The sequence below is a fragment of the uncultured Clostridium sp. genome, from assembly GCF_947039605.1.
In the GTDB taxonomy this organism is placed as follows: Bacteria; Bacillota; Clostridia; order Clostridiales; family Clostridiaceae; genus Sarcina.
The window spans coordinates 1-57,671 of sequence record NZ_CAMQZG010000011.1 but is presented as its reverse complement, the minus strand read 5'-3'; the positions used below and the strand labels follow the sequence as shown (position 1 = coordinate 57,671).

The 57,671-nt window shown below is 30.2% G+C and carries 60 protein-coding genes (1 of these 60 running past the window's edge); 57 read left to right on the top strand and 3 right to left on the bottom strand.

The window, feature by feature from the left end; genetic code table 11:
* From sigK to Q0V24_RS05690, 33 genes are all read left to right on the top strand, one after another.
* Positions 1 to 347, top strand: the end of a protein-coding gene (sigK, locus tag Q0V24_RS05850) for an RNA polymerase sporulation sigma factor SigK (RefSeq protein WP_297519528.1). The gene continues 352 nt to the left of window position 1, outside the view; 347 of the gene's 699 nt are visible here — the last part of the coding sequence; the start codon falls outside the window, past its left edge; it ends in the stop codon at positions 345 to 347.
* 181 nt (positions 348 to 528) lie between these two features.
* On the top strand, positions 529 to 1,581 hold the full coding sequence (locus tag Q0V24_RS05845; protein ID WP_297519526.1) for a type IV pilus twitching motility protein PilT: 1,053 nt from the start codon (positions 529 to 531) through the stop codon (positions 1,579 to 1,581).
* Between the two features lie 57 nt (positions 1,582 to 1,638).
* A complete protein-coding gene (locus tag Q0V24_RS05840) occupies positions 1,639 to 2,892 on the top strand; it encodes a cell division FtsA domain-containing protein (RefSeq protein ID WP_297519524.1) in 1,254 nt (417 codons plus the stop codon).
* A 13-nt stretch (positions 2,893 to 2,905) separates the two neighbouring features.
* Complete coding sequence (ftsZ, locus tag Q0V24_RS05835; protein WP_297519522.1) at positions 2,906 to 4,027, top strand: cell division protein FtsZ; 1,122 nt, start codon at positions 2,906 to 2,908, stop codon at positions 4,025 to 4,027.
* 199 nt (positions 4,028 to 4,226) lie between these two features.
* The gene (spoIIGA, locus tag Q0V24_RS05830) at positions 4,227 to 5,033 is read left to right on the top strand and encodes a sigma-E processing peptidase SpoIIGA (RefSeq protein WP_297519520.1); all 807 of its coding nucleotides are present in this window, start codon (positions 4,227 to 4,229) and stop codon (positions 5,031 to 5,033) included.
* Positions 5,034 to 5,042: 9 nt separating this feature from the next.
* Entirely contained in the window at positions 5,043 to 5,750 is a 708-nt protein-coding gene (gene sigE, locus Q0V24_RS05825) for an RNA polymerase sporulation sigma factor SigE (protein ID WP_297519518.1), read from the top strand.
* Between the two features lie 78 nt (positions 5,751 to 5,828).
* Complete coding sequence (sigG, locus tag Q0V24_RS05820; RefSeq protein ID WP_297519516.1) at positions 5,829 to 6,602, top strand: RNA polymerase sporulation sigma factor SigG; 774 nt, start codon at positions 5,829 to 5,831, stop codon at positions 6,600 to 6,602.
* 32 nt (positions 6,603 to 6,634) lie between these two features.
* On the top strand, positions 6,635 to 6,910 hold the full coding sequence (locus Q0V24_RS05815; RefSeq protein ID WP_297519514.1) for a YlmC/YmxH family sporulation protein: 276 nt from the start codon (positions 6,635 to 6,637) through the stop codon (positions 6,908 to 6,910).
* Between the two features lie 65 nt (positions 6,911 to 6,975).
* Entirely contained in the window at positions 6,976 to 7,428 is a 453-nt protein-coding gene (gene nrdR / locus Q0V24_RS05810; protein ID WP_297519512.1) for a transcriptional regulator NrdR, read from the top strand.
* A 65-nt stretch (positions 7,429 to 7,493) separates the two neighbouring features.
* A complete protein-coding gene (pgeF, locus tag Q0V24_RS05805) occupies positions 7,494 to 8,201 on the top strand; it encodes a peptidoglycan editing factor PgeF (protein WP_297519510.1) in 708 nt (235 codons plus the stop codon).
* Between the two features lie 38 nt (positions 8,202 to 8,239).
* Positions 8,240 to 9,973, top strand: a complete 1,734-nt coding sequence (locus tag Q0V24_RS05800; protein WP_297519508.1) for an ATP-binding protein — start codon at positions 8,240 to 8,242, stop codon at positions 9,971 to 9,973.
* Positions 9,974 to 10,250: 277 nt separating this feature from the next.
* The gene (der, locus tag Q0V24_RS05795; RefSeq protein ID WP_297519506.1) at positions 10,251 to 11,567 is read left to right on the top strand and encodes a ribosome biogenesis GTPase Der; all 1,317 of its coding nucleotides are present in this window, start codon (positions 10,251 to 10,253) and stop codon (positions 11,565 to 11,567) included.
* A 34-nt stretch (positions 11,568 to 11,601) separates the two neighbouring features.
* Complete coding sequence (locus tag Q0V24_RS05790) at positions 11,602 to 12,591, top strand: NAD(P)H-dependent glycerol-3-phosphate dehydrogenase (RefSeq protein ID WP_297519504.1); 990 nt, start codon at positions 11,602 to 11,604, stop codon at positions 12,589 to 12,591.
* A 165-nt stretch (positions 12,592 to 12,756) separates the two neighbouring features.
* Positions 12,757 to 14,238: a stage IV sporulation protein A gene (gene spoIVA, locus Q0V24_RS05785; protein ID WP_297519502.1), complete on the top strand. Its 1,482-nt coding sequence runs from the start codon at positions 12,757 to 12,759 to the stop codon at positions 14,236 to 14,238.
* Positions 14,239 to 14,308: 70 nt separating this feature from the next.
* Positions 14,309 to 14,521 carry a hypothetical protein gene (locus Q0V24_RS05780; RefSeq protein WP_297519500.1) on the top strand — a complete coding sequence of 71 codons (213 nt, stop codon included), beginning with the start codon at positions 14,309 to 14,311 and terminating at the stop codon, positions 14,519 to 14,521.
* Between the two features lie 139 nt (positions 14,522 to 14,660).
* Positions 14,661 to 15,653: an asparaginase gene (locus tag Q0V24_RS05775; RefSeq protein ID WP_297519498.1), complete on the top strand. Its 993-nt coding sequence runs from the start codon at positions 14,661 to 14,663 to the stop codon at positions 15,651 to 15,653.
* Between the two features lie 145 nt (positions 15,654 to 15,798).
* Complete coding sequence (locus Q0V24_RS05770) at positions 15,799 to 17,163, top strand: NCS2 family permease (RefSeq protein WP_297519496.1); 1,365 nt, start codon at positions 15,799 to 15,801, stop codon at positions 17,161 to 17,163.
* A gap of 150 nt (positions 17,164 to 17,313) precedes the next feature.
* Positions 17,314 to 18,198: a YicC/YloC family endoribonuclease gene (locus tag Q0V24_RS05765; RefSeq protein ID WP_297519494.1), complete on the top strand. Its 885-nt coding sequence runs from the start codon at positions 17,314 to 17,316 to the stop codon at positions 18,196 to 18,198.
* A 20-nt stretch (positions 18,199 to 18,218) separates the two neighbouring features.
* Positions 18,219 to 18,488 carry an extracellular matrix/biofilm regulator RemA gene (gene remA, locus Q0V24_RS05760; protein WP_297519492.1) on the top strand — a complete coding sequence of 90 codons (270 nt, stop codon included), beginning with the start codon at positions 18,219 to 18,221 and terminating at the stop codon, positions 18,486 to 18,488.
* Entirely contained in the window at positions 18,488 to 19,123 is a 636-nt protein-coding gene (gene gmk, locus Q0V24_RS05755) for a guanylate kinase (RefSeq protein WP_297519490.1), read from the top strand. Before remA ends, gmk begins: the two co-directional genes overlap by 1 nt.
* Entirely contained in the window at positions 19,104 to 19,340 is a 237-nt protein-coding gene (gene rpoZ / locus Q0V24_RS05750; RefSeq protein ID WP_297519488.1) for a DNA-directed RNA polymerase subunit omega, read from the top strand. The genes gmk and rpoZ overlap by 20 nt, the downstream gene beginning before the upstream one ends.
* Position 19,341: 1 nt before the next feature.
* Positions 19,342 to 20,523, top strand: a complete 1,182-nt coding sequence (coaBC, locus tag Q0V24_RS05745) for a bifunctional phosphopantothenoylcysteine decarboxylase/phosphopantothenate--cysteine ligase CoaBC (RefSeq protein WP_297519485.1) — start codon at positions 19,342 to 19,344, stop codon at positions 20,521 to 20,523.
* A gap of 42 nt (positions 20,524 to 20,565) precedes the next feature.
* Positions 20,566 to 22,785 (top strand): primosomal protein N', encoded by a 2,220-nt coding sequence (gene priA, locus Q0V24_RS05740; RefSeq protein ID WP_297519483.1) that lies wholly within the window; start codon positions 20,566 to 20,568, stop codon positions 22,783 to 22,785.
* Positions 22,786 to 22,796: 11 nt separating this feature from the next.
* A complete protein-coding gene (gene def, locus Q0V24_RS05735; RefSeq protein ID WP_297519481.1) occupies positions 22,797 to 23,240 on the top strand; it encodes a peptide deformylase in 444 nt (147 codons plus the stop codon).
* 12 nt (positions 23,241 to 23,252) lie between these two features.
* Positions 23,253 to 24,182 carry a methionyl-tRNA formyltransferase gene (gene fmt / locus Q0V24_RS05730; RefSeq protein ID WP_297519479.1) on the top strand — a complete coding sequence of 310 codons (930 nt, stop codon included), beginning with the start codon at positions 23,253 to 23,255 and terminating at the stop codon, positions 24,180 to 24,182.
* Positions 24,183 to 24,205: 23 nt separating this feature from the next.
* Entirely contained in the window at positions 24,206 to 24,895 is a 690-nt protein-coding gene (locus tag Q0V24_RS05725) for a zinc metallopeptidase (RefSeq protein ID WP_297519477.1), read from the top strand.
* 35 nt (positions 24,896 to 24,930) lie between these two features.
* Positions 24,931 to 26,250: a 16S rRNA (cytosine(967)-C(5))-methyltransferase RsmB gene (rsmB, locus tag Q0V24_RS05720; protein WP_297519475.1), complete on the top strand. Its 1,320-nt coding sequence runs from the start codon at positions 24,931 to 24,933 to the stop codon at positions 26,248 to 26,250.
* 15 nt (positions 26,251 to 26,265) lie between these two features.
* Complete coding sequence (rlmN, locus tag Q0V24_RS05715) at positions 26,266 to 27,303, top strand: 23S rRNA (adenine(2503)-C(2))-methyltransferase RlmN (RefSeq protein WP_297519473.1); 1,038 nt, start codon at positions 26,266 to 26,268, stop codon at positions 27,301 to 27,303.
* A gap of 19 nt (positions 27,304 to 27,322) precedes the next feature.
* Positions 27,323 to 28,042 (top strand): Stp1/IreP family PP2C-type Ser/Thr phosphatase, encoded by a 720-nt coding sequence (locus Q0V24_RS05710; RefSeq protein ID WP_297519471.1) that lies wholly within the window; start codon positions 27,323 to 27,325, stop codon positions 28,040 to 28,042.
* A 1-nt stretch (position 28,043) separates the two neighbouring features.
* Positions 28,044 to 30,320, top strand: a complete 2,277-nt coding sequence (pknB, locus tag Q0V24_RS05705; RefSeq protein WP_297519469.1) for a Stk1 family PASTA domain-containing Ser/Thr kinase — start codon at positions 28,044 to 28,046, stop codon at positions 30,318 to 30,320.
* 130 nt (positions 30,321 to 30,450) lie between these two features.
* A complete protein-coding gene (gene rsgA / locus Q0V24_RS05700; protein WP_297519467.1) occupies positions 30,451 to 31,314 on the top strand; it encodes a ribosome small subunit-dependent GTPase A in 864 nt (287 codons plus the stop codon).
* Positions 31,315 to 31,968: a ribulose-phosphate 3-epimerase gene (rpe, locus tag Q0V24_RS05695; RefSeq protein WP_297519465.1), complete on the top strand. Its 654-nt coding sequence runs from the start codon at positions 31,315 to 31,317 to the stop codon at positions 31,966 to 31,968.
* A 2-nt stretch (positions 31,969 to 31,970) separates the two neighbouring features.
* Positions 31,971 to 32,600 carry a thiamine diphosphokinase gene (locus Q0V24_RS05690; RefSeq protein ID WP_297519463.1) on the top strand — a complete coding sequence of 210 codons (630 nt, stop codon included), beginning with the start codon at positions 31,971 to 31,973 and terminating at the stop codon, positions 32,598 to 32,600.
* A 246-nt stretch (positions 32,601 to 32,846) separates the two neighbouring features.
* Here the strand turns inward: Q0V24_RS05690 and rpmB are convergent, their stop codons facing one another.
* Positions 32,847 to 33,038, bottom strand: a complete 192-nt coding sequence (rpmB, locus tag Q0V24_RS05685; RefSeq protein ID WP_297519461.1) for a 50S ribosomal protein L28 — start codon at positions 33,036 to 33,038, stop codon at positions 32,847 to 32,849.
* Positions 33,039 to 33,258: 220 nt separating this feature from the next.
* Here rpmB and Q0V24_RS05680 point away from each other — a divergent pair, with 220 nt between their 5' ends.
* The 6 genes from Q0V24_RS05680 to Q0V24_RS05655 all read left to right on the top strand — a co-directional run bounded on the left by Q0V24_RS05680 (position 33,259) and on the right by Q0V24_RS05655 (position 39,038).
* Positions 33,259 to 33,606, top strand: a complete 348-nt coding sequence (locus tag Q0V24_RS05680) for an Asp23/Gls24 family envelope stress response protein (protein WP_297519459.1) — start codon at positions 33,259 to 33,261, stop codon at positions 33,604 to 33,606.
* Between the two features lie 13 nt (positions 33,607 to 33,619).
* Entirely contained in the window at positions 33,620 to 35,266 is a 1,647-nt protein-coding gene (locus Q0V24_RS05675) for a DAK2 domain-containing protein (RefSeq protein WP_297519457.1), read from the top strand.
* 50 nt (positions 35,267 to 35,316) lie between these two features.
* On the top strand, positions 35,317 to 37,350 hold the full coding sequence (gene recG, locus Q0V24_RS05670) for an ATP-dependent DNA helicase RecG (RefSeq protein WP_297519455.1): 2,034 nt from the start codon (positions 35,317 to 35,319) through the stop codon (positions 37,348 to 37,350).
* A 71-nt stretch (positions 37,351 to 37,421) separates the two neighbouring features.
* Positions 37,422 to 37,976, top strand: coding sequence for a 16S rRNA (guanine(966)-N(2))-methyltransferase RsmD (rsmD, locus tag Q0V24_RS05665; protein WP_297519453.1), 555 nt, complete (start codon positions 37,422 to 37,424; stop codon positions 37,974 to 37,976).
* Positions 37,977 to 37,991: 15 nt separating this feature from the next.
* Positions 37,992 to 38,474: a pantetheine-phosphate adenylyltransferase gene (gene coaD / locus Q0V24_RS05660; RefSeq protein WP_297519451.1), complete on the top strand. Its 483-nt coding sequence runs from the start codon at positions 37,992 to 37,994 to the stop codon at positions 38,472 to 38,474.
* Between the two features lie 12 nt (positions 38,475 to 38,486).
* The gene (locus Q0V24_RS05655) at positions 38,487 to 39,038 is read left to right on the top strand and encodes an ATPase (protein WP_297519449.1); all 552 of its coding nucleotides are present in this window, start codon (positions 38,487 to 38,489) and stop codon (positions 39,036 to 39,038) included.
* Here Q0V24_RS05655 and ylbJ read toward each other — a convergent pair.
* Both ylbJ and Q0V24_RS05645 read right to left on the bottom strand, forming a co-directional pair.
* Positions 39,035 to 40,195, bottom strand: coding sequence for a sporulation integral membrane protein YlbJ (ylbJ, locus tag Q0V24_RS05650; protein WP_297519447.1), 1,161 nt, complete (start codon positions 40,193 to 40,195; stop codon positions 39,035 to 39,037). The two genes, Q0V24_RS05655 and ylbJ, sit on opposite strands and share 4 nt — an antisense overlap.
* A 67-nt stretch (positions 40,196 to 40,262) precedes the next feature.
* Positions 40,263 to 41,483, bottom strand: coding sequence for a nucleotidyltransferase (locus Q0V24_RS05645; protein WP_297519445.1), 1,221 nt, complete (start codon positions 41,481 to 41,483; stop codon positions 40,263 to 40,265).
* Positions 41,484 to 41,712: 229 nt separating this feature from the next.
* On the opposite strand from Q0V24_RS05645, the gene pta reads away from it, so the two are divergent.
* The 18 genes from pta to ylqF form a co-directional block, all read left to right on the top strand.
* On the top strand, positions 41,713 to 42,717 hold the full coding sequence (gene pta, locus Q0V24_RS05640; RefSeq protein ID WP_297519443.1) for a phosphate acetyltransferase: 1,005 nt from the start codon (positions 41,713 to 41,715) through the stop codon (positions 42,715 to 42,717).
* Positions 42,718 to 42,767: 50 nt separating this feature from the next.
* Positions 42,768 to 43,961, top strand: coding sequence for an acetate kinase (locus Q0V24_RS05635; RefSeq protein WP_297519441.1), 1,194 nt, complete (start codon positions 42,768 to 42,770; stop codon positions 43,959 to 43,961).
* Between the two features lie 114 nt (positions 43,962 to 44,075).
* On the top strand, positions 44,076 to 44,570 hold the full coding sequence (locus tag Q0V24_RS05630; RefSeq protein ID WP_297519439.1) for a DUF177 domain-containing protein: 495 nt from the start codon (positions 44,076 to 44,078) through the stop codon (positions 44,568 to 44,570).
* A gap of 13 nt (positions 44,571 to 44,583) precedes the next feature.
* Positions 44,584 to 44,769 (top strand): 50S ribosomal protein L32, encoded by a 186-nt coding sequence (rpmF, locus tag Q0V24_RS05625; protein WP_297519437.1) that lies wholly within the window; start codon positions 44,584 to 44,586, stop codon positions 44,767 to 44,769.
* 59 nt (positions 44,770 to 44,828) lie between these two features.
* Positions 44,829 to 45,821, top strand: a complete 993-nt coding sequence (gene plsX / locus Q0V24_RS05620; protein ID WP_297519435.1) for a phosphate acyltransferase PlsX — start codon at positions 44,829 to 44,831, stop codon at positions 45,819 to 45,821.
* 94 nt (positions 45,822 to 45,915) lie between these two features.
* Entirely contained in the window at positions 45,916 to 46,146 is a 231-nt protein-coding gene (gene acpP, locus Q0V24_RS05615) for an acyl carrier protein (RefSeq protein ID WP_297519575.1), read from the top strand.
* 111 nt (positions 46,147 to 46,257) lie between these two features.
* Complete coding sequence (rnc, locus tag Q0V24_RS05610) at positions 46,258 to 46,971, top strand: ribonuclease III (RefSeq protein WP_297519433.1); 714 nt, start codon at positions 46,258 to 46,260, stop codon at positions 46,969 to 46,971.
* A complete protein-coding gene (locus Q0V24_RS05605) occupies positions 46,950 to 48,032 on the top strand; it encodes a radical SAM protein (RefSeq protein WP_297519431.1) in 1,083 nt (360 codons plus the stop codon). Before rnc ends, Q0V24_RS05605 begins: the two co-directional genes overlap by 22 nt.
* Before the next feature lie 253 nt (positions 48,033 to 48,285).
* A complete protein-coding gene (gene smc / locus Q0V24_RS05600) occupies positions 48,286 to 51,846 on the top strand; it encodes a chromosome segregation protein SMC (RefSeq protein WP_297519429.1) in 3,561 nt (1,186 codons plus the stop codon).
* 25 nt (positions 51,847 to 51,871) lie between these two features.
* The gene (gene ftsY / locus Q0V24_RS05595) at positions 51,872 to 52,783 is read left to right on the top strand and encodes a signal recognition particle-docking protein FtsY (RefSeq protein WP_297519427.1); all 912 of its coding nucleotides are present in this window, start codon (positions 51,872 to 51,874) and stop codon (positions 52,781 to 52,783) included.
* A gap of 170 nt (positions 52,784 to 52,953) precedes the next feature.
* The gene (locus Q0V24_RS05590; protein WP_297519425.1) at positions 52,954 to 53,292 is read left to right on the top strand and encodes a putative DNA-binding protein; all 339 of its coding nucleotides are present in this window, start codon (positions 52,954 to 52,956) and stop codon (positions 53,290 to 53,292) included.
* An 11-nt stretch (positions 53,293 to 53,303) separates the two neighbouring features.
* The gene (gene ffh, locus Q0V24_RS05585; protein WP_297519423.1) at positions 53,304 to 54,662 is read left to right on the top strand and encodes a signal recognition particle protein; all 1,359 of its coding nucleotides are present in this window, start codon (positions 53,304 to 53,306) and stop codon (positions 54,660 to 54,662) included.
* 40 nt (positions 54,663 to 54,702) lie between these two features.
* Positions 54,703 to 54,951: a 30S ribosomal protein S16 gene (gene rpsP / locus Q0V24_RS05580; protein WP_297519421.1), complete on the top strand. Its 249-nt coding sequence runs from the start codon at positions 54,703 to 54,705 to the stop codon at positions 54,949 to 54,951.
* Positions 54,952 to 54,995: 44 nt separating this feature from the next.
* A complete protein-coding gene (locus tag Q0V24_RS05575) occupies positions 54,996 to 55,223 on the top strand; it encodes a KH domain-containing protein (protein ID WP_297519419.1) in 228 nt (75 codons plus the stop codon).
* 56 nt (positions 55,224 to 55,279) lie between these two features.
* Positions 55,280 to 55,783: a ribosome maturation factor RimM gene (gene rimM, locus Q0V24_RS05570; protein WP_297519417.1), complete on the top strand. Its 504-nt coding sequence runs from the start codon at positions 55,280 to 55,282 to the stop codon at positions 55,781 to 55,783.
* Positions 55,773 to 56,480 carry a tRNA (guanosine(37)-N1)-methyltransferase TrmD gene (trmD, locus tag Q0V24_RS05565; protein ID WP_297519415.1) on the top strand — a complete coding sequence of 236 codons (708 nt, stop codon included), beginning with the start codon at positions 55,773 to 55,775 and terminating at the stop codon, positions 56,478 to 56,480. The genes rimM and trmD overlap by 11 nt, the downstream gene beginning before the upstream one ends.
* A gap of 128 nt (positions 56,481 to 56,608) precedes the next feature.
* Complete coding sequence (gene rplS / locus Q0V24_RS05560; protein WP_297519413.1) at positions 56,609 to 56,962, top strand: 50S ribosomal protein L19; 354 nt, start codon at positions 56,609 to 56,611, stop codon at positions 56,960 to 56,962.
* A 105-nt stretch (positions 56,963 to 57,067) separates the two neighbouring features.
* Positions 57,068 to 57,671: ribosome biogenesis GTPase YlqF (gene ylqF / locus Q0V24_RS05555; protein ID WP_297519411.1), on the top strand; the 604-nt coding region annotated here is incomplete at its 3' end.

Below are 57,671 nucleotides of genomic sequence, written 5' to 3'. Positions count from 1 at the left end.
TTAGAAATACTAAAAAAACTAAAGGTGAGGTTTATCTTCAAGACCCTATTGGTGTAGATAAAGAAGGAAATGAAATATGCCTTATTGATGTACTTAGTAGTGGAGAAGATTCAGTTGTAGAGGCTGTAGAGAATAGTCTACAGGTTAAGGCTCTATATAATAAGATGAAACTTGTTTTAAGTGATAGAGAAAAAGAAATATTAGAGATGAGATATGGACTTATAGATGGAGATGTAAAGACTCAAAGAGAAATTGCATTAATACTTGGAATATCGAGATCATATGTTTCAAGAATTGAAAAAAAAGCTTTAAAAAAATTATTTAAAGAATTTAATTCTCAAAAATAGTTTTAAGGATATAATTCCCCTAAAAGTTCTAGCATTTAATTTATTTATAGTTTATAATTTAGTGTAGAATAAGTTTAATAGACTATGGAATTAATAGTATAAAAGTTGCTTATTCTTGATTAAGAGTAAGCAACTTTTTATTTAAGGGGTATTATAAAATTAAGGATTTTGGAGGGTTTAAATGTTTGATTTAAATGAATTATTAAAATTAACTATAGAGGAAAAGGCATCAGATTTACACTTAACAGTAGGTATGCAGCCAGCTATAAGAATTAACGGATCATTAAGAAAAATAGGCCAAGAAATTTTAAAACCTGGTGATACAGAAGAGTTTGCAAAGCAAATTTTAGAAGAAAGATATGATGATTATGAAAAGTCAGGGGAGTATGATACATCATATTCAGCTCAAGGGACAGGGAGATTCAGGGTTAACATATTTAAGCAAAGAAGTAGTACAGCACTTGCTATAAGGGTTATTACACTTAAAATACCTACACTTGATGAGCTTAATCACCCACAAATTTTAAAAGATTTAACTATGAAAAAAAGAGGATTAGTTTTAGTAACAGGTCCTACAGGAAGTGGTAAATCAACAACTCTTGCAGCTATGATTAATGAAATAAATATGACAAGAGATGCACATATTATTACTTTAGAAGATCCAATAGAGTATCTTCATAAACACAATAAATGTATTGTAAATCAAAGAGAAGTTGGAAAAGATACAGTTAGTTATGAGAGAGCTTTAAAATCTGTTTTAAGAGAAGATCCAGATATTATCTTAGTAGGAGAAATGAGAGACCTTGAGACTATATCAATAGCTATTACAGCTGCTGAAACTGGTCACTTAGTATTTTCAACACTTCATACAATAGGTGCTTCTAAGACTATAGATAGAATAATAGATGTATTCCCACCGCACCAACAACAACAGATAAAAGTTCAGTTATCAACAGTTTTACAAGGTATAGTGTCACAGCAATTACTTCCAACAACTGAAGGGAGTAGAACAGCAGCACTTGAAGTTATGATCTCAACACCAGCGATACAGAACCTTATCAGAGAAGGTAAGACACATCAAATAGAATCTTCAGTACAAACTGGAAGTAAGTATGGTATGAAGACTATGGATATGGCGTTAGCAGAACTATATAAGAAGAGACTTATTACATCAGATACAGCTATGAGTTTCTCAGTAGATAGGGATATGCTAAGCAGAATGATATTATATTAAAAAAAGTATGCTAGAGGTTTTCCTCTAGTATATAGTTTTATTATGGAGGTAACAAACATGGCAGAAAAAATAGTTGCCTTAAGCATTGGTAGTAAGAATATTAGTGCTGCCATAGCAAATGATAATGAGGGTGAATTTACAATACTTGATACTATTGTAAGACCTTCAAAAGGCATAAGCAAGGGCAAAATAGCAAAAGTTGATTTAGCTATAGAATCGGTGGTTGAAGTTTTAGAAGAACTTTCAAAAATGAACTTTGAAAAAATACCTTCTGTTTATATTTCACTTGGAACAGAAAATATTAGAATTGTCAAAAATACTGGTGTATATTTATCAGAATATAAAAACACTATTTTAACACAAAAAGAAGTGAAAAAGGCTTATATAAATGGTAAAAATATAAATTCTGAAAATGATGAATACATAGTTGATGCTATAATAAGAAAAGTGAGAGTTAATAATAATGAAATTTTAGAATCACCAATGGGTATTGAATCATCTTCATTAGAAATTGATTTAGATGTTATTATAGCTAAAAAAGATTTTATAGATGATGTTAAAAGTATGTTTACAAGAATAGGTTGTGAAATTAATGGCTTTTTACTAGGGGTAGAGTCTTTAAAACAAATATTTTTAGTCGATAATAATAATGCAAACAATCTCATAATTGATTTTGGTGGCGAAAAAACTGAATTTATTTATTTTGAAGATGGAAGAGTGGCTAATATTGGTTATATTCCACTTGGTGGAGTTAACATAACAAAAGATTTGTCAATAGTAACAACTTATAGTGAAGAAGTGATGGAAGTTATTAAAAAGAAAAACAGTTCTTCTTATTCAACATTTAGAAATGATTTTGCAAAAATAGAAGTTTTAGAAGATTATGTAGAGGCAGATTTGTTTTATGATATAATAAATGCTAGATTTGAGGAAATTCTTAATTATGTAAAAAAAGAGTTAGAATATTCAGGTGTTTATGATAAAATAGAGAATATAACTATTCTTGGCGATGGGATAGGTTCATTTGAAAAAATAAACTTATTAATCGAGGATATTTTACAAAAAAAAGTAAATGTTTTTACAAAAAACGAGTTAAATATTGAAAAATCTTCAATAATTACGCCGATTGCTATTGTTAAAGAGGTGTATGATAGGGTAAAATTATTAGGTGATGATTCTAATGAGGTTGAAGTGAGTTTTAAAAGAGAAACTTATGTAAAAGAAGTTGAAGAAGAGTCATTTGATGAAGTTAAGATAGTAAAGAAAAAAGGATTATCAAAAGTATTGGGATTTTTAGGGGATATTTTTTAAAGGAGGAATTGTTTTGTTAGATTTTGATGTAGATATGCAAGATTTTACTAATATAAAAGTAATTGGTTGTGGAGGAGGAGGAAGCAACGCGGTTAACAGAATGATAATGGAAGGACTCAAAGATGTTGAGTTCATAGCTATTAATACTGATAAACAGGCGTTAATGCTTTCACATGCTACACATAAGATACAAATAGGTGATAAGCTAACTAAAGGACTTGGAGCTGGAGCAGACCCTGAAATTGGGAAAAAAGCAGCAGAAGAGAGTTTAGAAGAAATCACAGAATCAATTAAAGGGGCAGATATGGTTTTCATCACAGCAGGAATGGGTGGTGGAACAGGAACAGGAGCTGCTCCTGTAGTAGCAGAGGTTGCTAAATCAATGGGAGTTTTAACTGTTGGTATAGTGACAAAGCCTTTCCCGTTTGAAGGTAGAAGAAGAATGAAACATGCCGAAATGGGAATAGAAAATTTAAAAGCTAAAGTAGATACTTTAGTGACAATACCAAATGAAAGACTTCTAACAATGGTTGATAAGAAAACAACACTATTAGATTCATTCAAAAAAGCTGATGATGTGTTAAGACAAGGTGTACAAGGTATATCAGACCTTATCACAAATCCTGGTCTTATTAACCTTGATTTTGCAGATGTAAGATCAGTTATGGTTGATAAGGGGCTTGCTCATATGGGTATTGGTAAAGGAACAGGAGACACAAGAGCTAAAGATGCAGCAGAAGAGGCTATTAGCTCACCATTACTAGAAACATCCATAACAGGTGCTACAGGAGTGCTTATAAACATTACTGGTGGACCAGATTTAAGTTTATTTGAAATAAATGAAGCTTCAGAGATAGTTCAAGAATCAGCAGATCCAGATGCTAACATAATATTTGGTACTGCAATTGATGAATCTTTAAAAGAAAATATCAGAATAACTGTTATTGCAACAGGCTTTGATAAAGAAACTAATAAACTTGCGGCAGCTAAAAAAGCTGAAAAATTAGAACAACCTATCGTTAAAGAAACTGTAGAAGAGATAGTTGTGACAAGAAAAGCAGAAGTAAAAGAAGAAAAAGCAGAGGATGATGATTTAAGTATCCCAGCTTTTTTAAGAAGAAATAGAAGATCTTAATTGATCTAAAAGAGTCTTTCGAAAGAAAGGCTCTTTTTTTTTTCACTCTTTTTTTTATAAAAGACTGAAAATGATGAGCTATAAGTAGATTTTAAAGGATAAAATAGCAAAAAATAGCACAATAAATTTTTTTAAATAGATTTATTATGACAAACTTTTGAGTCTTGAAGTTCTATAATAAAAACAGGGAGTTGGTACTATGATTGTATACTTAGATGTATTACTGCTAGAAAATTTTTTGATAAATTTTTTTTTAATGACAATTACTATGCAATTATCAAGTTATAAATTTAAGTATAGAATGGTGGTTTTATCAAGTGTTCTTGGAAGTTTGTATACTTTGACAGTATTTTTTGAATCTCTTGAGATATTTACAAATATTATCTTTAAAATATTAATGGTTTTTATAATGGTTAAGATAATTTTAAGAGATAAAAATATATTTTCAGTCATAAAAGTTTCGGGAATATTTTTCTTGGGTTCAATTGCTTTTTCAGGTTTTTGCTTTATATTTGCAATGGCAGAAAATCCATACAATATACAAGGTGTTTTCACGATAAAAAATTACTCAAGTAAAAATTTGCTTTTTTCCTCAATGATTTTATATGTGGTTGCTTATCGAGTTTATTTATATTTTAAGAATAGAGCTATAGTAAGCAATTTTATTTATGATTTAGAATTTTACTTAGGAGAAAATTTATTTAATGTAAAAGGCTTTTTAGATACCGGAAATGAATTGACAGAGCCGGTTACAATGTTACCAGTTATAATTTTAGAAAGAAAAATAGCACCGAATATTAATATAAGAGAAGAGGAAGCTTTTTATATACCATATAAGCTAGTTGATGGTACAAGTAGTAGGATGAAAGGAATAAAAGTTTCGCAGGTGAAAATAAATAATAGTGATAGTCAACCAAGGGTTATAGAAGCAATAATAGCTTTTTGTGATACAAGGTTGAGTTCAGAGGGAGATTTTAATGCTCTACTATCAAGAGCAGTACTATAGGGGGTTAATATGAATAAGTTACAACTTTTATTAAATAGAATATTTAGTAAATTTAAAATATTTAGTAAGCGAGTATATTATGTTGGAGGCAGTGAGGTTTTACCACCTCCACTTACTAAGGCTGAGGAAGAGAAGCTAGTAAAAAAATTATCAGAGGGTGAAGAATCAATTAGAACAATACTAATTGAGAGGAATTTAAGACTTGTTGTATATATTGCAAGAAAATTTGAAAATACAGGTATTGGTGTTGAGGATTTAATATCTGTTGGAACAATAGGTCTTATTAAAGCTGTTAATACTTTTAATCCAGAGAAAAATATAAAACTTGCAACGTATGCATCAAGATGTATAGAGAATGAAATTCTTATGTATCTTAGAAAAAATAGTAAGGTGAAGGCTGAAATATCATTTTATGAACCGCTTAATATTGATTGGGATGGTAATGAATTATTACTTTCTGATATATTAGGAACAGAAAATGATATAGTTTATAATCTTATAGAAGATGAAGTTGATAGACAACTTTTAGTTGTTGCTATGGAAAATCTTACTGAGAGAGAAAAAGAAATTATAATATTAAGATTTGGTTTATATGGAAAAAAAGAAAAAACACAAAAAGAGGTTGCGGATATGTTAGGTATCTCACAGTCTTATATTTCAAGGCTTGAGAAGAAAATAATAAAAAGGCTTCAAAAAGAAATAAGTAAAATGGTATAAAATTAGTATAAAAACCTCCTCCTTTGGAGATAATTTAAATGCACTAGGTAATTACTTCGAAGGGGTTGATTTTTAACTATGATGATAAATAAGGTAGAAATATGTGGTGTTAATACATCAAAATTGCCGGTACTGAAAGAAAAAGAAATGAAAGAGCTCCTTTTAAAAATGCATGGTGGAGACTATGGTTCAAGAGAGAAATTTATAAAAGGAAATTTAAGATTAGTATTAAGTGTCATACAACGATTTAATAATAGAGGCGAAAATGTAGATGATTTATTTCAAGTTGGTTGCATAGGTCTCATGAAGGCTATTGATAATTTTGATTTAGGTCATAATGTAAAATTTTCTACATATGCAGTTCCTATGATAATAGGAGAAATAAGAAGGTATTTAAGAGATAATAACTCAATTAGAGTTAGTAGATCACTAAGAGATATAGCTTACAAAGCATTACTTGTTAGAGATAGACTTGTAAATGAGAATAATAAAGAGCCAACGGTAACTCAAATTGCAAAAGAATTAGAACTTCCAAGGGAAGATGTTGTGTTTGCATTAGATGCAATACAGGATCCAGTATCACTTTTTGAACCTATATATCATGATGGTGGAGATGCTATTTATGTGATGGATCAAATTAGTGATACAAAAAATCAAGATAAAAATTGGCTTGAGAATATCTCGATAAATGAAGCAATGAAAAAACTTAATGATAGAGAAAAGTTAATTATAAATTTAAGATTTTTTGCTGGAAGAACACAAATGGAAGTTGCAGAAGAAATTGGGATATCACAGGCTCAAGTTTCAAGACTTGAAAAAATAGCACTAAAACATATGAAAAAATATGTATAGGGTATAATTTTATTGTAGAGGGGGAGAGGGGAGTGGAAATAAATTTAAATGAGGAACGTTTATTTTCATTAAAAGATTTACGTAATTTAGAGGTAATAGATATAAACGAGGGTAGAAAACTTGGTTATATAATGGATGTAAAGCTTGATTGTGATGAATATAAAGTTTTATCAATAATACTGCCAGTTGAAAAAAATTCATGGTTTGGTAAGCAAGAAGTGATAGAAATAGACTGGGATGATGTTGTAAAAGTTGGAGTAGAGTGCATACTTGTTAATTCCAAAGAAAAAATATTAAGAGAAATATAGAAATTATAGTAAAAAAATTGTATAATTAATGTACATCTATATATTTAGAAAGGTGTGGATTAATAATGAAATGTCCTTATTGTCTTCATGATGAGAGTAAAGTAGTAGATTCAAGATCAGCAGATGATTATGCATCTATTAGAAGAAGAAGAGAGTGTTTAAAGTGTACTAAAAGATATACTACATATGAAAAAATTGAAGATATACCTATCCTTGTTATAAAAAAAGATGTGACAAGAGAGACTTTTAGCAAAGATAAAGTAATAACTGGTTTGATAAAAGCATGTCAAAAAAGACCAGTGTCTAGAAAACAGATTGAGGATATAGCTGAAAGTATAGAAAAAACTATAAGTAATAAGATGCTAACAGAAATAAGTTCTGATTATATAGGCGAATTAATTATGGAAAGATTAAAAGATCTAGATGAGGTATCATATGTTAGATTTGCTTCTGTGTATAGACAATTTAAAGATATAAACACATTTATGGAAGAGATTAAAAGTTTAATGAAAGAATAGAGTAGAAGCATTCATATTAATTTTATGGGTGCTTTTATTTAATATATTTATATGGAGGACTCGTTATGTTAGAAATTATTAATAAAAATGGTATGGAGTTTATTAGATTTAAGGAAGGAAAGGTTAACATATTATTTTCACTTGCAACAAATGAAGTTTCTTATAAACTTGCAGATATTGAAACTAAGAAAAATTTAGAAAAATTAAAAGAGATTTTTAAGGTAGAAGAGGTTAATTATACAAATCAGATTCATAGTGACATAATAATAAATTTAGATGATGAAACTTCAAAAGATAAAGAGGCAGATGCGTTAATAGTATCAAAGGAAAATGAGATAGCAGGGGTTTTTACAGCAGATTGTGTTCCGGTTATTTTATATGATACACAAAAAAATGTAATTGCTAGTATTCATAGTGGGTGGAAAGGAACAATTGCTGATATAAGTGAGAAAGCAGCAAAGATAATGAAAAAAAAGTATAATTGCTTAAATATAAAGGCGATTATAGGACCTTGTGTTGGAGTGTGTTGTTATGAAGTAAGTAAAGAATTAGCAAGTGAATTTGAAAAAAAATATGGTGAGGGGGTTGTAAATGGAAGGATGTTAGATTTGAAATTTGCTATAAAAGAACAACTAAAAGATAGTGTGAAATTTGAAGATATAAGAGATTTAGATTTATGTACTAATTGTAACTTAGATTACGATCTCCATTCATATAGAAAAAAGGCTAAGCAGTCAGGAAGATTATTCTCATTTGCTTTTATAGAAAAATAAGAGGGATAAATTAAAGGTAAGTGATAGGGGGCATATCTATGAAAAAAAAGATTTTAACATCAACGATAATAGTTATAGTATTTTCACTACTTATTATGACAAGTTTTTATATTATAATTTCAAATTATAAATATATAGACCATTCCAAAAAAATGTTGAAAGAATATAATCAGATGATAACATATTTTTTAGAAACTAATTCAAGTAGTGTGCAAAAAGATGTGGAAGAACTACATGATATGGCTACTTTGCAAAAGAGAACATCTATTAGACTAACTTATATGGATAGTACTGGACAAGTTATGTATGATTCAGCAGGGGATAGGGTGCAAATGGACAATCATGCTAATAGAGAAGAATTTTTAATAGCTAAGAAGATGGGATTTGGAGCTTCTGTTAGATATAGTAATACAATGCAAGAAGAAACTATCTATTATGCAACAAGGTTAGCAGATGGGTCTGTTATAAGAACTTCAGAAATAATAACAAGTACAATGTTATTTAAGGATACGGATATGAAGTATTATTTAACAGCACTCACTATAGCGCTGATTCTTGGTAGTATTATAGCGATAAAAATTACTAATAGCATTACAAGACCAATTAATGATTTACAGTTTATTGCATCAAGAATAGCACATGGAGATTTCCATAAGAGGGTAAAAATAAATACGAAGGATGAACTTGGAAGTTTAGGTGATTCATTTAATCATATGGCAGACCAATTAGAGGAAACTTTAAAGGAACTTATTAGTAAGCAAAGTAGATTATCTGCAATATTAAAAAGTATGGGAAGTGGTATTATAGCTGTAGATAAATATCATAGAGTTATAATGATTAATCCATACGTTGCAAAAATATTTAATATAGGATTATCAGAAGATGAGATAAAAGGACAACGGATAGAAGATTTAATAAAGGATGAGGTAGTTATAGAGTCTATATTAAATAAATCAAAGGCTATAGAACTTAAAATAGAAACTCCAAGTATTAAACATATTAGAATAAGAACATCTGAACTATTAGAGGGGGAGGATGAGATGGGTATAGTTGTAGTGATTGAGGATATTACAGATTATAAAATGCTTGAAAATATGAGAAGTGAATTTGTAGCAAATGTATCACATGAACTAAAAACTCCAATTACATCTATAAAAGGATTTGCAGAAACATTAAAGTATGTTGATGATAATGAAACAAGAGATAAGTTCCTTGGAATAATAGAAGAGGAGTCAGATAGATTAACTAGATTGATACAAGATATATTAGCACTTTATGATATAGAGAAAAAGAAGGCTATAAAAAAAGAAAGTTTTGATATTAATGAAATAGCACAAAGCATAGATTACTTAACACAAAGAGAAGCATTTAATAGAGGGGTTATGGTTGCAGTTAATTGTGATACTAAAAGTCAAATGGTTGGAGATAAAGATAAATTTAAGCAAATGCTACTTAATTTGATGGATAATGCTATAAAATATTCAGGTGATGATGCTAAGGTTACTTTAGATATAAAAGAAGATGAAAAGAATATACTAATTGAAGTTATTGATAATGGTGTTGGAATTCCTAAAGAACATTTAGATAGAATATTCGAAAGATTTTATAGAGTTGACAAGGCAAGATCAAGAGAAAAAGGTGGAACAGGACTTGGCCTTGCAATAGTTAAACATATTATTAATAGTTTTAATGGTAGTATAGTTGTTAGAAGTGAGGTTAATCTTGGTACAAAATTTGAGATTACAATACCTAAATTTATAGAAATAATATAAATGAAATTAGAAGGAATAGAATCAATTTTGACTTTAAGCCTTCTTTTTTTATTTTTAAAAAATAATTAATAGTAAATATTTAATAAATTAACTTTAAATACCTTAATAATATGTCATTTAGTTGACTAGAATTTATAATTAATGTAATATAACATAATGATAGTAAAAATATGATTATGTTATATGTTTTTAGTAGAAAACATATATTGATTTACATAATAAAGTTAGAACAAGAGATTAAAGGTAAAAGAAATAATACCACAAGGAGGCGTAATAAATGGGAAAACCAATAGTTGCGATTGTAGGAAGACCTAATGTAGGAAAATCTACATTATTTAATAAATTAGCAGGTAAGAGAATTTCTATCGTAGAAGATACTCCAGGAGTAACAAGAGATAGAGTATATGCAGAGTCAGAATGGATAGGTAAAGCATTTACAATGATAGACACTGGAGGTATAGAACCAGAGAGTAATGATATCATTATTAAACAAATGAGAAGACAGGCACAACTTGCAATAGAGATGGCAGATGTTATTTTATTTGTTGTTGATGGTAGAGAAGGAATGACTGCAGCAGATTCAGAAGTTGCTGGAATGCTTAGAAAAAGTAAAAAACCAGTAGTTTTAGCTGTAAATAAAATAGATAACTTAAGTCAAGAAGATAGTATGTATGAATTCTATAATCTTGGAATAGGTGACCCTATTACAATATCATCAGCTCAAGGAAAAGGTCTTGGAGATCTTCTTGATGAGGTTGTTGGACATTTTGAGCAAGTTGATGAATCAGAAATAGATGATGAAATAGTTAATATAGCTCTTATAGGAAAACCAAATGTTGGTAAATCATCATTAGTTAATAAACTTTTAGGTGAAGAGAGAGTTATAGTAAGTAATATTCCAGGAACTACAAGAGATTCAATCGATAGTTACCTTGAAACTTCAGAAGGTAAATTTAATATAATTGATACAGCAGGTATCAGAAGAAGAAGTAAGATTAAAGAAGAGATTGAAAGATATTCAGTAGTAAGAACATATGCAGCTATCGAGAGAGCTGATGTATGTATTCTTATGATTGATGCTGAAGATGGTGTAACTGAGCAAGATGAAAGAATTATAGGATATGCTCATGAAATGCACAAGGCTATATTTGTTATAGTTAATAAGTGGGATCTTATAGAGAAAGATGATAAGACGATGAAAAACTACGAATTAGATTTAAAAACAAATCTTAAATTCTTAGCTTATGCACCATTCTTATTTATATCAGCATTAACAGGACAAAGAGTTCATAAGGTATTAGGTTTAGCACAATCTTGTTATAGTAACTATACTAAGAGAGTTGGAACAGGAATTCTTAACGAAGTTCTAAATAGAGCCGTTATGATGAAAGAACCTCCAGTTGTTGGTATCAGAAGACTTAAGCTTTACTATGCAACACAAGTTGCAGTTAAAGCACCTACTTTTGTATTCTTTGTAAATGATTATAATGCATTACACTTCTCATATGCAAGATATCTTGAAAATCAATTAAGAAGTGCATTTGATTTTACAGGAACAGGAATTAAGATAGAGTACAGACAAAAGAAAGATTAATATTGAATATAGACAAAAAAAGGAGTAGATATTTATGAATAAAACTACCTTTATAGGAGCAGGAAGCTTTGGAACTTCATTAGCAATATTACTTGGAAACAAAGAGATAGAAGTATCACTTTGGGATAGAGATAAAAGTGTTGTTGATGAAATAAATAATAACAGAACAAATGATAAGTATATAAAAGATTTAAAAATTCCCAAAATGGTAACGGCTTTTAATAACATGGATGAAGCTTTAAAGGATAGCAAATTTGTTGTTCTATCAGTACCGTCACATGTAATAAGAGTTGTTGCTAGAGGTCTTAGAGATAAAATTTCAGATAATGTTATATTAATAAATATAGCTAAAGGAATAGAGGAAGGTTCAAATCTTACATTATCACAAGTAATAAACGAGGAGCTTCCAAAAAATCCGGTAGTAGTTTTATCAGGTCCTAGCCACGCTGAAGAAGTTGCACAATCAATCCCAACGACGCTTGTAGCGAGTTCAAAGGATATGGAGAGTGCAAAACTTGTGCAAGACCTGTTCATGGATAAAAACTTTAGAATCTATACTAATGAAGATATTATTGGTGTGGAAATAGGTGGAGCAGTTAAAAACATAATAGCTTTAGCTGCAGGAATTTGCGATGGTATGGGTTATGGTGATAACTCAAAGGCAGCGCTTATGACTAGAGGGATGTATGAAATAACTAAAGTTGGAATAGCACTTGGTGGAAAAGCAGAAACTTTTTATGGACTTACAGGTATGGGAGACTTAATTGTTACATGTACTAGTATGCATTCAAGAAATAGAAGAGCTGGGATACTTATAGGGCAAGGGAAAACTTTAGATGAAGCTGTTGAAGAAATTGGAATGGTAGTTGAAGGTGTCAAAGCTTGCAAGGCTTTCCATGAACTTCAAAAAACAGTAGATGTATCTATGCCTATAACTGAGCTTTTATATAAAATTTTATTTGATGGGGTTAAAGCTAGTGAAGCTGTAATCCATCTGATGGAACGAGATAAAAAAAGTGAGTAAATTATAGTAAAGAGAGTTGTATTTGAAAAAATACAACTCTCTTTTTTTAGTATTAATTTATAAGATTATTAAAAAATATTAATTTATGTATAAAAAAGAGTATACTTTTCTGATATTTATAATATATATATAGTGATAATAATTTAAATATAGGAGGGTATTTCATTGGAAGGATTTAACATATATAAAGATATAGCAGAAAGAACACAAGGTGACATATATGTAGGTGTTGTAGGGCCTGTTAGAACAGGTAAATCAACATTTATAAAAAGATTTATGGACATTATGGTTCTACCAAATGTAGAGAATACTTATAAGAAAGAAAGATTAAAAGATGAGTTACCACAAAGTGGTTCAGGAAAAACTATCCACACAACAGAACCTAAATTTATTCCAAGTGAGGGTGCCGTAGAAATAAATTTAGAAGAGGGAATAAAATTTAATGTAAGAATGGTGGACTGTGTTGGGTACATAGTCAAAGAGGCTCTTGGGTATTTAGAAGATGGAGAATCTAAAATGGTAACAACATCATGGTATGAAGATGAAATACCATTTGAGGATGCCGCGGAAATTGGAACAAGAAAAGTAATAACAGATCATTCAACAATAGGGATTATGGTAACAACAGATGGAAGTATTACAGGAATTAGTAGAGCTGATTACTTAGATGCTGAGGAAAGAGTTATAAATGAACTTAAACTTATAAACAAGCCATTTATAATAGTTCTTAATACATGTAAGCCTAATCATGAAGATACTAAAAAATTACAGTGTGAGATGGAAGAAACATATAATGTTCCAGTTCAAATCATGGATATAGCAAAAATGGGTTCAAGTGATATAAGTACAATATTTACAAAGGTATTAAAAGAGTTTAATGTAAAAGAAATAAACATAGATATGCCAGAGTGGATAGAAAAGTTAGACCCAAGTCACTGGCTTAAAAGTAATTTCATGAACATAGTTAAGGATATGTGTAAAAACATATTTAAAGTTAGAGATATAGGAGACTGTGTTGCAAGATATACAGGTGATGAATATCTTGGGCTTACTGAAATATGTGAAATGAATCTTGGTACAGGTGAAGCTAGAATTAATATGAACCCACAAAAAGGAATATTCTATAAAATTATAAGTGAAATATGTGAAAATGAATTAAAAGATGAAAGTGATTTAATAGCACTTGTTAAAGAACTTCATAATTCAAAAATAGAATATGATAAAGTTGCAGAAGCTATAAAAGATGTGAAAGAAACAGGTTATGGACTTGTAGCACCACAACTTTCAGAAATTAAGTTTGAAAAGCCTAATATGGAGAATGTTGGGGGTAAGTATGAGATTAAACTTAAAGCTAGTGCACCAAGTCTTCATATGATAAAAGCTGATATTGAAACTGAAATTTCACCAGTTTTTGGTTCGGAAAAAGATACTCAAGAAGCAATTAAGCTTTTATTAGAGAATTTTGAAAATGATCCAGATAAATTATGGCAGACAAGTATACTTGGAAAAACTTTGGAAACTCTTGTTAAAGATGGACTTCAGAGTAAACTTTATAAGATGCCAGAAAAAATACAAGTTAAAATGCAAAAAACATTACAAAAAATAATAAATGAAGGTGATGGAAACTTAATCTGTTTCATTTATTAATTAGTTAAAAGAAATAGCGTTGGATATTAATTCAACGCTATTTTTTATATAAATTTAGAAGAGGTGTGTTATGGATATAATTAATATTATCTATGAAGAGTGTAATTCCCTTGGAAGTTCGTTTGGTTTTGGAGCATTTGAGGGAGGAGTAATTTATTTTTCAGTATTTAGTCTGATAATTTTTAAGTTTATAGATGCAATAAGTAATACTTTGAAAAAGAAAAAAACTCCTGTTAAATTAGAAGAGGATGAACTAACAATAAAAGTTAAAGTGATAAAATAATACTAAAAGTAGTTTCTATTTAATGTTTATAGAGGCTACTTCTATTTGTGTTGTATAGAAAACTGTCGAAATATGAAGTATAATTTAATTAATACAAAATTTATTTAAATTAAATTAGAAAATATTCGGAGGTTAATTCATGAAAAAGATAGCAGTTATTTTTAATGGTGGAACAATATCAATGAAAGTAGATGAAAATATACAGGCAGCTGTTCCGACACTGTCAGGTGCACAAATAATGGCAAAAGTTACGGGGATAGAAAGATATGCAAATATAGAAGAACATAATTTCTCATCACTTCCAAGCCCTCATGTTACAGTTGATTTAATGTTAGAATTATCAAAAGAAATTCAAAAACTTGCAGATAGAGAGGATATTGATGGAGTTGTTGTAACTCATGGAACTGATACATTAGAGGAAACGTCTTATTTAGTAGACCTTACAACAAAGACTGAAAAGCCAATAGTATTTACAGGGGCTATGAGAAGTAGTTCAGAACTTGGATATGATGGCCCAGCAAATCTTGCAGCTTCGATTTGTACAGCTACATCACAAGAGGCTAGAGGAAGAGGTGTACTGATTTGTTTTAATGGTGAACTTAATAGTGCAAAAGAAGTAACAAAAGCTAATTCGATGTCTTTAAATGCTTTTAGAACACCTAATTTTGGACCTATTGGAATAGTTGATAATAATAGAGGTATATTTTATAGGGATGTTGAAGATAAAGAATATATAAAAGTTGATAAAATAAGAAAAAAGGTTGCAATTATAAAATGTGCAGCTAGTGTGGAAAGTGATTTTCTTAATTTTGCAATAGAAAGTGGGTATAAAGGTATAGTATTAGAAGGTTTAGGGAGAGGGAATGTACCACCTGCTATGGTAGCTGGGATAGAAAGAGCTATAGAGAATAAAATACCAGTAATTCTTACATCAAGATGTTTTGAAGGAAGAGTATTTGGTTCATATGGATATGAAGGTGGAGGAATGCAGCTTAAAAATAGCGGTGTTATTTTTGGTGAGTCTATGCCAAGTCAAAAGGCTAGAATAAAGTTATTACTAATGCTTAGCGCAGAAAAAACACTTGAAGAGATAGAAAAAAGCTTTGAAAAAACATATATACATACTAAATAGTTAACAAAGTGTAAAAATATTCGTATTTTTATAGACGAAAGATAAATTAATAATATATAATAATATTCGTGGAGAGGGATTTTAAAAAGATATTCTGAAACACGGGTATTTTTTATATTAGATATATTTTTAGGGGGAATAAAAAATGGATAAGTTTTTAAAGAGATTCGGGGATAATGTAAATGTTAAAAGAGAGTTTATAGCAGGTCTTACAAGTTTCTTAGCAATGGCATATATAATAGCTGTAAATCCATCAATACTTGGAGATGCAGGGATGGAACAAGGGGCGGTTGTTACAGCAACATGTTTATCAGCAGCTTTTGGATGTATGATTATGGGATTCTATGCAAATCTTCCGTTTGGACTTGCAGCAGGGATGGGGCTTAATGCATTTTTTGCATATTCAGTAGTTTTAGGTAAAGGAATTTCATGGCAAGTAGCTCTTACAGCAGTATTTGTAGAAGGAATTATATTTATATTATTATCATTATTTAAAATTAGAGAAGCAGCAGTAAATTCAATACCGTTAAATTTAAAATATGCAGTAACAGCAGGAATTGGATTATTTATTGCATTCATAGGTTTTACAGGGTCCGGAATGGTAATAAAGGATGATGCAACCCTTGTAAAACTTGGAACATTTTTTAGTCCTACAGTTTTAGTTGCAGTAATAGGTCTTATAACAATCGCAGTATTAGAAAAGAAAAAAGTTAAAGGGGCGTTATTAATTGGGATAGTAGTTTCAACTCTTATAGCTTGGGGATATGCATTATTTAATACAGAAGTAGCCGCTGGTATGGGAATATATCTTCCAGAGGGGATATTTAAGTTTGAATCAATCGCACCAATAGCCGGAAAACTTGATTTTTCATTTATAAATAGTATGGAAGGGATATTAAACTTTGTAATAATTGTATTTACATTCTTATTTGTAGATTTCTTTGATACACTTGGAACGCTTATAGGAGTTTCATCAAGAGCTAATATGCTTGATAAAGATGGTAATGTACCTCATGCAGGCAAAGCTTTAATGGCAGATGCTATAGCAACTACAGCGGGTGCTTTGATGGGTACTTCAACAGTAACAACTTATGTGGAAAGTGCTGCGGGGGTAGAACAAGGTGGTAGAACAGGTCTTACATCAATATTTATAGGGATGTTCTTTATAGTAGCAATGTTCTTTTCACCAATATTTATAGCAATACCAAGGTGTGCAACAGCACCAGTTTTGATATATGTAGGATATCTTATGATGGGTAATATCACAAAAATTAATTTTAATGATATTACAGAAGGACTTCCAGCATTCCTTATAATAGTTTTAATGCCACTTACGTATAGTATTGGTGATGGACTTACAATTGGAATACTAGTATATGTGGTTTTAAATATCATAGGGAATTTTGTGGGTAAAGAAAAGAAAAAGATATCAGTAGCAATGATAATACTTGCAGTTGTGTTTACTGTGAAGTTAGCACTACCATTAATAGAAAAAATGTTAATAGGATAAAAGTAAAGTTTAAGATTCTCTATCAAAATAAGATAGGGAATCTTTTTTTGAAAAATTGGATTCAAATGTTAATTTTTTGTGAACAAAGCATTGACCAAGGTAGCATGTATAAAGTACAATAGAACAAGGCTAATAAAAGGAGGTTAGATAATGGCAAAGAGTATGACAGGATTTGGAAGGGCTACTGCTGGGGAAGGTAGAGATAAAGCTTTTTCAATAGAAATTAAAAGTGTTAATCATAGATATTTAGATATAAATACAAGAATGCCAAAATCAATGTTTTCTTTAGAAGAAAAAATGAGAAGAAAAATCAAAGAATCTCTTAATAGAGGAAAAGTAGATTTGTTTATTAATTATAAAAATTATGCTAAAGCAGATTCAGTAGCTAAGGTTAATATAGATTTTGCCAAAACATATGTAGAGGCACTTACAAATTTAAGAAATGAATTTCCAAATATTAAAGATGATTTAAGTTTATCACTTATTTCAAAGCATCCAGATGTAATTATAATAGAAGAAAAAGAAGAAAGTTTAGATGCAATATGGAGTGAGATTGAGCCATTACTAGAAGAGAGTTTAGATGGGCTTTTAGCTATGAGAATCTTTGAAGGTACAAAACTTAAAGAAGATATAATCTCAAAAACAATTGAAATAGAAAAACTTGTTGCATTTATAGAAGGTAAGGCAGATATATTAGTTGCTAATTATAAATTAAAATTAGAAGATAGACTAAAAGAGCTATTAAACACTATTAACGTAGATGAAAATAGATTAGCTATGGAAGTAGCAGTATTTGCTGATAAAGCAGCTATTGATGAAGAAATTACGAGACTTAAGAGTCATATAGTACACTTAAGAGAAACACTCAGTATTTCAGAACCAATGGGAAGAAAGCTTGACTTTATAATGCAGGAGATGAACAGAGAAGCTAATACAATTGCTTCAAAGTCAACAGATTTGAATATAACTAATAAAGTTATAGATATAAAAAATCTTTTAGAAAAGATTAGAGAACAAGTTCAAAATATTGAATAAATATTATAAGGAGGAAAAATATGGGTATAAAGTTAATTAACATAGGTTTTGGAAATATAGTATCAGCTAATAGACTAGTTGCTATAGTTAGTCCAGAATCAGCACCTATAAAAAGAATCATACAAGAAGCTAGAGATAGAGGGATGCTTATAGATGCTACTTATGGAAGAAGAACAAGAGCAGTTATCATAACAGATTCAGATCATGTTATATTATCAGCAGTTCAACCAGAAACAGTAGCACATAGACTATCAACTAAAGAAGATGCTGTAGAAGAGGTTGATGAATAATGGTAGACAATAGAGGAGTCTTAATAGTTATCTCAGGTCCATCAGGCGCTGGGAAAGGAACTATTTGTAAGGCTTTACTTGAAAAGCATGAAGAAATATCACTTTCAGTATCAGCAACTACAAGAAATCCAAGAACAGGTGAAGTTGATGGTGTAAACTATCATTTCCTTGAAAAAGAAAACTTTGTAAAAAGAGTTGAAGAAAATGATTTCTTAGAGTATGCACAGGTTTATGGGAATTATTATGGAACACCTAAGTCGAATGTTGAAAAAATATTAGATTCAGGTAGAGATGTAATTTTAGAAATAGATATTCAAGGTGCTCTTAAAGTAAAAGAGCAATCAAATGAAGGTGTATTTATATTTATACTACCACCTTCAATGGAAGAACTAAAGCAAAGAATTATAAATAGAGGTAGTGAAACACCTGAAAGTTTAATGACTAGATTTAAGTCAGCTTATAAAGAAATTAACTATGTATCAAAATATAATTATGCAGTAGTTAATGATACTGTAGATAAAGCTGTTGAAAAAATAGAAGGTATTCTATTAGCAGAAAAATGCAGAGTAGATAGATTAAAAGAAACAATTTTAGATTCAAAGGAGGATTTAATTCATGAAGAACTCTATGATTAGCCCATCAGTGGTGGAACTTTTACAAAAGGTAGATAACAGATATTCATTAGTAATAACAGCTTCAAAAAGAGCAAGACAAATAATTGACGGGGCAGAGCCATTTGCATCAGTTGAGTCAAAAAAACCTCTTAGCATAGCTATAAGAGAAGTAGAAGATGAACTTGTAACAGCTGAAAATGTTGCATATACAGATGAAATGCTTGGAGAAATGCTATAAGATGAGTAAAAAATGTGTTGTAGTTGGCGTTACTGGTGGAATAGCAGTTTATAAAGCATTAGATATTATAAGTAAACTAAGAAAAGCAGATATTGACGTAAGGGTTATAATGACTAAATCTGCAACAGAATTTGTTACACCATTATCGTTTCAAGCAATGAGTCAAAATATGGTAATAACAGATATGTTTTCAGAACCTAAAGCCTGGGAAATACAGCATATATCAACTGCTCAAAGGGCAGATCTTATGTTGATAGCTCCTGCAACTGCAAATATAATTGGAAAGGTTGCAAATGGTATTGCTGATGATATGTTATCAACAACAATAATGGCTACAAAGTCAAAAGTTGTTTTTGCACCAGCTATGAATACAAATATGTATGAGAATAGAATAGTGCAAAATAATATAGAGAAGCTTAAAGACTATGGGTATGAATTTATAGCACCTGCAAGTGGTAGACTTGCTTGTGGTGATATAGGTAAGGGTAAACTTGCAGATACAGAAGAAATAGTAGAAGCAGTATTATCTAAACTATATGAAATAAAAGATTTAGTTGGGAAAAATGTTATTGTAACAGCAGGACCAACTAGGGCTGAAATTGATCCCGTGAGATTTATAACAAATAAATCAACAGGAAAAATGGGATATGAGATAGCAAAAGAAGCTAGAGATAGAGGTGCAAATGTAACTCTAATATCTGGTGCCGATGCAATCACAAGACCTGTAGATGTTGAGTTTATAAAAATTGATACAAATGAGCAGATGTATAATGCTATCATTGAAAGATTTGAAGAAGCAGATATTGTTATAAAAGCAGCAGCAGTAGCAGATTATAAACCTAAAGATTATAGTAATGTAAAAATCAAAAAACAAGAGGGTGAATTGTTAATATTACTTGAACGTGATAGAGATATTTTAAAAACTCTTGGAGATATGAAAACTAAACAGATTTTAGTTGGATTTGCAGCAGAAAGCAATGATTTAATTGAAAATGCTACAAGAAAACTAAACATTAAAAATTTAGACTACATAGTTGCAAATGACATAATGTCTAGTGTAACTGGTTTTGGTTCAGATGAAAATAAAGTTACTATTTTATCAAAAGATAATATGATAGATTTATCACAAATGAGCAAACGAGAAGTAGCTAAAAATATTTTTGATATAATAAAAGGGCGCTAATTTGCGCCTTTTTCTATATAATAGTTTAAAAGGTGAATGAATATGGATTTGTATGCAGATATAATTGTGAATAGTGATGCTGTAACTATAGATAAACCTTTTAGTTATAAGGTCAAAGACGAGCTTAGAGACAGTTTAAAGCAAGGCCATAGGGTTAGAATACCTTTTGGATTTGGAAATAAAACTATAGAAGGTTTTGTATTTAATATATATGAGGAAGAAAAAAATGATAATATAAAGTACAAATATGTTGTATCAATCTGTGATAAAGAACCACTGCTTGATAGAGAACATTTGCTTTTAGTAGAATTTTTACGAAGAAAATATCTATGTAAATACATAGATGCACTTAGAATAATGATTCCGCCTAAAATATTAAGTGGGAACAAAGAGAAATTTAAAAAAGTCGTAATTTTCAGTAAATATATTTTTGATGAAGTAGAGTTGAAAAAAGAAAAATCAAAAGTTAGAAAACAGATAGATGCACTAAATGTTGTAAAAGATAATAGTGGGATTTATAGTAAAACAGAGTTAGTTAATAAGTTTAATATAAGTCTGAGTAGTTTGAATAAATTAATTGAAAAAGAAGCTATTGCAATAGAATTTGAAAAAGTAGATAGAAGCGATAGAAGAGAATTTGAAAAATATCCAGCAAAAAGACTTACAGAAGCTCAAGAAGCTGCATACTATAAAATACTAAGAAGCAATAAAACTTGTCTTCTAAAAGGTGTTACAGGTAGTGGTAAGACGGAAGTCTATATGAATCTTGTAAGTGCAATGTTGTTTGAAGATAAAACATCAGTAATGTTAGTGCCAGAAATAGCACTTACTCCTCAGATGATAGAACGATTTAAGGGGAGATTTGGACCAGATGTAGCTATATTCCATAGTAGATTATCTGATGGAGAAAGATATGATCAGTGGTATAGAGTGAAAACTGGAGAAGCAAAACTTGTCATAGGTGCAAGGTCAGCATTATTTTTACCATTTAAGGATTTAGGGCTTATAATAGTAGATGAAGAACATGAAAATTCTTATAAATCTGAAGTAGCACCAAGATACTCAACGGTAGAAGTTTGTAATTTTATGAGGGGATTAAATGGATGTATGGTAGTACTTGGTACTGCAACACCAAGCCTTGATAGTTATTATAAAACTATAAAAAAAGAATATGAACTTGTAGAACTTAGAGAAAGAATTGGTGGAAAACCTCTTCCAACTGTAGAAATTACAGATATGAGAGAAGAACTTCGTAGTGGAAATAAGACAATGTTTAGTAGGGCACTTTATCATAAGATAAAAGAAAAACTTGAAAGAAAAGAACAGATAATTTTATTCTTAAATAGAAGAGGTTATTCTAGTTTTGTGTCTTGTAGAAGTTGTGGATTTGTATATACTTGTGATTGTTGTGACATATCTATGACGTATCATAAAAATGGATTTATGATTTGTCATTACTGTGGACGAACTAAAAAAATAAGTAAAACTTGTCCAAAATGTTCAAGTACATATTTAAAACATTTTGGTACAGGAACAGAAAAGGTTGAACAGGCAGTAAGGCATTATTTTAAGGAAGCTAGAGTAATTAGAATGGATAATGATACAACAAGAAAAAAAGGTTCTCATGAGATTTTATATAATAAATTTAAAAATCAAGAAGCTGATATATTAGTGGGGACACAAATGATAGCAAAAGGGCTGGATTTTGAAAATGTAACATTAGTTGGAGTGCTTGCAGCCGATATGGGAATTAATTTCCCCGATTATAGAGCGGGAGAAAGAAGTTTTCAACTTTTAACGCAGGTTAGTGGAAGAGCAGGGAGAGCAGATAAAGAAGGGGAGGTTATAATACAAACTTATACACCAGACCACTATTCTTTAAAATATGCAAAAATAGCTGATTATGAATCATTTTTCAAGGAAGAAATAATGATTAGAAAAGCAATGGATTATCCTCCATTCTCTAAACTTATGATTATAAATTTAGGTAGTAAATTTGAAAGCGAATTAATAACTTTCTCAAAAAAATTAAGAGCTGAAGTATATAATATATTAAAAGATGAAACAGATACAACTGTATTTGAAGCCACACAATCTATAGTAGCAAAAATAAATGATACTCATAGGTGGCAAATTTTAATAAAAGGTAATATAAATGATTATAATGCAATGCTTATAAAAAATGGTGTTTATAAGTTAACTCAAGGTGTATATAATAAAATTAGAGTTACAATGGATATAAATCCAAATAATTTAATGTAGGAGGTCAGAATATGGCATTAAGAACAATAAGAGTGGATGAAGATCCAATTTTAAGAAAAATAAGTAAGGTTGTTAAAGAAATAACACCAAGAACAGCACTTTTAATACAGGATATGGTAGAAACAATGCGCGAAGCAAATGGAGTTGGACTTGCAGCACCACAAGTAGGAATACTTAAAAGAATATTTATTGTAGATGCGCAAGATGGATCAGGGCACAGAATTTTTGTTAATCCAGAAATTATAGAAAATAAAGGGTGTCAACTTGGTCCAGAAGGGTGTCTAAGTTTACCTGGTGAACAAGGCGAAGTTGAAAGATTTAATGATATAATAGTAAAAGCACTTGATGAAAATGGTAAGGAATTTGTATTAGAAGCAAGTGAATTACTTGCTAGGGCTATACAACATGAAAATGACCATTTGAATGGGATATTATTTACAGACCATGTAAAATAGGAGGATAAATTAATGAATATAGTATTTATGGGTACACCAGATTTTGCGGTACCATCATTAAAAGCACTTATAGATGAGTTTGGAGTAAAGGCTGTGTATACACAACCTGATAGACCAAAAGGAAGAGGTAAAAAATTATCTATGACACCTATAAAGGAACTTGCTTTAGAGCATAACATAGAAGTTTTTCAGCCAAACAGTTTAAGAAAAGAACCAGAAGCAGTAGAAGTCTTAAAAGCATTAAAACCAGACTTTATAATAGTGGTAGCATTTGGTCAAATACTTCCAAAAGAAGTTTTAGATATACCAAAGTATGCTTGTATTAATCTTCATGGGTCATTACTTCCAAAGTATAGAGGTGCAGCACCAATACAATGGAGTGTAATAAATGGAGAGAAAATGGCAGGAAACACAACTATGCTTATGGATGTAGGTCTTGATACAGGAGATATGCTTTTAACTAACGAAGTTGAAATAACAAGATTTATGACAGCAGGAGAGTTATATGATGAATTAAAAGAAAGTGGTGCAAAACTTTTAGTTGAAACTATAAATAAAATGGTTGAAAATGAAATAACACCAATAAAGCAAAATGATGAAGAAAGTACTTATGCATCAATGCTTAATAAAGAAATGGCTAAGATTGATTGGGATAAACCAGCACAGGTTATACATAATCACATTAGAGGACTAAGTCCGTGGCCAATAGCTACAATGAACTTAGGTGATAAAATCATTAAAGTACATGCAAGTGATTTTGAAGATGAAAAATCAGATAAAGAACCAGGTACAATAGTAGAAGCAACTAAGAATGGAATTAAAGTAGCAACTAAAGATGGTTTGTTAGTAATAAAAAAATTACAAATGCCAAATGCTAAGCCACTTATGGTTCAAGATTTCTTAAATGGAAATACTATTGAAGTAGGTACTAAATTAAGTTAATAAAAAAATTATGAGGTGATAATATGCTATACCCGTTTTTTGACCCTACATATCTTATATTGATTCCAGCGATAATTTTATCAATGTGGGCACAAATGAAAGTAAATGGAACTTTTAATAAATATAGCAAAGTACCAAATAGAATAGGATATACAGGAGCACAAGTTGCCAGTATGATTTTAAAGAAAAAAGGTATTTATGATGTGCAAATAGAAGTTGTAAATGGGAAACTTAGTGACCATTATGATCCTGTGAAAAAAGTTGTAAGGTTATCAAAAGAAGTTTATTATGGAAACTCACTTTCAGCGCTTGGAGTTGCAGCTCATGAAGTTGGGCATGTTCAGCAAGATTTTGAAAGTTACGCAGCACTTAAATTTAGACATTCATTATTTCCAGTAGTGAATATTTCAAATAGTGCATCATGGATACTTTTCTTTATAGGAATTTTCTTTAGCATGCCGAGTCTTGTGACAATTGGTATAATTTTATTTTCTATTGTGGTATTATTTCAAATAGTAACATTACCAGTTGAATTTAATGCATCTAATAGAGCAATAAAAGATTTAGAGAGTATGGGAATATTAGCAACAGATGAAGTTGCAGGAGCTAAAAGTGTGTTATCAGCAGCAGCACTTACATATGTAGCAGCAACACTTATGGCTATTTCACAATTAATAAGATTAATTGCTATAAGCAATAGAAATTCAGATTAAATAAAATAATAGAATAAATGAATAGAGGTAAATATATGAATGTTAGAAAAATAATAGTAGAAATATTAGATGAAGTTTTTTATAGAGGAGCTTATTCAAATATTGAATTAAACAAAAGATTAAATAACTTAGACTCAGACTCAAAAGATAAAGGTCTTATAACAGAAGTTGTATACGGTACTATAAAGTATAAAAAAACAATAGATATTATATTAGAAAATTTTGTTAAAAAAATAGATGATATAGATAAAAATGTATTGAACATATTAAGAAGTGCAATATATCAAATGAGATACTTAGATAGAGTTCCAGACTATGCAGTAGTAAATGAAGCTGTAAATTTATCAAAAACTAGAGCAAAGAGTTTAAGTCCATTTGTAAATGGAGTATTAAGAAATTACCTAAGAAATATGGATAAAAAGTTTGAGGGTAGATTATCAGGTAGTGAAAAACTTGCTTATGAATATTCATTTGAAAAATGGATGATAGATTTATTAATATCTCAGTATGGTGAAGAAATAACTAAAAAGATATTAGCAGGTCTTAACACAAGAGCAGCAGTGACAGTTAGAGTTAATAGTCTTAAAGCAGACTATGATGATATATTAGAAAGACTAGAAAATGATGGTTATGATGTTGAAGAAGGATTTATGTGTCCTGAAGCAATTATAATTAAAAAAGGAAGCTCACTTGAAAAAAATGAAATTCATGAGCAAGGTTTAATCAGTGTTCAGGATGAGAGTGCAATGCTTGTAGCTCCAGTTTTAAACCCTAAAGAAGGGGATATAGTAATGGACCTTTGTAGTGCACCAGGAGGTAAAGCAACTCACCTTAGTGAATTACTTATGAATACAGGAAAAGTTTATGCATTTGATATATATGAGCATAAATTAAACCTTATAAGAGAAAATGAAAAAAGACTTGGAATTACAAATATAGAAACAGGAATTATGGATGCAGCTAAATTAGAAGGAAAATATGTTGAATTTGCAGATAAAATACTTCTAGATGTTCCATGTTCAGGACTTGGAATAATAAGAAAGAAACCAGAAATAAAATGGACTAAAAATGGAAGAGAGCTTCAAAATATAGCTAAGATACAAACACAAATATTAAATAATGCTTGGATATACCTTAAAAAAGGTGGAGAGCTTGTTTATTCAACATGTACTCTTAACAAAAGAGAAAATGAAGATATAATAGAAAGATTCTTAGGTAGAAATCAAGATGCTAGCGTAGAAAAGGCATTTATAGGACAAAACGATAATATCATATATAGTGGTGATGGAAGTATAACTATATTACCAAATGAATATATGGATGGTTTCTTCATGGTAAAACTAAAGAAAAACTAATGGAGGGCAGATAAAATGAAAGATATATTATGTATGAATCTCAAAGAACTTCAAGCTTGGATGGTTGAGAATAAAGAAAGCAAATTTAGAGCAAAGCAGGTCTTTGATTGGATATATAAAGAAAAGGAAAGTTTTGATGATATGAAAAACTTGCCAGAGAGTACAAAGGAGAAGCTTAAAGAAAGCTTCTACCTTGAGTATCCTACTATTATTGGTAACTTCAAATCAATGATAGATGGAACAAGAAAGTTTCTATTAACACTAAAAGATGGTAATATAATAGAGTGTGTTGTGATGAAGCATAAACATGGTAATACAATTTGTGTTACAACACAAGTTGGATGTAGAATGGGATGTACATTCTGTGCATCTGGACTTAATGGTAGAATTAGAAATCTTACATCAGGTGAAATATTAGCAGAAGTAATAGTTGCAACAAAGCTTTTAGGAGAAAGAATATCTAATATAGTATTAATGGGAAGTGGAGAGCCGCTTGATAACTATGATGAAGTTATGAAATTCTTAGAACTTGTAAATGCAGATTATGGATTAAATATAGGCCAAAGACATATAACATTATCAACTTGTGGAATAGTTCCTAAGATATATGATATGGCAGATAAAGAAATGCAAGTGACATTAGCTATTTCATTACATTCAGTGACGGATGAAAGTAGAAAACAGATAATGCCAATTGCAAAGAAATATTCAATAAAAGAAATAATGGATGCATGTAACTATTATATAGACAAAACGAATAGAAGAGTTACATTTGAATACGCTCTTTTAAAAGGTATAAATGATAATATAGATACAGCGAATGCATTAGGGAATCTTCTAAGTGGAATGCTTTGTCATGTTAATCTTATACCAGTTAATGAAATAAAAGAAAATGATTTTAAGAAACCTTCTAAAGAGGATATTGAATTATTTAGAGAAGTCTTAAATTCATATGGTGTTGAAGCAACTGTAAGACAAGAAAAAGGTGCAGATATAGATGCTGCATGTGGCCAATTAAGAAGAAGTCATTTAGAGAAAAATAAAGAGGCCTAAAAAGGAGAATGGTTTATTTATGGTAGGATTTGTAACTGATATAGGAAACGTTAGAGAAATCAATGAAGATTATGCAAATTATTATCTCGGAGAAGGTTACAAGTTATATGTGGTCGCTGATGGAATGGGTGGACATAATGCGGGTGAAGTAGCAAGTAAAATGGCAGTAGATGGTATGATAAGCTTTATTAAGGATAATTATAAAAAAATTAATGATAATGAAATTCTTATAGAAGCAGTGGCAGAAGTAAACTACAAAATATATAAACACTCATTAGAAGCTAATAATCTATCTGGAATGGGAACAACTATAGCAGCAGCATTTGCAACAGAGAAGGTTATAAGAGTTGTGAATGTAGGGGATAGTGTTTGCTACGGAATAGAGAGAGATGCTATAGACAAAATAACTAAAGATCACTCCCTTGTACAAGAGTTGTTAGATACTGGAAGTATAAGTGTTGAGGAAGCAAGAAATCATCCAAGAAAAAATATAATAACAAGAGCGGTGGGGACAAACATAAGAGTTGAAGTAGATCAGTTTACAGTCCCAAGAAATATTTATGATTATTTTGTACTATGTACAGATGGATTAAGCAATGAAGTTAGTGAAGAGGAAATTTTTAATGAAATTAGATGGTCTAATGATTTAAAAGAATCTAGCAAAAGGCTTGTTGATATGGCTAAAGATGCTGGGGGGAAAGATAATATAACAGTTCTTGTTTTTGGAGGAGAGAAGTAGTATGGAAGAGAGAATATTAGGAGAAAGATACAAACTACTTGGAAAAGTAGGTGAAGGTGGTATGGCTGTTGTCTATAAGGCAATGGACCAAAAACTTAATAGACCTGTGGCACTTAAAATACTGAAAGAAAACTTTAAAGAAAATGATGCTATTATAAAAAAGTTTAAGGCTGAAGCAATGGCAGCAGCTAATCTTTCTAACCCTAACATAGTTAGTGTACTAGATGTTGGTAGACAGGATGGGATAAATTATATTGTAATGGAGTATGTTGAGGGAAAGACTTTAAAAGATATTATTGTTGAAAAAGATAGACTTCCAGTAGATGTTGCAATAAGAGTAGCTATAAAGGTAAGTACAGCACTGGAATGTGCTCATAAAAACAATATAGTTCATAGGGATATAAAACCTCATAATATATTAGTAACAGCAGATGGAACTGTTAAAGTAGCTGACTTTGGAATTGCCAAGTCAATGGATTCATCAACAATGGCACATACAAATACAATCATAGGATCAGCACATTATTTTTCACCAGAACAAGCAAAAGGTGGATATATGGATTATAAAACAGATATATATTCTCTTGGGGTTGTTATGTATGAAATGCTTACTGGAAAGGTACCATTTGATGGGGATACACCAGTTACTGTAGCATTAAAACACATACAAGAAAAAGTTATATCACCAAAGGAAATAAATCCAGAAATTCCAGAGGGGCTTAATAATTTAATACTTAAGTGTTTAGAAAAAGATCCAGCGAATAGATATCAAACATCTAAAGAGGTTACAGCTGATCTTGATAAAATTAAAAATAATCGTAATGTAAAAATTAGTGGAGGTTTAACAGGTGAGGATGAGTATACAAGAATATTACCATCAGTTGATCTTGGAAAAACTACATTAATGAATAAGAATACTGACTTTGAAACAGGAACAATGGACCCTATTTCAATGAATAATTCTGATATATATGAAGATGAGGATTATGACTATGATGATGAGGAAGAAGATTATGATTATAAACAGAGAAAGTATGATGAGAGACATGTAACATCAAGTACACCTAATAAAAAAAATAATTCAAAAATGGTTCTTTGGGTAGCCATTATAGTTGTTGTTTTGGGGGGAGGATTCTTTATAGGAAGTAAAGTAATACCGAAACTTTTAGGTGAAAGTAATAATCAAACAGCAGAAGTTGTAAAAGATGTTACTCTACCTAATTTAGAAAATATATCAGCAACACAGGCAGTTCAAGAATTAACAAAGCTTGGGTTATCATATGAAGAAATAATGGAAAGTAATTCAAAATATGAAGCTGGAACAGTTTTCAAAACACAACCAGTAGCTAATCAAACTGTTAAAGAAGGTAGTGTTGTCAAAATATTTGTTAGCCAAGGTGCAAAGCAAATATCAATTCCCAATGTAGCAGGAATGACTCTTGCCTCAGCAAAAGAAACTCTTGAATCTTTAGGCTTACAAATAGGAACAGTGAGTGAAAACTATAGTGATGATATAACTAAAGGCCAAGTAATAGGAACAAATCCAGGACATGGTATAACTATATCTGAAGGAACCACTGTAAATATTACTGTAAGCAAAGGTGCAGAAGTTAAAATGGTTCAGATTCCAAATGTTGAAGGGAAATCAGTTAAAGATGCTACAGCGGCACTTGAAGGCGCAGGCTTAAAAGTAACTGTAAAAGAAGGCTTAGAAGCACCAGAGACTGAGAAAAATGGAGTAGTATATGAGCAGAATCCTACAGGCTATAAAGTTGAAGAAGGCACTGGGGTAACAATCACATACTATGCAAATACAAAGGAAGAACCAGTAGATCCAAGTAAACCGGATCCAGAGAAGCCGGTAGATCCAGAGAAGCCGGTAGAACCAGAGAAGCCGGTAGAACCAGATTCAACTACAGTTGCGGTTGGAAATCTTATAGGTCAACAAGGAAGTGCCGTTAAAGCAAATCTTGAAGGGCAAGGATTAAAAGTAACTGTTGCAACTGGAAGTGCGGCACCAAGTGCTCCAGAAGTAGGAAATGTATATATACAAAGTTGGAGAGATGGAAGCAATGTTCCAAAAGGACAATATATAAATGTGACAATATATGGACCAGTAGCAAGAGCACAAGAGGCTCCTAAAGTGGAGCAGATAGCTACTACGAATTTAAAAACACCACCAAAGAAGGCAGACCAAGCACCTAAATCAAATTTAAGTGTAGTTGTAACGCCTAAAAGTGTAGCTGGAGATAAGACAGATAAAGCTAAATCAGTATAAACTTTTTTATAAAGTTAAGAAATCCGAGATTAAATTCTCGGATTTCTTGCATTATAGGGAGAGTTTTGTTTATTATAAGAGTAGAAACTTAAAAACTAATCAGATATAGAACAAAAGAAATGGAGGAATTATGGAAGGAAGAATAATAAAAGGTATAGGTGGGTTTTATTATGTTAAAACTACTGACGGAATTATAGAGTGTAAAGCAAGAGGGAAATTTAGACACAAAGGTATGAAACCTATGGTTGGGGATCTAGTCGATATAGAAGTTGATAATGGAAAAGGTGTAATAGAAGATATACATGAGCGTAGCTGTGAACTCATTAGACCAACTGTTTCAAATGTAACTAGAGCATTTGTTGTATTTGCACTTAAGAGTCCAGATATACAATTTGATTTATTAAATAGATTTTTAGTCCTTTGTGAGCATAATGATATTGAGGCTATAGTATGTCTTAATAAAGAAGATTTATGTACAGATGAAGAAAAAGAAAAAATAGCAAATGATATAAAAGCAATAGGATATGAAGTTTTATTTATAAATGCAAAAGAACAAAATGGATTAGAAGAACTTAAAAAAATGATACAAGGTCATATAACAGTACTTTGTGGACCATCAGGAGCTGGAAAATCTACATTGTCAAATGCACTTATTGATAGAGAGCATATGCCAACAGGTGAACTAAGTTTGAAAATAGGAAGAGGTAAGCATACTACAAGACATAGTGAACTTATAGAAATAGAAGATGGTTTCCTTGTTGATACTCCAGGGTTTTCAACTGTTGATTTAAGCTTTATGGATAAAGAAGATTTAAAGTATTGCTTCCCAGAGTTTACAAAATATCAAGATGGATGTAAGTACAGAGGGTGCAATCATTATAAAGAACCTCATTGTGCAATTAAAGAAAAGCTTGAAGAGGGAAAAATAGATAAATTAAGATATGATTTTTATATAAAAAGATTAGAAGAAATATTAAATGGGAGAGTGAGATAAATGGTAAAAATAGCACCATCAATATTATCAGCAGATTTTAGAATTTTAGGTGATCAGGTTAAAAGAGTAGAAAATGCAGGAGCAGAGTTTTTACATATAGATGTTATGGATGGAAGATTTGTTCCTAACATAAGTTTTGGATTCCCAGTTATGAATGCGCTTAGAAATGATTGTAAAATGGTATTTGATGTCCATCTTATGATAGAAGAACCATCAAAGTATATAGAAGATTTTGCAAAAGCAGGAGCAGATATATTAACAATACATTATGAAGCAGAAAGACATCTTGATAGAGCTATAAGTTATATTCAAAGCAAAGGGATGAAGGCAGGAGTTTCATTAAACCCTGCAACTCCAGTGGATGTTTTAAAATATGTAATTGGAAAACTTGATATGGTTCTGATTATGTCTGTTAATCCAGGTTTTGGTGGTCAAAGCTTTATAGAATATTCTTTAGATAAGATTAAAGAAGTTAAAAAAATGGCTATTGAAGCAGGTAACCAGAACATATTAATTCAAGTTGATGGTGGAGTAGGAGCAAGTAATATTAAATCAGTTGTAGATGCTGGAGCAAATGTTATAGTTGCAGGGTCAGCTGTATTTAAAGGTGATAAAATAGAAGAAAATATAAAAGATTTAAGAGCTAGTCTGTAGTTATGAAAATACTCATGGTAGCAGCTGGGGAGAAACCTAGAAAAGATATTTTAAATGAATATTTAAATTATTGTGATGTTACAATAGCTATAGATAAAGGTACCGAAATCTTTTTAGAAAATGGAATTTCACCAGATTATGCTGTTGGAGATTTTGATTCTATAAGTGAAAAGTTTAAAGTAAAACTAAAAGATATAAATAATTTTGTATATCCAAGTGAAAAAGATTTTACCGATTCAGATATAGCAGTAAACTTAGCATTTAAATTAAAGGCTACAGAAATAGTTATGCTAGGAATGACTGGGGGGAGAATAGATCACTTATTTGGAAATATAGGTCTTTTAAATAAATGTTTAAAAAATGGTGTATCTGCTTACATTGTAGATGGAAATAATAAAGTATTTTTAAAAGATAAAAGTTTTAATCTTCAAGGGAAATATGGAGATATAGTTTCATTTTATGCATTTTCAGGTGATGTAGAAAACTTGAAAATAGAAAATGCAAAATATCCATTGGATAATTATTTGCTAGAACCATTTGAAAGTTTATGTAATTCTAATGAATTTTTAGATGGAGATATAGAAGTTTCATTTGATACTGGAAAGTTATTAGTTATATATTCAAAAGAATAGGAACATTTTCACTACTTGTTGCATAATATATAATAAGTTTAATTATAGTAGGTGATGAGTAAGTGAAGATTACAGTAATAAAATTACCAAGATTCTTAGGTAAGATAATAAAAAAAGTGTTCAAAAATAATTAATATGGATACATATTAAAAGGCTAGCAGTTAAAATTATAACTGCTAGCCTTATTTTTTTGTCTTTAAAACAAAAAAATGCAATTGCTTTCACAATTGCATTTTTATCAAAGAACTATACTGCTCTTTGAACCTTACCAGATCTCATACATCTAGTACAAACTGTTATTGTCTTAGGTGTACCCTTAACGATAGCTTTTATTTTCTTAACGTTAGGAGCCCAAGTTCTTTTTGATTGTCTGTGTGAGTGACTGTATTGAGTACCTGCCACAACACCTTTAGCACATATATCGCACTTTCTTGCCATGATAAAACACCTCCTTTACATGAAGATAAATCTCCAATAGGACAAATACTATTTTAGCATAAATATATTAAATGTTGCAAGTAAAATATAAAATTATTAAAAAAAACTTGTATTCTTCTATAATATAGGTAAACTTAATAATAAATAATAAATCTTGAATAATATAAGTATTTATTATAATATATATTATATGGAATGGAATAGTTGAGGAGGTGTCATCATGATTGGATATTCAAATGAGCAAGGGCAAGTAGCCTATGCAGATGATGTATTATCAAAAATAATAGGTTTATCAACAATGGAATGTTATGGAGTTGTTGGGATGGTTTCAAAAAGTGCCACAGAGGGACTTTGGGAATTAATGAAAATAGAGAACCTTTCAAAAGGTGTAAAAATAACGCATAAAGATGATAAACTAGCTATAGAACTTTTTATAATGGTTGAATATGGCACAAAAATATCAGTGATTGCAAATAATATAATTCAAAAAGTAAAATATAATGTAGAAAATTATACTGGCTTAAAGGTATCAGCTATAACAGTAAATGTTCAGGCGGTCAGAGTCTAGGAGGTAAATCATAATGAAATATAATAAAATAAGTGGGGAACAATTTTACGCTATGGTGCAAAATGCATCAAATAGTTTAGAATCACAGAGCGAATATGTTAACTCACTAAATGTATTCCCAGTACCAGATGGGGATACAGGAACAAATATGTCAATGACATTTAAGGCAGCAGCTAAAGAAATAGCAGCTAATAGAAATGGTAGTATTGCAGATGTTTCAAAAAAACTTGCTAAGGGTGCACTTATGGGCGCAAGAGGTAATTCAGGAGTTATTCTTTCACAAATCTTAAGAGGAATGTCTAATGGGTTTGAGGGGGTTGAAGAGGCTGGAGTTACTGATTTTGTTAGAGCATTAGAAGAAGGTGCTAAATCAGCTTATAAAGCTGTTATGAGACCGACAGAAGGTACTATACTTACAATTATAAGAGCTGCAGGTGAAATAGCTGGAGTTACAACTACAACTGATGTAAAATCATTACTTGTTGAAGTGACAAGAGAGTGTAAAATAGTGCTTGATAAAACACCAGAAATGCTTCCAGCACTTAAAAAAGCAGGTGTGGTAGATTCAGGTGGAATGGGTCTTTTAATAATATTAGAAGGTATGCTTGAAGCTTTAAGAAATAATCTTAAAGTTGAAGAGGTAGCACTTGTTAGTGTTAATGGAGGTCCAGCTGCAAGCTTAGCTCAAGAATCAATTAGTGAGGATGATATAAAATTCGCATATTGTACTGAGTTTATAATTCTTGGAGATGATAAAAAAGCAGAAGCTTTTAAAGCTAGCATTGAAGCACTTGGTGATTCAATGATAGTTGTTGGATATGAGGATGTTATAAAGACTCATATACACACAAATGACCCAGGAAGAGTTTTATCAATGGCGGTTCAAATAGGTGAGTTATCTAATATAAAAATAGATAATATGAAAGAAGAACACAGAGAAATTCTTGGTATGACAGGTGCTTCTACAATAGCAGTAGCTAAAGTAGAAGAAGTTGCAGAAGCGAAAGAGTTTGGTTTTGTGTCTGTTGCTATGGGATCAGGAATGACTGATATATTTAGAGACCTTGGTGTTGACTACATAATAGAAGGTGGTCAAACTATGAATCCAAGTACTCAGGATATAGTTGATGCTATTGAAAAGATAAATGCAGAGCATATATTTATACTTCCAAATAACAAGAATATTATAATGGCTGCAAATCAAGCAGCTGAAATTTCAGATAAAGATATAAGAGTTATACCAACAACTACAGTTCCTCAGGGAATTACAGGTATAACAATGTTTAATCCACATGCTGATGTAGATGCAAATGAAAAAGCTTTAAAAGAAGCTATGTCAAATGTTAAGTCAGCGTCAGTTACTTACGCAGTAAGGGATACTGAAATGGATGGAATAGAGATTAAAGAAGGAAATATTCTTGGTCTTATCGAAGGTAAGATTAAAGAAGTTGGAGATTCAGCTTATGGTGTTGCAAGTACATTAATTGATAACATGACAGATGAAGATTCAGAACTTATTACAATATTCTATGGAAAAGATTGTGATGAGGCTAAAGTAGAAGAGTTAGTTGCTACTTTAGAAGAAAAATATGAAGATTTCGATATACAATGTTATAAAGGAAATCAACCATTATACTACTTCATAATAGCAGTAGAATAAAAAGAAGCGACTTATGTCGCTTCTTTTTTTATAGAAAAGGAGAAATAAGAATGAATATTTATAACGAGATATCAACTATAAAAGGAGTAGGACCAAAGCTACAGGAGAAATTAAATAGATGTGGGATATTTACAATATTAGATTTATTATTATATTTTCCAAGAGATTATGACTTTGTAAATAGTGAACTTGATTTGAATACTGATTTTGAAAAGGAAAAGGCAGTGCTTTTATGTAAAATGATAGCTTGTGAGGGGACCATAAGAACTAGAACGGGTAAAAGGCTTACTAGTATTCAATTTATGCATGGTGGAATAAAAGTTGCAGCTAAGTGGTTTAATCAGCCATATGTAATAAAAAGTTTTGCTGTAGGGGAAGACTACAATCTTATGGGGACTTTTAAGAAAAAAGGTAATAGGATGGAAATTATGAATCCTATTATTGCTTGTGTTGAGGCTAAAAAGAGTGAGATAATTCCAATCTATCCTTTAAAGGGAGATTTGAATAATAAGGTTTTAGTAAAACTTATAAATAATATTCTTGCAGAAATTTTTATAAATGATAATTTGCCAGATTATATGATAGAGAAGTATAAGTTATGTTCACTTGATAAAGCTATTAGAAATATACATTTCCCATTAGATAGACAAAGTCTTAGTGATTCTATCACAAGACTTAAATATCAAGAATTATTTACATACTCTATGAAGATTATAATGATGAGAAAGCATATAAAAGAAAAGTCTAATGGGATTGTGTTTAAAATGTCAGAAGAACTTTTAAGATTTAAGGAAAGTTTACCATTTCCACTTACAGGTGCACAATCAAGAACGGTTAGAGAAATTTTACTTGATCAAAAAAGTATTGTGCCTATGAATAGACTTGTGCAAGGTGATGTTGGAAGTGGGAAAACTTTAGTTGCATTAATAGCACTCTTTAATGCGTATAAGAATGGATATCAGACTGCTCTTATGGCACCAACAGAAATACTAGCACTACAACATAAAAAGGAAGCAGAGAAGTTTTTAGGGCCTTTTGGAGTAGAGATAGAGCTTTTAACAGGAAGTACAAAGGCAAAAGAAAAGTTAAGGATAAAAGAGAGAATAAAATCAGGTGAACCTCTTCTTGTTATAGGAACTCATGCACTTATACAGGAAGATGTGGAATTTACTAATATGGGGTTTGTGGTAACTGATGAACAACATAGGTTTGGAGTTGAGCAAAGAAGCAAACTTGTTAATAAAAATAAAATGGCAGATACCCTAGTTATGACAGCAACACCCATTCCTAGAACATTATCTCTTTATTTATATTCAGATTTAGATATATCTATAATTGATGAGATGCCACCAGGAAGAAAACCTATAGATACAATACTTATAGATACAAAGCAAAGACAAAAAGCTTATAAATTTGCATATGAGCAGGTAGCACAAGGTAGACAGGTGTATATAGTTTCACCACTTATAGAAGAAAATGAAAAATTAGAGCTTAATTCAGTAGAACAGGTTTATGATGAACTTAAGTCTGATATTTTTGCAAATGTAGATATAGAGATTTTACATGGAAAAATGAAGCCTAAAGAAAAAGAAGATGTTATTAATAGATTCAAAGCTAATGAAACTAAACTTATTGTATCAACAACTGTAATAGAGGTTGGGGTAAATGTTCCTAATGCAACGGTTATGATGATAGAAAATGCTGAAAGATTTGGACTTGCACAGCTCCATCAATTAAGAGGTAGGGTTGGTAGAGGTGAACATAAGTCATATTGTGTTCTAGTAGCTAATACAAAAAGCGAAATGACTAAGAGAAGAATGGAAATTATGACAGAAAGTAATGATGGTTTTTATATATCAGAAGAAGATTTAAAACTTAGGGGTGCTGGTGAAATGTTTGGAATGAGACAGCATGGGGATGAAGAGTTTATACTTTCAGATATAGCACTTGATATAAAAATCTTAAAGTGTGCAAATGCAGAAGCAAAGAAGATTGTGTCAGAAGATAGTCCGGTTAATAGAAAAATATGTGATGAGGTATCAAAAAATCTCGAAAGAAGTAGAACTTATATATGTTTTAACTAAGTTTAAATTGTATGAGTATATACAATTATGGTAAAATGTAATTTAATGATAAAAACTAAGGAGGCAATCAAATGAGAATAATTTCTGGTAAAGCAAGAGGTAGAAATATACTTTCACCTGCAACAATGGAAACAAGACCAACACTTGATAGAATAAAAGAAGCAATATTTAATATAATACAAGGGTATATTCCAGATGCAGTTGTAGTTGATGTATTTGCAGGGACGGGAAGCTTAGGGTTAGAAGCAGCAAGTAGAGGGGCTAAAGAATGTTATTTAGTAGATAAAAGTCCAATTACATATCCTCTTTTAAAGAAGAATATAGAAAACTTAAAATTTGAAGATACATGTACATCATTAAATATGGATGCATATGTGGCATTAAAATCATTAAATGCAAAAGGAAAAGTATTTGATTTAGTATTTATTGACCCACCATATTTAATGGACTTAATTCCTGAGGCTATGAAAATTATTGATGAGAATAATATGTTACATGAAGATGGAATTATAGTAAGTAAGATAGATGCAACTGAAGATATATATGAAGGTTCAGAGCATATAAGATTATTTAGAAGTAAAAAATATGGGAATACAATAGTTAATTTATATAAAATAGAAAACTAGGAGGTTTAATTTAAAATGAGGGAAGCTATTTATCCAGGGAGCTTTGATCCAGTTACAAATGGACATCTTGATATAATATTTCGAGGTGCAAAAATATTTGATAAAGTAACTGTAGCTATTCTTGTTAATGTAGATAAAAAAGGGTTATTTACAGTTGATGAGAGGGTTTGCATGTTAAAGGAAGTAACAAAAGATTACGATAATATAGAGGTGATAAGCTTTTTGGGGTTACTAGTAGAACTTGTTAAAATTAAAGGTAATCCGGTTATTTTAAAAGGCCTTAGAAATTCTACTGATTTTGAGTATGAGATGCAAATGGATTTGCTTAATAAAATGTTAGATGAATCTGCAGAGACTATGTATCTTGTATCAAATTCAAACTATGCACAGGTAAGCTCATCAGCAGTAAAACAAATTATGAAGTTTAATGGAAATATAAATAAAATGGTTCCTAAAGTTGTTGAAGAAAAAATGTTAAATAAAATGGGTATGGTTTAAGGGGGAATAAAGATGAGGAATGAAGACTTAGAAAGATTTGAAACTCTAGAATTAGTAGAAATAGTTTATCAAATGGTTGAGAGAGGTACAAAAGTACCTATATCAGGAAAAGTTATGGTTGATAAAAAAGAGCTTCTAGATAGACTTGATGAAATAATTAATATGTATCCTGATGAAGTTAAGAAGGCAAAATGGGTAATTGAAAATAAAAATAATATGCTAAAAGAAGCAGAAGTTAGACTTAATAGTGCTAAAAGAGAAAGTATGGATATTATTGAAAATCAAATACAAAACCATGATATTGTAAGAGATGCTAATAAAAGAGCTGAGGTTATAAAAGCTAAGGCAAATGAAGAGGCAAGACAAATAAGAATATATGCTAGAGAGTATGCAAATGATGTTTTAGGTGCGTTAGAGAATCAGATTGAAAATATGACTTCAACACTTTTAGAACATATGAAAACTGATATGGAAGATTTTGCAGAGAAGTTTACAAGTGATATGAAGGCTACAACACAAATTATAAAAGAAAATGCAAAGGAGCTAGAAGCTCCATTAGTTTAATATGATTTGTTTTTTAGATTTAAAATAAATAAAAATATAAAACTTATGAGAATAAGTATAAGTGATGGCATTAGGAAATTGTAGTTATTATTAGTAATAGATGCAAAAGTACTGATGCTATTTTTATTTAGAAAGCAAATAAATGCCATAATAGAGGCAGCAATAGTTCCTTGTAAAAATTTTAATATAAAATATTTTTTGAAAGAAATTTTATGCTTAGAGAAAAATGAGTATGTTTGTGCAATGATTGATAGACCACCAAAAGAGGCTAAAAAAGATATAATACATAACTTCATTTCGATAGAAAGAGTACTTTCACTCACTATTTTACATCCGTTTGTAAGTTCAACACTTCCAAGAAGTAAACTTTCAATAATTTCTTTAGGTATACCTAAAATAGAAGAGGTGCTAGATATAAATAATGAAACTATATAAGAGTTTTTAAGGATATTAATTAGCACAGAGAAAATAATTATGTAACCAGCAAGAACAAGTAAGGTTAAGGATGCATCTTCTATTGACTTTCTTATGGACTCACCAAGATCTATATTTAAATTTGAAGGCTTAGAAAGTATTAGATGACTTTCTTTAGTCTTTTTTTTAGTTAGTATGCCTATTATTATTGTTGAAAGGTATGATGGAATTAATAATAGATAGCCAAGTGATGTATTTGATAACATAGTGGTTCCAACAGAGGCTATTAAAAAGAGTGGACCTATATTACTAGCAATATTGATTATTCTAGAAAATTCGTTGAAATTAATCTCTTTATTAGTATAGAGTTTTTCAGAATATTTAGCACCAAGAGGATATCCAGATAAATAGCTTGTTATTATTGGAAAAGTACAGTTTTTATTAAGAGATAGTGGTTTACATAAGAATGGACCAAGTAGTTTTGAATAAAGCGAAATGCCATCTATATATAATAAAAAATTGCAAATAACCATAAAGGGGAACATTACAGGAAATATAGAGGTTAAAAAAATTTTACCACCAGATATAGAGGAAGAAATAACAAGTTCGGGTTTTAATAAAAAATATAATATCAAAAGACTAAGTGCGATAGATAAAAGTGTATTGAATTTAGGTTTTAAGAGTTTTAGTAAAAGAAAAAATAGTAAACTGCTTAAAATAATAAGAAAAAAAATACTATACATGCTAGAAAACCTCCTTTAGCGTATATAGTATTTATATTAATGTAGGTTACATATTATAATTAAATTTTTAATCTTTTTTTATTATAGGGCTTAAAAGGTAGTCGCTTGACTCTTTTAGACTAGGATTTAAAAGTGAATATAAATTAGTTGCCTTTACATCAAGAGCTAAAAGTGGATTAGAAATTTTTCTAGGAACTTTTGTTATTATTTCGATATCTGAAGTATCTTTAATTTTTTTTAAAACTTTCCCACCTTTTTTATTTAAAGCAAGAACTCTAATATAATTTGGTCTTTCTTTTAACATATCATATAAAACTTTATCAATGCCGAGAAATACATGACATAAAATTCTTGAAATTCTAGTATGAGTATATCTCTTACTTTTACATCTATTAAGTAAATCTTCATAATTTTCTGCTTGTTTGATTTCATTAAGTATTTTATTATCTAAACCTTCACTTGCATCAGGTATTTGGGTGATAATTGAAGGGTATAACATTAGTTGGTATCTAATATAATTAAACATAGATGAAGGATTAGTAAAGTTATTTTTAGTATTTAGTATATTAAAAGTAGAAATTGGCAAGAATTCTTTAATGGAATTTAAATTTTGGGTAGAAAGAATACTAGTTCGAATAGCAGTTGCAGAAGCAAATGAGTTTTCTCTAGTTTTAATATCATTATAATTTGAACCTTCTCTTTTTAAAGTTAAAGGTTTAATTTTACTATTAAGGCGTAAAATATTTTTACAGTACTCAATACCTAAAATATTATTAGAACTATTTAAAAAGGTTTCAAGATTTGAGATATCAATATTAGCATTAGAATATTTGCGTATGTATGTATCTAAGCTTTTAGCTCTAGCTTTAGGAAAAGGTAAACCAAGAGATAAAGAATCTTTTAGTGAGTTTTTAAATTCTAAAGGCTCAAAGGCTAAAATTTTAGCTACTAACATGATAAGTTCTACACTACCAGCTTCTGAACCAAAATAGATATTATCGACAACGTTAATGCTATCAAGAAGTGAAATTGCTCCAAAAGCAAAATGTTCAGCAGAGGATACTGCATATAATGTTGGAAGTTCGATAACTAAATCAACACCAGAGTCAATAGCCATTTGTGCCCTTGACCATTTATCAGTTATAGCAGGAATTCCACGTTGAACAAAATTACCACTCATAATGCAAATAACAGCATCAGATTTAGTATCATTTTTGCAGTTGTTTAGATGGAATTTATGTCCTGAATGAAAAGGATTATATTCAGTTATTATGCCACTTATTTTCATTTTTCATCACCTTTTTATATTAATAAACAATTAATTTTTTTCTTATAACATTACTACAAATAAGCAATAAAGTCAAAGTAGCAAAAAGTAAAAATTTTCAGATTATTTTTAATTTACTTTTTATTATAATATCAGAAAAATTTGTGATATTATGAAGTTACAATATCTGAGGGACAGAAAAAGATAGAAGTTTAACGAATAGTTTCTATTTATGGAAGGGGAAATAAAAATGCAACTTATGAAGCAAATTTGGGATGCAGCAAAAGCTAATAAAAAGAGGATAGTATTACCAGAAGGTGATGAGGAGAGAACTCTTATAGCATCTCAAAAAATTACAGAAGAACAGCTAGCAAAGGTAATATTAGTAGGTAATGAAGATGTTATTAGAGAAAAGGCAAAGAAATTAAAAGTTAATTTAGATGGGGTAGAGGTAATGGACCCAAATAAATCAGATAGATTAGAATTTTATGTGAAAGAATTTTATGAATTAAGAAAAAGTAAAGGTATGACAATAGAAAAATCAGATATGATTGTAAGAGACCCTTTATACTTTGCTACAATGATGGTGAAAGTAGATGAGGCGGATGGGCTTGTGTCTGGTGCAATTCATACAACAGGAGATTTACTAAGACCAGGGCTTCAGATAATAAAGACAGCACCTGGAGTTTCAGTAGTTTCAAGTTTCTTTATAATGATGGTACCTAATTCAAAGTATGGTGAAGAAGGAATGTTATTATTTGCAGATTGTGCAGTAAATCCAAATCCAACAGCAGAACAATTAGCCTCAATAGCAATAGCAACTGCTGATACTGCAAGAACTTTATGCAAGGTTGAACCTAAAGTTGCAATGTTATCATTTTCAACAATGGGAAGTGCAGACCATGAATCAGTTTCAAAAGTAAGAGAAGCAACAGAAATAGCAAAAAAATTAAGACCAGATCTTGACATAGATGGAGAATTACAACTAGATGCAGCAATAGTTTCTACAGTAGCAGAGCAAAAAGCACCAAATAGTAAAGTAGCAGGAAAAGCAAATGTTTTAGTATTCCCAGATTTACAATCAGGAAATATAGGTTATAAATTAGTTCAAAGATTTGCTAATGCAGATGCAATAGGACCAGTTTGTCAAGGGTTTGCAAAGCCTATAAATGATTTGTCAAGAGGTTGTAGTTCAGATGATATAGTAAATGTTGTTGCACTAACAGCAGTTCAAGCACAATCACAGGATAAATAGTTTTAGTAAGAGACTATTAGTAACTAATTGAGAATTTAGGAGGAATATTAATGAATATATTAGTAGTAAATTGTGGGAGTTCATCATTAAAATATCAATTAATAAATATGGTTAATGAGGATGTTTTAGCTTCAGGTTTAGTTGAAAGAATAGGGACTGAGGGGTCAATATTAATTCAAAAGGTAGAGGGGAAAGAAAAGTATATTATAGAAAAAGAAATGAGTAATCACAAAGAGGCAATAAAACTTGTAATAGCTTCTTTAATTGATACAGACCAAGGTGTAATAAATTCATTAGATGAAATAAATGCAGTAGGTCATAGAGTTGTTCATGGAGGGGAAAAGTATGCACAGTCAGTTCTAATAAATGATGAAGTAATGAAAGATTTAGAGGACTTTGCAAAACTTGCACCACTTCATAATCCACCTAATATAATTGGTATAGAAGCATGTAAGGCATTAATGCCTGATGTAGCTATGTCAGTAGTCTTTGATACAGCATTCCATCAGACAATGCCAGAGAAGGCTTTTGTATATGCACTACCATATGAATTATATAAAGAACATAATATAAGAAAATATGGATTTCATGGTACATCGCACAAATATGTTTCAGCAAAAGCAGCAGAAGTTCTAGGTAAAGATATTAAAGAACTTAAAATAGTAACATGTCATTTAGGAAATGGGGCTAGTATAGCTGCAGTAGATAGAGGGATATGTGTTGAGACAACAATGGGCTTTACACCACTTGAAGGTTTAGTTATGGGGACAAGATGCGGAAGTATAGACCCTGCAATAGTAACATATCTTACAAGTGAACTTGGATATAGTACGAATGAAGTAAATAATATATTAAATAAAAAATCAGGTGTTTTAGGTGTTTCAGGAATAAGTAGCGACTTTAGAGATATTCGAGCAGCTGCTGAAAATGGAAATCATAGAGCTCAATTAGCTTTAGATATATTCTATTATAAAATAAAGCAATTTATAGCAACTTCAGCAGTAGCTATGAGAGGTATGGATGTTCTAGTATTTACAGCTGGTGTAGGTGAAAATTCAACAGAGGCTAGAACTGGAATTTGTGATGGATTAGAATTCTTAGGAATTACCATAGATGAAGAGAAGAATGCGGTAAGAGGGGAATTAATTGAGATTACAGGTACTGATAAGAGAGTAAAAGTCCTTGCTATTCCAACAAATGAAGAAGTTATGATAGCTAGAGATACTTTAGAACTTGTTAAATAAATAATTTCAAAATAACTTGACTTTTAAAAGCTAAGTTTATATAATAATACTTGTGTTATTTACACATTACTATACAGGTTTAGGAGTGTGAGAGGTACTAAGGTACCGAATCTTATGGAATTAAAATTTTCAGACGAAAGTCAAAAAAAAGAAATAAGTAAAGCTATAGATCTTGTAGTAAAAAAAGATACTATAATTCTTCCAGGTGAAGATGTTAAAGTATTACAAGCTATAGAGTTCAATGGTAAAGCTAAGATTGTTGAAGATGTGATTGCTTTAGAGGGATCTATTAAAACAAAATTAGAACTAGAGTGCTCAAGATGCTTAGGAAGTTTTTGTATAGATGTCGATACTGATATTCAAGAAAAATTTTCGAATAATGTAAAAGAAGATGAATCTATTGCTTTTATTGAAGGGGACATCTTAGATGTTTCAGAGGCAATAGTAAGCAACGTAATTTCAACCTTACCTATAAAAAGAATTTGTGATGAACAATGCAAAGGCTTATGTCAAGGATGTGGTACTGATTTGAACCTACATAAGTGCCACTGTGATAATCCAAATCTAGATATTAGATTTGATAAGCTTAAAGAATTGTTTAAACAATAAGGAGGTGTAATCAATGGGAAATCCAGCAAGAAAGATGTCTAAGTCTAAGAGAGATTCAAGAAGAGCACAAACTTACAAATTAAGTGCACCTACAATCGTAGCTTGTCCAAAGTGTCAAGAGATGAAGGTACCTCACAGAATATGTAAAAGTTGTGGAAGTTATGATGGTAAAACAATAATTTCAACTGATGCAGAATAATTAAGAAAGTCTTTGGACTTTCTTTTCTTTATATACAGAGAAAAAAGGGGTGAAGAGGAATGAAAATAGCAATTGATGCAATGGGTTCTGATAATTCACCAGGTGCAGAGGTTAAAGGTTGTATAGAGGCAATAAAGGAATTTTTAGATATTGAAATAGTCATGGTTGGAAAGATTCTAGAATTAGAGGCGGAACTTTCAAAATATGATTATGATAAAAGTAAAATAGTTATTGTTGATGCAACAGAGGTTATCTCACCTAATGAAGAGCCAGTAAGAGCTTTAAAGCAAAAAAAAGATTCAAGTTTAGTAAAAGCACTAAACTTAGTTAAAAGTGGAGAGTGTGATGCAGTTTTATCTGCTGGAAGCACAGGTGCATTTTTAGCTGGGTCTACTTTAATTGTAGGTAGAATAAAAGGGATTAAAAGACCAGCATTAGCACCAGTAATGCCAGGTAAGAATGGACCATTTATGATAATAGATGCAGGTGCTAATGTAGATTCGAAGGCTCCTTTTCTTATTCAATTTGCTAAAATGGGTGAAATTTATTTTAAAACGGTAATGGATGTTAAAAATCCTAAAGTTGGACTTATTAATATAGGTGCAGAAGAACATAAAGGAAATGAACTTACTAAAGAAGCACATCAACTTTTAAAAGCAGAGAGTGATATTAACTTTGTTGGAAATGTTGAGCCAAGAGATGTTTCAGTAGGAGATGTTCAAGTACTTGTATGTGATGGATTTGTTGGGAATACAGTTCTGAAAATGTATGAAGGAACTGCAAAAACAATATTATCAATGATTAAAGAAGAGATAATGAACTCATTTGTATCAAAAATAGGTGCTAAATTCCTTTCAGGAACTTTTAAGTCATTAAAGAAGAAGATGGATTATAAAGAGTATGGTGGTGCACCATTCCTTGGAGTAAATGGAATTTGTATTAAAGCACACGGCAGTTCTGATGCAAAAGCATTTAAAAATGCCGTAGGGCAAGCAAGAAGATTTTATAATAATGGACTTATAGAAAAGATAAAGTCTGAAATAGAAAAATAAAATAAATTTAATTAATTTATTTTAGTTGTAATATTGACGGATTTAAATATATATAATAATATCTATATAGGTTGATATAGGAGGTGAGTTTATGATATTTGATAAAGTTAAAGAAATTATAGCAGATAAATTATCAGTAGATGAGTCAAGTGTAACTATGGAATCAACATTTGTTGATGATTTAGGAGCAGATTCTTTAGATGTAGTTGAACTTATTATGTCACTTGAAGAAGAATTAGAGATGGAAATACCAGACGAAGACGCTGCTAATTTTGCAACAGTTGGAGACGTAGTTAAGTATATTGAGACACATAACGAAGACTAATCGAATCCCGCAGTAGCGGGATTTTGTTTATGATTTGTATAAGTATTAGGTTTATTCTTGAATTTGTTTTTTTGCAAACTGAAGAATAAACCTTGAGGAGTGGGGTTTAACGTGAAAGATTTAACAATAAAAGATTTAGAACAAAAGGTTGGTGTTGAGTTTATTAATAAAGGATTATTAATAACAGCACTTACACATAGTTCATTTGCAAATCAGTATAAAGATGTAAAATACAACGAAAGATTAGAATTTTTAGGAGATTCAGTTCTTCAATTAACAGTTACAGAGCATTTATATAATAATTATAAAGATAAATCAGAAGGAGAACTTACAAAAATAAGAGCACTTATTGTTTGCGAAAATTCACTTTATGAGATTGCTAAGGATATGAAACTTGGTAGAATAATTAGAATGAGTAAAGGTGAAGAACTAACTGGTGGAAGAGATAGAATATCCATTCAAGCTGACTGTGTAGAGGCTCTTATAGCAGCAATTTATTTAGATAAAGGAATTGAATTTGCTAAGGAATTTATATTAAAACACTTTAGTAGTGTAATAAGCAAAGCTATAAATGAAGAGATAATTTTAGATTTTAAAACAAGACTTCAAGAAGTTTTACAAAAAAATGGAGAAGTTGCTATCAATTATGAGCTTATAAGACATGAGGGACCACCTCATAGAAGATGTTTCTTTACACAAGTTAATATTAATGGAAATATAATGGGTCTAGGTGAAGGCTTTAGTAAGAAAGAAGCAGAACAAAATTCAGCAAAAGAGGCTTTAACAAAGGTGGAGAATAAAAAGTGGGAAAAAGACATTATATAATTCCTATATTTGTACCACATGAGGGATGCCCTCATGATTGTGCATTTTGTAATCAAGCTAGAATTACTGGTGAAGAAACAAATGAGATAACAGGACCTAAGTTTAAGCTAGAAAATGCTGTAAATGCTAAATTTGTAAAAGACACTATTGACGAATATATAGAAACAATAGTTAGAGAAGAAAATACTACTGTTGAAGTATCTTTCTTTGGTGGAACATTTACGGCAATTGATTTAACTAAGCAAAAAAGACTTTTATCTGTAGCAAAAGAGTATAAAGAAAAAGGTATTATAGATTATATAAGATTATCAACTAGACCAGATTATATTGATGATGATATATTAACTCATTTAAAGAGTTTTTCAGTAGATATAATTGAACTAGGAGTTCAGTCATTAGATGAAGAGGTTTTATTAAAATCAACAAGAGGTCATACAAGTGGTGACGTAGAGATAGCATCAAAACTTATAAAAGATTATGGTTTTACTCTAGGACATCAAATAATGCTTGGGCTTCCAAGTGATACAAAGGAAAAAGATATAGAAACTACAAAAAAATCTATATCTTTAAATCCAGATATAGCAAGAATATATCCAGCACTTACAATAAAAGATACAGCTATGGAATATATGTATAAGAATAATACATACGTTCCTTACACATTAGATGAGTGTGTTGATATTGCAAAAGCATGTTATAAGTTATATATAGAAGCTAGGGTGAATATCATAAGAGTTGGACTTCAGGCAACTGATAATATTGCTGAGGGTGAAGATATTGTAACAGGACCTTTCCATCCTGCATTTAGAGAGCTTGTTGAAGCTGATATTTTAAATGAAGAAATCTTAAAACTTATTAAAGCAAATAAAATAACAAGTGAGATTGTTATTGAAATAAGTAACAGAAGCATTTCAAAATTATATGCAGATAAAAAAAGATATTTTATCGATTTTAAAAATAAAGTTGATAACAATATACTTGTTAATGTTATAAAAGATATGGATAAGTCATTTATAAATATTAAAACAAATAATAAAGTATATAAAATTGATATAATATAAAGTGATAAGTTCTAGAGAAATCTAGGACTTATTTTTTTAATATTAATAGAAATAGAAAGGCACATATGATAAGATATTTCTATAGAGTTTTAAGGGGTGTACGAGATGAGAGTGGCTACGAGACGAAATATGGCAAGAGGGATTGCTATTGGAATAGTTTTAATAATGATATTGATGTTAATGGTAGAATTTGTGTAAAAAATCAGGAAGGAGGGGTCAATCTTAAAATTAAGGTTTAGATTGACTAGTTTTTATGTTTTTAAAATCTCTTGAAATAAGAGGCTTTAAGTCGTTTGCAGATAAAACGGAGTTAAGGTTTACTAAAGGAATAACAGCAATTGTAGGACCAAATGGTAGTGGTAAGAGTAATGTATCAGATGCTGTAAGATGGGTTTTAGGTGAACAAAGTGCTAAAACTTTAAGAGGATCAAAGATGGAAGATATCATCTTTACAGGTACTGAATACAGAAAAGCTATAGGAATTGCAAGTGTTTCTCTTACACTTGATAATAGTGATGAGAGTCTCCCAATAGACTTTAATGAAGTTAAAGTAACAAGACGTATATACAGATCAGGAGAGAGTGAATACCTTATAAATAACTCAACTTGTAGATTAAAAGATATTGTAAATCTATTTATGGATACAGGTATAGGAAAAGAAGGATACTCACTAATTGGTCAAGGGAAGATTGATGCGATTTTAAGTGGAAAATCAGATGATAGAAGAGCACTTTTAGAAGAAGCGGCAGGTATTGTAAAATATAAGTCAAGAAAAAGTGAGGCAGAGAGAAAGCTTAAAAATACAGCAGATAATTTAACTAGAATAAATGATATTGTATATACTTATGAGGAACGATTAGAACCTTTAGAAGAAGAAAAGAAAAAGGCTGAAAAATATTTAACTTTAGCAAGTGAGCTTAAAGAGAAAGATATTAATTTACTTGTAAACAATTTAATTAGTATAAATTCAAAGATAGAAGTAAAAGAAGATGAAATAAAAAAGATAGAAGAAATTAATATATTAGAAAAAGAAAAAAATAATAATGCTAGAGAAAGTTTAAAGAAATTAAAAGTAGATATAGAAAAGTTAGAAGTTGATAACCTTACGAAAAAAGAGGATTATTTAAGTAAAAAAGAAAGTATAGTAAATGCAAAGTCAGAGATTTTATTATTACAAGAAAGAATTAAAAATTTTGAGGGTACTATAAAGAAATCTAATGATGATATAGATTTTAATCTTAAGAAGAAAAATAATTTAAATAAAGAACTTATGATTATTATAGAAGAATTTGATAATCAGGAAAAAGGAATTCAATTTATAAAAAAAGAATTATCTGAAAAAGAAATTTTGAAAAGTGAAATCATTTCAACTTTACATAATAAAGAAGTAGAAATTAATAAGCTTAAAAACAAAGATATTGAAGCAACGAGAACAGAATCGAATTACTTTAATAGAAAGGCTATTTTAGAAAGTAAATTTTCAGATTTAACTGAAAATTTAGATGCTAATCATATAAAAATTTCAGGGATGGAAGCATCTTTAAATGTAAGTATAATAACAAAATTTAATTTAGATAATGAAATTTTAGAGGAAGAAAATAAAAAAACTTTTTTAATTTCAGGAAAAGTAGAAAAAGAGAATGATATTACTACAAAGAAAACTAAACTTATAGATTTTGAAAAGGGAATAACAAGGGAACTTTCAAATATTAGTAGATTGAGTGCGAATAGAGATATGTTGTCTAAGCTCGAAAAAGAATATGAGGGGTATAATGTGTCGGTAAAAAAATTAATGACACATATATCAAAAGGTTTTTTTGATGTTAAGAAGGAAGATTCAATTATTTTAGGTGAGCTTATAGATACGAAAAAAGGTTTTGAGACTGCAATTGAGATAAGTTTAGCAGGTGCTATATCTAATATTGTTACAAAAGATGAACATATAGCAAAACAAATGATAGAATATTTAAAGAAAAATAAGCTTGGTAGGGCAACTTTTTTACCATTATCTATAATTAAAGGTAAAAAAATAATAGTTGATAGTAACATAAAGCAATCTAAAGGTTATCTTGGAGTTGCAGCAGAACTTGTGAAGTTTGATGCTAAATATGAGCGTATTATAAATCATATACTTGGGAGAACGCTTATTTGTGAGAATATAGATTGTGCATTAGATATTGCTAAAAAAAGTAATTATAGATATAAGATTGTTACTCTTTTTGGAGAAATTATAAATTCTGGTGGTGCATTAACAGGTGGTAGTAGTTATCAAAAGAATATGGGTATTATATCTAGGAAAAAAGAGAGTGAGAGTCTTTTAGAAGAATTAAGTATAGCTAAAGAAAATTTAAATAACTTGAATTCTAAACAAGAAATCGAAACATCTACTTTTGAATTGAGTTTAAAAGATTTAAAAATATTAGAGAATGATATTCATAAAAAAGAACTTGATATTATAAATATAAAGAGTGAAGTAAAACGTCTTTTAGATGAGATGTTTAATTTGAAAACAGGAATTAAAAATATAACTAGTGAAGTTGAGTCTATAAAAAGCAAGTGTGTAAATATAACAACTGAATTAGAGGAACTTACAGGAGAATATTCTAAAGTTAAAGATGTTGGGTCAAATAATAAGGTTATAATAGATAAACTTTTAATTGAAGTTGAAGAACTTATTGCTAAAAAAGAGGATAAAGAGAAAGAAACTACTAGTTTAAAAGTTAAATTTGCAAGTGTAAAAGAAAATGCAGATGGAAAAAGTAAAAATATCCTTAGAATGAAAAATGAAGTTATAGATATAGAGATTTTTATAGAGAAAATAAATAAAATTAATGAAGAAACTCAGCTAGATATAAAGAAAAATACTGATAGGGTGATTGCTAAAAAGAGTTTTATAAATTTTGAGGAAGAAAAACTGTTAGGGTTAGAGGAAAAAAGTAAAGAGTTTGAAGCTTATAGAGCTAAAATAAAAGAAAAAATAAATAAGCTTGAAGGTATTATTGAGGAATTAACTCTAATTATTGCTAAAAAAGAAGAAGAACTTCACAGACATAAAATAATTTATACAAAGCATGAGAGTGATAAAAATAATTCATCACAGAAGCTTTTTGATGAGTATGATATAGATTCAAAAGAAGTGTTAGGTGAGTTTAAGGAAATAGAAGATATAGAAAAACATAAAGCTAGTATATATTTATTAAAGTCTAAGATAAATTCTTTAGGAAGTGTAAATGTAAATGCAGTTGAAGAATTTAAAGAACTATTAGAAAAATATAAGTTTTTAACTAGAGAGAGGGATGACCTTGAAAATGCTAGAAAAGAACTTATAGGAATTATTGAAGATATGACATCTAAAATGAAAGTTATTTTTAGACAAAACTTTAATATATTAAATAAAAATTTTGATAGTACATTTAAAGAATTATTTAAAGGGGGTAGTGCTACTCTTATACTAGATGACTTAGATGAGTTAAATAGTGATATAGAGATAAGAGTGCAACCACCAGGAAAAAAAATTCAAAATATTAATCTTATGTCAGGTGGAGAAAAAGTTTTATCTGCAATAGCCCTATTATTTGCTATACTTAGAATGAAGCCAACACCATTTTGTATATTAGATGAAATAGAAGCAGCACTTGATGATGCAAATGTTTCTAGATATGCAGAGTTCTTAAAACAGTTTGCGGATAATATACAATTTATTGTTATTACACATAGAAAAGGTACTATGGAAGTATCTGATATAATGTATGGTGTAACTATGGAAGAGAAAGGTATATCTAAAATAGTTTCAGTAGATTTAAATAAAAAATAATTTAAAGAGAAAAGGAGATAGATATATGTTTGGAGGACTATTTAGTAAATTAAAAGATGGTTTAAGCAAAACAAGAGATAATCTTACTGATAAGATTAATGAAACTCTAAAACTTGCGGTAGCTATTGATGATGATTTATATGATGAGCTTGAAGAGGCTCTTATAACATCAGATGTAGGTATGGAAACAACTGTAGCTATAATTGATAATTTAAAGAAAAAAATTAGAAAAGAAAGAATTAATGATGTAGGAATGGTAAAACCAGCGTTAAAAGAAGTTGTTGAAGAAATGCTTTTAGCAGGTTCACAGGAAAAGCCTTCAACAGATAGTAAAAAAGTTTTACTTATAATTGGTGTAAATGGGGTTGGAAAAACAACTTCAATAGGAAAACTTGCATCAAAGTACAAAGCAGATGGAAAAAAAGTTCTTTTAGCAGCAGCAGATACATTTAGAGCAGCAGCTATTGATCAGTTAAATGTTTGGAGTGAAAGATCAGGTGTTGATATAATTAAACATATGGAAGGTTCAGACCCAGCTGCAGTAGTATTTGATGCGGTAGCAGCTGCTAAAGCTAGGAATGTAGATATTTTAATTTGTGATACAGCAGGTAGACTTCATAATAAGAAAAATCTTATGGATGAACTTGCAAAAATAAATAGAATAATAGATAGAGAACTTGGAGATATAGAGAAAGAAACATTACTTGTTTTAGATGCTACAACAGGACAAAATGCTGTTATTCAAGCTAAACAATTTATGGAATCTTGCCCTATAGATGGAATAATACTCACAAAACTTGATGGGACTGCTAAGGGTGGAGTTGTAATTTCAATTAAAACTACATTAGATATCCCGGTAAGATATATTGGAGTTGGAGAAGGAATAGAAGATTTACAAGAGTTTGATGCTAAAGCTTTTGCGAGTGCATTACTATAAGAAAAATGAAATAAATTTAAAAAATTTTAGAGAAAATAAATTTAATAGTTCTTACAAATGTTATTATTACTTGATTTAGAAGAAAAAAATATCAAATAAGGTGTTAAGTAAAAATACTTGACACTACTTAAAAATTCTGATAATATATCATTTGTAAGTAAGGTGGTTATATGGAAGATAGATTTGAAATATCAATGTTATTAGACTATTATAGTTCCTTACTAACTGAGAAGCAGCTTAACATAATGAATCTTTATTACAATGAAGATTTGTCTTTAGCTGAAATAGCAGATTTAAATAAAACTAGCAGACAGGCAACTTTTGATTTGATAAAGAGATGTTCGAAGCAATTATCAGCTTATGAGGAAAAACTCAAACTATTAGATAAATACAGGCAAAGAGTGATTTTAAAAGAAAAGTTACTTGAAAAACTATCTGATAATAAATCTCTTAGTGAAGAGGAATTAAAAATCATTGATAGTAATATTGATGAGATTATAAACGCATAGGAGGATTCGGCATGGCTTTTGATAATTTAGCATCAAAATTACAAGATGCATTTAAGAAATTAAAGGGAAAAGGCAGACTGACTGAAAAAGATATAAAAGAAGCTATGAGGGAAGTTAAACTTGCTTTATTAGAAGCTGATGTAAACTTTAAGGTCGTGAAAGAGTTTATTAAAGTTGTTAGTGAGAAATGTGTTGGTGAAGATGTTCTTACGAGCTTGACACCAGGACAACAAGTAGTTAAGATAGTTAATGAAGAATTAACAAGTCTTATGGGTGAGTCTGAGAGTAAGCTTAATTATTCATCAAGTGGAATTACAGTATTAATGATGGTTGGACTTCAAGGTGCTGGTAAAACTACAATGACAGGAAAGCTTGCACTACACTTAAGAAAACAAAATAAAAAACCTTTGTTAGTAGCATGTGATATTTATAGACCGGCTGCGATTAAACAATTAGAGGTTGTAGGAAAGCAAATAGATATTCCGGTATTCTCAATGGGAGATAAAGTTGCAGCAGTAGAAATTGCTAAAGCTGGTATTGCTCATGCTAGAGAAAATGGAAATAATATTGTAATAATAGATACTGCAGGTAGACTTCATATAGATGAAGCTTTAATGCAAGAATTGAAAGATGTTAAAGAAATTGCAAATCCAAGCGAAATACTTCTTGTTGTTGACTCAATGACAGGACAGGATGCAGTTAATGTAGCACAAACGTTCAATGATAGTCTTGGTGTAACAGGAGTTATACTAACTAAACTTGATGGTGATACAAGAGGTGGAGCAGCACTTTCAATTAGAAAAGTAACTGATAAGCCAATTAAATTTGTTGGTATGGGTGAAAAGATGAGTGACATCGAAGTATTCCACCCAGACAGAATGGCTTCAAGAATTCTTGGAATGGGAGATGTATTATCTCTTATAGAAAAAGCACAAGAATCAATAGACCAAAAAGACGCTGAAGAGCTTGCAAAAAAGATGACGAATCAAGATTTTAATTTTGATGATTATCTTAAGGCAATGGAACAGATGAAAAAACTTGGTCCAATTACAAAATTAATGGAAATGATGCCTGGAGTTAATGCAAAAGAATTAGATGGACTAGATCTTTCAAATAGTGAGAAAGAAATGGATAAAGTTAAATCTATTATCTATTCAATGTCAGATAAAGAAAGAAAAAATCCAAACCTTTTAAATGGTTCTAATTCAAGAAAGAAAAGAATTGCAAAAGGATCAGGAACAACAATTCAAGATGTTAATAAGCTCATAAAAGGTCATGGAATGATGAAAAAACAGATGAAGCAATTCAAGTCACTTAGTAAAGGGGCTGGAAAGAAAGGTATGTTTGGTAAAATGCCGTTTATGAAGTAATATATAAATACATTATCTTTTAAAGGAGGTGAAATATACAATGGCAGTAAAAATAAGATTAAAAAGAATGGGTGCTCATAAATCACCTTTCTACAGAGTAGTTGTAGCTGATTCAAGAGCTCCTAGAGATGGTAAATTCATCGAAGAGATCGGATACTACAATCCAATCGCTAAACCTGAAGCAGACGTTAAAATTAACGCTGAGAAGGCAGCTAAATGGTTAGGAAATGGTGCTCAACCAACAGATGTTGTTAAGAGACTTTTCGCTAAAGCTGGAATCACTAAGTAATTTTCCAGGAGGTGAACTGCTAAGTTCTTTAGCAGACTATGAATATGGTAGAATTAGTTGAACTAATCACAAAATCATTAGTCGATTTTCCAGATGAAGTTGTAATAACTGAAGATAGAAAAGACGATAAGATTATACTAAAGCTTAAAGTATCAGAGTCTGATACTGGAAGAATCATAGGAAAACAAGGCAAAGTTGCCAAGGCGATAAGAACGGTTTTAAAAGCAGCTTCGCTAAAGGAAAACAAAAGAGTTGAATTGGATATTATATAAAAAAGAGTTAGGGTAACCTAGCTCTTTTTATACATATAAAAGAGGTGGAGGTTAAGATGATAGAATTTTTAAGAATAGGTCAAATAATTAATACTCATGGTGTAATGGGAGAAGTTAAAGTTATGCCTTTAACAGATGACATGAGCAGATTTAAGACATTAAAAGAAGTTTACTTAAACAAAAAAATAGTTAAAATAGAGAATGTTAAATTCTTAAAAGATAAAGTTGTATTAAAAATTGAGGGAATAGACTCAATGAATGAGGCTGAAAAGTATAAGTTTAAAAGACCATACCTTGAAGTTTCAAGAGAAGATGCAGTAGAGCTACCAGAAGATACTTTCTTTGTAACTGATTTATTAGGATGCATAGTAAAAGATACTAATAATTTTGTTTATGGTGAAATAGCAGATATAATTAAAACAGGAAGCAATGATGTTTACTGGGTAAAGGGCGCTAAAGAAATTTTAGTACCTGTAATGAAAGAATTTGTATATGAAATAAATATTGATGATAAATTTGTAGTCATTAGACCTTCAGGGGAATGGCAAGATGAAAATTAATATTTTAACACTTTTTCCAGATATGTTTAATATTTTTTCTCATAGTATTATGGGAAAGGCAAGTGATAAAGGTCTTTTAGATATAAAAGCTATAGATATAAGAGATTATACTTTGAATAAACATAAAAAAGTAGATGATACACCATATGGTGGTGGTGCAGGGATGGTTATGGCACCACAACCGGTTGTAGATACAATAAGAGCTATTAAAGAAGAAAATAAAGGTAAAGTTATATTTTTAGGGCCAAGAGGTGTAACTTTTAATCAAGAGCTTGCAAATGAGCTTGCAAATGAAGATGAATTAGTCTTTGTTTGTGGGCATTATGAGGGGATTGATGAGAGAGCCTATAAATATTTTGATATGGAGATATCACTTGGTGATTTTGTTCTAACTGGTGGTGAAATGGCGGCAATACCTGTCATAGATAGTATATGCAGATTAGTACCAGGAGTTTTAGGGAAAGAAGAGAGTTTTCAGGATGAATCTTTCTATGATGGAACTCTTGAGTATCCACAATATACAAGACCATTTGAATTTGAAGGTGATGCTGTACCTGAAATTTTAATTTCGGGCCATCATGAAAATATAAGAAAATGGAGAAGACAAAAATCTCTATTTATTACAAAAGAGAAAAGGCCAGATTTATTCAAAAAGTTAAGTTTATCAAAAGAAGACAATAAATTGTTAAAGAAATAAACAAAAATTTGTTGATTAGTATATAAACATATGATAGAATAAATTTTGTGCTAGTACGGGCGTTCCTCTGACATATATATATTTTGTTTAAGAGCGTCACATTATAGTTAATCAAGGAGGGAATGCACATGAACGAATTATTAAGATCAATAGAGCAAGAGCAAATCAGAACAGATTTAGCGGAATTCCATGTAGGAGATACTGTTAAGGTATACGTTAAAATCACAGAAGGTGAAAAAGAAAGAGTTCAAATGTTCGAAGGAACAGTTTTAAAAAGACAACACGGTGGAATAAGAGAAACTTTCACAGTTAGAAGAGTAGCTTCTGGTACTGGTGTTGAAAGAACTTTCCCAACTAACTCACCTTCAATCGATAGATTAGAAGTAGTTAGAAGAGGTAGAGTAAGAAGAGCTAGATTATTCTACTTAAGAGATAGAGTAGGAAAAGCTGCTAAAGTTAGAGAATTAAAAGTTAGACGTTAATCTAATTTTTCATAGAGAACAGGGGCTAGTAATAGCCCCGTTTTTTATTATACGGATAAATTTTTTTATAAATATATATAGTACAATTTGAAGGGAGAATTTCAAATGACAATACAATGGTTCCCAGGTCATATGGCCAGAACAAGAAGGAAAATAGAAGAGAGTTTAGCGCTTGTTGATGCTGTTATAGAAATAAGAGATGCTAGAATACCAAGAGCTTCTAAGAATCCAGAGATAGATAGGATTTGTGGAGATAAACCAAGACTTATATTACTTAATAAGAGTGATTTATCAAATCCTAATGTAACAAGAGCTTGGAAAAAAGCTTTAAATAATGAAACAACTATGGTTTTAGAGGTTAATGCTATAAATGGTAAAGGGCTACAAGATATAAAACCAGCACTTGATGAGTTATTAAAAGATAAGCATGATAGATTAAAAAGTAAAGGTCTTGTAAAGTTTACAACTAGAGCTATGGTTGTTGGAATTCCTAACGTTGGAAAATCAACATTTATTAATAAAATGGCAAAAAATAATATTGCAAAGACTGGTGATAGACCAGGACTTACGAAGAATAATCAATGGATAAAAACAAGTTATGATATAGACCTTTTAGATACTCCAGGAGTATTATGGCCTAAATTTGAGGATAAAGCAACAGGTTATAATTTAGCATTCACAGGTGCCATCAAAGATGAAATAATGGACA

Bases quoted from the DNA above. Each gene is read 5' to 3' on its own strand.
- Q0V24_RS05845 (WP_297519526.1), top strand. From the start codon at position 529: ATGTTTGATTTAAATGAATTATTAAAATTAACTATAGAGGAAAAGGCA.
- Q0V24_RS05840 (WP_297519524.1), top strand. From the start codon at position 1,639: ATGGCAGAAAAAATAGTTGCCTTAAGCATTGGTAGTAAGAATATTAGT.
- spoIIGA (WP_297519520.1), top strand. From the start codon at position 4,227: ATGATTGTATACTTAGATGTATTACTGCTAGAAAATTTTTTGATAAAT.
- sigE (WP_297519518.1), top strand. From the start codon at position 5,043: ATGAATAAGTTACAACTTTTATTAAATAGAATATTTAGTAAATTTAAA.
- sigG (WP_297519516.1), top strand. From the start codon at position 5,829: ATGATGATAAATAAGGTAGAAATATGTGGTGTTAATACATCAAAATTG.
- nrdR (WP_297519512.1), top strand. From the start codon at position 6,976: ATGAAATGTCCTTATTGTCTTCATGATGAGAGTAAAGTAGTAGATTCA.
- pgeF (WP_297519510.1), top strand. From the start codon at position 7,494: ATGTTAGAAATTATTAATAAAAATGGTATGGAGTTTATTAGATTTAAG.
- Q0V24_RS05800 (WP_297519508.1), top strand. From the start codon at position 8,240: ATGAAAAAAAAGATTTTAACATCAACGATAATAGTTATAGTATTTTCA.
- der (WP_297519506.1), top strand. From the start codon at position 10,251: ATGGGAAAACCAATAGTTGCGATTGTAGGAAGACCTAATGTAGGAAAA.
- Q0V24_RS05790 (WP_297519504.1), top strand. From the start codon at position 11,602: ATGAATAAAACTACCTTTATAGGAGCAGGAAGCTTTGGAACTTCATTA.
- Q0V24_RS05780 (WP_297519500.1), top strand. From the start codon at position 14,309: ATGGATATAATTAATATTATCTATGAAGAGTGTAATTCCCTTGGAAGT.
- Q0V24_RS05775 (WP_297519498.1), top strand. From the start codon at position 14,661: ATGAAAAAGATAGCAGTTATTTTTAATGGTGGAACAATATCAATGAAA.
- Q0V24_RS05770 (WP_297519496.1), top strand. From the start codon at position 15,799: ATGGATAAGTTTTTAAAGAGATTCGGGGATAATGTAAATGTTAAAAGA.
- Q0V24_RS05765 (WP_297519494.1), top strand. From the start codon at position 17,314: ATGGCAAAGAGTATGACAGGATTTGGAAGGGCTACTGCTGGGGAAGGT.
- remA (WP_297519492.1), top strand. From the start codon at position 18,219: ATGGGTATAAAGTTAATTAACATAGGTTTTGGAAATATAGTATCAGCT.
- gmk (WP_297519490.1), top strand. From the start codon at position 18,488: ATGGTAGACAATAGAGGAGTCTTAATAGTTATCTCAGGTCCATCAGGC.
- rpoZ (WP_297519488.1), top strand. From the start codon at position 19,104: ATGAAGAACTCTATGATTAGCCCATCAGTGGTGGAACTTTTACAAAAG.
- coaBC (WP_297519485.1), top strand. From the start codon at position 19,342: ATGAGTAAAAAATGTGTTGTAGTTGGCGTTACTGGTGGAATAGCAGTT.
- priA (WP_297519483.1), top strand. From the start codon at position 20,566: ATGGATTTGTATGCAGATATAATTGTGAATAGTGATGCTGTAACTATA.
- def (WP_297519481.1), top strand. From the start codon at position 22,797: ATGGCATTAAGAACAATAAGAGTGGATGAAGATCCAATTTTAAGAAAA.
- fmt (WP_297519479.1), top strand. From the start codon at position 23,253: ATGAATATAGTATTTATGGGTACACCAGATTTTGCGGTACCATCATTA.
- Q0V24_RS05725 (WP_297519477.1), top strand. From the start codon at position 24,206: ATGCTATACCCGTTTTTTGACCCTACATATCTTATATTGATTCCAGCG.
- rsmB (WP_297519475.1), top strand. From the start codon at position 24,931: ATGAATGTTAGAAAAATAATAGTAGAAATATTAGATGAAGTTTTTTAT.
- rlmN (WP_297519473.1), top strand. From the start codon at position 26,266: ATGAAAGATATATTATGTATGAATCTCAAAGAACTTCAAGCTTGGATG.
- Q0V24_RS05710 (WP_297519471.1), top strand. From the start codon at position 27,323: ATGGTAGGATTTGTAACTGATATAGGAAACGTTAGAGAAATCAATGAA.
- pknB (WP_297519469.1), top strand. From the start codon at position 28,044: ATGGAAGAGAGAATATTAGGAGAAAGATACAAACTACTTGGAAAAGTA.
- rsgA (WP_297519467.1), top strand. From the start codon at position 30,451: ATGGAAGGAAGAATAATAAAAGGTATAGGTGGGTTTTATTATGTTAAA.
- rpe (WP_297519465.1), top strand. From the start codon at position 31,315: ATGGTAAAAATAGCACCATCAATATTATCAGCAGATTTTAGAATTTTA.
- Q0V24_RS05690 (WP_297519463.1), top strand. From the start codon at position 31,971: ATGAAAATACTCATGGTAGCAGCTGGGGAGAAACCTAGAAAAGATATT.
- rpmB (WP_297519461.1), bottom strand. From the start codon at position 33,038: ATGGCAAGAAAGTGCGATATATGTGCTAAAGGTGTTGTGGCAGGTACT.
- Q0V24_RS05680 (WP_297519459.1), top strand. From the start codon at position 33,259: ATGATTGGATATTCAAATGAGCAAGGGCAAGTAGCCTATGCAGATGAT.
- Q0V24_RS05675 (WP_297519457.1), top strand. From the start codon at position 33,620: ATGAAATATAATAAAATAAGTGGGGAACAATTTTACGCTATGGTGCAA.
- recG (WP_297519455.1), top strand. From the start codon at position 35,317: ATGAATATTTATAACGAGATATCAACTATAAAAGGAGTAGGACCAAAG.
- rsmD (WP_297519453.1), top strand. From the start codon at position 37,422: ATGAGAATAATTTCTGGTAAAGCAAGAGGTAGAAATATACTTTCACCT.
- coaD (WP_297519451.1), top strand. From the start codon at position 37,992: ATGAGGGAAGCTATTTATCCAGGGAGCTTTGATCCAGTTACAAATGGA.
- Q0V24_RS05655 (WP_297519449.1), top strand. From the start codon at position 38,487: ATGAGGAATGAAGACTTAGAAAGATTTGAAACTCTAGAATTAGTAGAA.
- ylbJ (WP_297519447.1), bottom strand. From the start codon at position 40,195: ATGTATAGTATTTTTTTTCTTATTATTTTAAGCAGTTTACTATTTTTT.
- Q0V24_RS05645 (WP_297519445.1), bottom strand. From the start codon at position 41,483: ATGAAAATAAGTGGCATAATAACTGAATATAATCCTTTTCATTCAGGA.
- pta (WP_297519443.1), top strand. From the start codon at position 41,713: ATGCAACTTATGAAGCAAATTTGGGATGCAGCAAAAGCTAATAAAAAG.
- Q0V24_RS05635 (WP_297519441.1), top strand. From the start codon at position 42,768: ATGAATATATTAGTAGTAAATTGTGGGAGTTCATCATTAAAATATCAA.
- Q0V24_RS05630 (WP_297519439.1), top strand. From the start codon at position 44,076: ATGGAATTAAAATTTTCAGACGAAAGTCAAAAAAAAGAAATAAGTAAA.
- rpmF (WP_297519437.1), top strand. From the start codon at position 44,584: ATGGGAAATCCAGCAAGAAAGATGTCTAAGTCTAAGAGAGATTCAAGA.
- plsX (WP_297519435.1), top strand. From the start codon at position 44,829: ATGAAAATAGCAATTGATGCAATGGGTTCTGATAATTCACCAGGTGCA.
- smc (WP_297519429.1), top strand. From the start codon at position 48,286: ATGTTTTTAAAATCTCTTGAAATAAGAGGCTTTAAGTCGTTTGCAGAT.
- ftsY (WP_297519427.1), top strand. From the start codon at position 51,872: ATGTTTGGAGGACTATTTAGTAAATTAAAAGATGGTTTAAGCAAAACA.
- Q0V24_RS05590 (WP_297519425.1), top strand. From the start codon at position 52,954: ATGGAAGATAGATTTGAAATATCAATGTTATTAGACTATTATAGTTCC.
- ffh (WP_297519423.1), top strand. From the start codon at position 53,304: ATGGCTTTTGATAATTTAGCATCAAAATTACAAGATGCATTTAAGAAA.
- rpsP (WP_297519421.1), top strand. From the start codon at position 54,703: ATGGCAGTAAAAATAAGATTAAAAAGAATGGGTGCTCATAAATCACCT.
- Q0V24_RS05575 (WP_297519419.1), top strand. From the start codon at position 54,996: ATGGTAGAATTAGTTGAACTAATCACAAAATCATTAGTCGATTTTCCA.
- rimM (WP_297519417.1), top strand. From the start codon at position 55,280: ATGATAGAATTTTTAAGAATAGGTCAAATAATTAATACTCATGGTGTA.
- trmD (WP_297519415.1), top strand. From the start codon at position 55,773: ATGAAAATTAATATTTTAACACTTTTTCCAGATATGTTTAATATTTTT.
- rplS (WP_297519413.1), top strand. From the start codon at position 56,609: ATGAACGAATTATTAAGATCAATAGAGCAAGAGCAAATCAGAACAGAT.